At 70.7% G+C, this 57,671-nt stretch carries 42 protein-coding genes, 1 tRNA gene and 3 pseudogenes; 30 read left to right on the top strand and 16 right to left on the bottom strand.

Annotated elements, in window-relative coordinates; all coding sequences use genetic code 11:
* Nucleotides 1-502: 502 nt before the first annotated feature.
* The 3 genes and pseudogenes from ACWC09_RS25660 to istA all read right to left on the bottom strand — a co-directional run.
* Nucleotides 503-644 (bottom strand): annotated as a pseudogene (locus ACWC09_RS25660) (alcohol dehydrogenase); the annotation flags it as partial.
* A gap of 239 nt (nt 645-883) precedes the next feature.
* Nucleotides 884-1,717, bottom strand: a complete 834-nt coding sequence (locus ACWC09_RS25665; RefSeq protein WP_450853007.1) for an alpha/beta hydrolase — start codon at nt 1,715-1,717, stop codon at nt 884-886.
* A 122-nt stretch (nt 1,718-1,839) separates the two neighbouring features.
* Nucleotides 1,840-2,853: an IS21 family transposase gene (gene istA / locus ACWC09_RS25670; RefSeq protein ID WP_450852942.1), complete on the bottom strand. Its 1,014-nt coding sequence runs from the start codon at nt 2,851-2,853 to the stop codon at nt 1,840-1,842.
* Nucleotides 2,854-3,452: 599 nt separating this feature from the next.
* Between istA and ACWC09_RS25675 the strand changes: the two genes are divergently transcribed.
* From ACWC09_RS25675 to ACWC09_RS25795, 25 genes and pseudogenes are all read left to right on the top strand, one after another.
* Nucleotides 3,453-3,611, top strand: a complete 159-nt coding sequence (locus ACWC09_RS25675; RefSeq protein WP_450853008.1) for a DUF5959 family protein — start codon at nt 3,453-3,455, stop codon at nt 3,609-3,611.
* A 227-nt stretch (nt 3,612-3,838) separates the two neighbouring features.
* A pseudogene (locus tag ACWC09_RS25680) lies at nt 3,839-4,783 on the top strand (tyrosinase family protein).
* A 167-nt stretch (nt 4,784-4,950) separates the two neighbouring features.
* A complete protein-coding gene (locus ACWC09_RS25685; protein WP_450852943.1) occupies nt 4,951-5,229 on the top strand; it encodes an SHOCT domain-containing protein in 279 nt (92 codons plus the stop codon).
* A 37-nt stretch (nt 5,230-5,266) separates the two neighbouring features.
* Complete coding sequence (locus ACWC09_RS25690; protein ID WP_450852944.1) at nt 5,267-5,410, top strand: hypothetical protein; 144 nt, start codon at nt 5,267-5,269, stop codon at nt 5,408-5,410.
* Between the two features lie 262 nt (nt 5,411-5,672).
* Nucleotides 5,673-6,353 (top strand): hypothetical protein, encoded by a 681-nt coding sequence (locus ACWC09_RS25695; RefSeq protein ID WP_450852945.1) that lies wholly within the window; start codon nt 5,673-5,675, stop codon nt 6,351-6,353.
* A gap of 459 nt (nt 6,354-6,812) precedes the next feature.
* Nucleotides 6,813-7,640 (top strand): ZIP family metal transporter, encoded by an 828-nt coding sequence (locus ACWC09_RS25700; RefSeq protein ID WP_450852946.1) that lies wholly within the window; start codon nt 6,813-6,815, stop codon nt 7,638-7,640.
* A 422-nt stretch (nt 7,641-8,062) separates the two neighbouring features.
* Nucleotides 8,063-9,697, top strand: coding sequence for a hypothetical protein (locus ACWC09_RS25705; RefSeq protein WP_450852947.1), 1,635 nt, complete (start codon nt 8,063-8,065; stop codon nt 9,695-9,697).
* Nucleotides 9,694-10,296 carry a hypothetical protein gene (locus ACWC09_RS25710; protein WP_450852948.1) on the top strand — a complete coding sequence of 201 codons (603 nt, stop codon included), beginning with the start codon at nt 9,694-9,696 and terminating at the stop codon, nt 10,294-10,296. Before ACWC09_RS25705 ends, ACWC09_RS25710 begins: the two co-directional genes overlap by 4 nt.
* A 356-nt stretch (nt 10,297-10,652) precedes the next feature.
* Entirely contained in the window at nt 10,653-13,676 is a 3,024-nt protein-coding gene (locus tag ACWC09_RS25715) for a CHAT domain-containing protein (protein ID WP_450852949.1), read from the top strand.
* Nucleotides 13,677-13,684: 8 nt separating this feature from the next.
* Nucleotides 13,685-14,341: a DUF6338 family protein gene (locus tag ACWC09_RS25720; RefSeq protein WP_450852950.1), complete on the top strand. Its 657-nt coding sequence runs from the start codon at nt 13,685-13,687 to the stop codon at nt 14,339-14,341.
* 245 nt (nt 14,342-14,586) lie between these two features.
* Complete coding sequence (locus tag ACWC09_RS25725) at nt 14,587-16,497, top strand: AAA family ATPase (protein ID WP_450852951.1); 1,911 nt, start codon at nt 14,587-14,589, stop codon at nt 16,495-16,497.
* Nucleotides 16,494-18,839, top strand: coding sequence for a serine/threonine-protein kinase (locus tag ACWC09_RS25730; protein ID WP_450852952.1), 2,346 nt, complete (start codon nt 16,494-16,496; stop codon nt 18,837-18,839). The genes ACWC09_RS25725 and ACWC09_RS25730 overlap by 4 nt, the downstream gene beginning before the upstream one ends.
* Complete coding sequence (locus tag ACWC09_RS25735; RefSeq protein WP_450852953.1) at nt 18,836-20,125, top strand: hypothetical protein; 1,290 nt, start codon at nt 18,836-18,838, stop codon at nt 20,123-20,125. The genes ACWC09_RS25730 and ACWC09_RS25735 overlap by 4 nt, the downstream gene beginning before the upstream one ends.
* Before the next feature lies 1 nt (nt 20,126).
* Complete coding sequence (locus ACWC09_RS25740; protein ID WP_450852954.1) at nt 20,127-20,783, top strand: 4Fe-4S single cluster domain-containing protein; 657 nt, start codon at nt 20,127-20,129, stop codon at nt 20,781-20,783.
* Nucleotides 20,771-21,406, top strand: a complete 636-nt coding sequence (locus ACWC09_RS25745; RefSeq protein WP_450852955.1) for an FHA domain-containing protein — start codon at nt 20,771-20,773, stop codon at nt 21,404-21,406. Before ACWC09_RS25740 ends, ACWC09_RS25745 begins: the two co-directional genes overlap by 13 nt.
* 465 nt (nt 21,407-21,871) lie before the next feature.
* Nucleotides 21,872-23,644: a phosphorylase family protein gene (locus tag ACWC09_RS25750; protein WP_450852956.1), complete on the top strand. Its 1,773-nt coding sequence runs from the start codon at nt 21,872-21,874 to the stop codon at nt 23,642-23,644.
* Complete coding sequence (locus ACWC09_RS25755; protein WP_450852957.1) at nt 23,638-26,688, top strand: DEAD/DEAH box helicase; 3,051 nt, start codon at nt 23,638-23,640, stop codon at nt 26,686-26,688. Before ACWC09_RS25750 ends, ACWC09_RS25755 begins: the two co-directional genes overlap by 7 nt.
* Nucleotides 26,685-27,875, top strand: a complete 1,191-nt coding sequence (locus ACWC09_RS25760; RefSeq protein ID WP_450852958.1) for a hypothetical protein — start codon at nt 26,685-26,687, stop codon at nt 27,873-27,875. Before ACWC09_RS25755 ends, ACWC09_RS25760 begins: the two co-directional genes overlap by 4 nt.
* Nucleotides 27,876-28,215: 340 nt before the next feature.
* Nucleotides 28,216-30,501, top strand: coding sequence for a vWA domain-containing protein (locus ACWC09_RS25765; protein ID WP_450852959.1), 2,286 nt, complete (start codon nt 28,216-28,218; stop codon nt 30,499-30,501).
* A gap of 112 nt (nt 30,502-30,613) precedes the next feature.
* Nucleotides 30,614-34,249: a tubulin-like doman-containing protein gene (locus ACWC09_RS25770; RefSeq protein WP_450852960.1), complete on the top strand. Its 3,636-nt coding sequence runs from the start codon at nt 30,614-30,616 to the stop codon at nt 34,247-34,249.
* Nucleotides 34,246-36,804, top strand: coding sequence for a hypothetical protein (locus tag ACWC09_RS25775; RefSeq protein ID WP_450852961.1), 2,559 nt, complete (start codon nt 34,246-34,248; stop codon nt 36,802-36,804). Before ACWC09_RS25770 ends, ACWC09_RS25775 begins: the two co-directional genes overlap by 4 nt.
* On the top strand, nt 36,798-37,874 hold the full coding sequence (locus ACWC09_RS25780) for a hypothetical protein (RefSeq protein ID WP_450852962.1): 1,077 nt from the start codon (nt 36,798-36,800) through the stop codon (nt 37,872-37,874). Before ACWC09_RS25775 ends, ACWC09_RS25780 begins: the two co-directional genes overlap by 7 nt.
* Entirely contained in the window at nt 37,874-38,974 is a 1,101-nt protein-coding gene (locus ACWC09_RS25785; protein ID WP_450852963.1) for a hypothetical protein, read from the top strand. Before ACWC09_RS25780 ends, ACWC09_RS25785 begins: the two co-directional genes overlap by 1 nt.
* Nucleotides 38,975-38,980: 6 nt before the next feature.
* A complete protein-coding gene (locus ACWC09_RS25790; protein WP_450852964.1) occupies nt 38,981-41,860 on the top strand; it encodes a hypothetical protein in 2,880 nt (959 codons plus the stop codon).
* A gap of 86 nt (nt 41,861-41,946) precedes the next feature.
* On the top strand, nt 41,947-42,192 hold the full coding sequence (locus ACWC09_RS25795) for a hypothetical protein (protein WP_450852965.1): 246 nt from the start codon (nt 41,947-41,949) through the stop codon (nt 42,190-42,192).
* Nucleotides 42,193-42,696: 504 nt separating this feature from the next.
* Here the strand turns inward: ACWC09_RS25795 and ACWC09_RS25800 are convergent.
* The 3 genes from ACWC09_RS25800 to ACWC09_RS25810 form a co-directional block, all read right to left on the bottom strand.
* Nucleotides 42,697-43,014: an EthD family reductase gene (locus tag ACWC09_RS25800; RefSeq protein ID WP_450852966.1), complete on the bottom strand. Its 318-nt coding sequence runs from the start codon at nt 43,012-43,014 to the stop codon at nt 42,697-42,699.
* Nucleotides 43,011-43,574 (bottom strand): dihydrofolate reductase family protein, encoded by a 564-nt coding sequence (locus tag ACWC09_RS25805; RefSeq protein ID WP_450852967.1) that lies wholly within the window; start codon nt 43,572-43,574, stop codon nt 43,011-43,013. The genes ACWC09_RS25800 and ACWC09_RS25805 overlap by 4 nt, the downstream gene beginning before the upstream one ends.
* A gap of 62 nt (nt 43,575-43,636) precedes the next feature.
* Nucleotides 43,637-44,653, bottom strand: a complete 1,017-nt coding sequence (locus ACWC09_RS25810; protein WP_450853009.1) for an RNA polymerase subunit sigma-70 — start codon at nt 44,651-44,653, stop codon at nt 43,637-43,639.
* Nucleotides 44,654-45,056: 403 nt separating this feature from the next.
* Between ACWC09_RS25810 and ACWC09_RS25815 the strand changes: the two genes are divergently transcribed.
* The 3 genes from ACWC09_RS25815 to ACWC09_RS25825 all read left to right on the top strand — a co-directional run bounded on the left by ACWC09_RS25815 (nt 45,057) and on the right by ACWC09_RS25825 (nt 47,990).
* Nucleotides 45,057-45,602, top strand: a complete 546-nt coding sequence (locus tag ACWC09_RS25815; protein ID WP_450852968.1) for a TetR/AcrR family transcriptional regulator — start codon at nt 45,057-45,059, stop codon at nt 45,600-45,602.
* 90 nt (nt 45,603-45,692) lie between these two features.
* Nucleotides 45,693-47,138, top strand: coding sequence for an MFS transporter (locus ACWC09_RS25820; RefSeq protein WP_450852969.1), 1,446 nt, complete (start codon nt 45,693-45,695; stop codon nt 47,136-47,138).
* Between the two features lie 249 nt (nt 47,139-47,387).
* On the top strand, nt 47,388-47,990 hold the full coding sequence (locus tag ACWC09_RS25825; RefSeq protein ID WP_450852970.1) for an IS607 family transposase: 603 nt from the start codon (nt 47,388-47,390) through the stop codon (nt 47,988-47,990).
* Here ACWC09_RS25825 and ACWC09_RS25830 read toward each other — a convergent pair.
* The 5 genes and pseudogenes from ACWC09_RS25830 to ACWC09_RS25850 form a co-directional block, all read right to left on the bottom strand.
* Nucleotides 47,930-48,625, bottom strand: coding sequence for an alpha/beta hydrolase (locus tag ACWC09_RS25830; protein ID WP_450852971.1), 696 nt, complete (start codon nt 48,623-48,625; stop codon nt 47,930-47,932). The two genes, ACWC09_RS25825 and ACWC09_RS25830, sit on opposite strands and share 61 nt — an antisense overlap.
* Before the next feature lie 46 nt (nt 48,626-48,671).
* A pseudogene (locus tag ACWC09_RS25835) lies at nt 48,672-49,382 on the bottom strand (transposase); the annotation flags it as partial.
* A 111-nt stretch (nt 49,383-49,493) separates the two neighbouring features.
* Nucleotides 49,494-49,871 (bottom strand): toxin Doc, encoded by a 378-nt coding sequence (locus tag ACWC09_RS25840; RefSeq protein ID WP_450852972.1) that lies wholly within the window; start codon nt 49,869-49,871, stop codon nt 49,494-49,496.
* Entirely contained in the window at nt 49,871-50,110 is a 240-nt protein-coding gene (locus ACWC09_RS25845) for a hypothetical protein (protein WP_450852973.1), read from the bottom strand. Before ACWC09_RS25845 ends, ACWC09_RS25840 begins: the two co-directional genes overlap by 1 nt.
* Before the next feature lie 415 nt (nt 50,111-50,525).
* Complete coding sequence (locus ACWC09_RS25850; protein WP_450852974.1) at nt 50,526-51,293, bottom strand: TetR/AcrR family transcriptional regulator; 768 nt, start codon at nt 51,291-51,293, stop codon at nt 50,526-50,528.
* Between the two features lie 168 nt (nt 51,294-51,461).
* Between ACWC09_RS25850 and ACWC09_RS25855 the strand changes: the two genes are divergently transcribed.
* Together ACWC09_RS25855 and ACWC09_RS25860 are read left to right on the top strand one after the other, a co-directional pair.
* Nucleotides 51,462-52,970, top strand: coding sequence for an APC family permease (locus ACWC09_RS25855; protein WP_450852975.1), 1,509 nt, complete (start codon nt 51,462-51,464; stop codon nt 52,968-52,970).
* Nucleotides 52,971-52,991: 21 nt separating this feature from the next.
* Nucleotides 52,992-54,644, top strand: coding sequence for an amidohydrolase (locus tag ACWC09_RS25860; protein WP_450852976.1), 1,653 nt, complete (start codon nt 52,992-52,994; stop codon nt 54,642-54,644).
* A 364-nt stretch (nt 54,645-55,008) separates the two neighbouring features.
* On the opposite strand, the gene ACWC09_RS25865 is transcribed toward ACWC09_RS25860, so the two are convergent.
* From ACWC09_RS25865 to ACWC09_RS25885, 5 genes are all read right to left on the bottom strand, one after another.
* Nucleotides 55,009-55,085: transfer RNA gene (locus ACWC09_RS25865), tRNA-Met, on the bottom strand.
* Between the two features lie 205 nt (nt 55,086-55,290).
* A complete protein-coding gene (locus ACWC09_RS25870; protein ID WP_450852977.1) occupies nt 55,291-56,166 on the bottom strand; it encodes a hypothetical protein in 876 nt (291 codons plus the stop codon).
* 38 nt (nt 56,167-56,204) lie between these two features.
* Nucleotides 56,205-56,417 (bottom strand): hypothetical protein, encoded by a 213-nt coding sequence (locus ACWC09_RS25875; protein ID WP_450852978.1) that lies wholly within the window; start codon nt 56,415-56,417, stop codon nt 56,205-56,207.
* A gap of 362 nt (nt 56,418-56,779) precedes the next feature.
* Complete coding sequence (locus ACWC09_RS25880) at nt 56,780-57,001, bottom strand: helix-turn-helix domain-containing protein (RefSeq protein ID WP_010981499.1); 222 nt, start codon at nt 56,999-57,001, stop codon at nt 56,780-56,782.
* A complete protein-coding gene (locus ACWC09_RS25885) occupies nt 57,001-57,492 on the bottom strand; it encodes a DUF2975 domain-containing protein (RefSeq protein ID WP_450852979.1) in 492 nt (163 codons plus the stop codon). The genes ACWC09_RS25880 and ACWC09_RS25885 overlap by 1 nt, the downstream gene beginning before the upstream one ends.
* Between the last annotated feature and the right edge of the window lie 179 nt (nt 57,493-57,671).

Here is a 57,671-nt window from a genome sequence, read left to right on the forward strand (position 1 = left end):
ACTCCGTGATCAACGGGACCTCTGCCCGTTCTGTTGCCGGGGTCCCCAACCGCGCCTATCCGCGCGACCTCTCAGACTGCTCCTAATAGTCCAGTTCCAGTTCACTATCGCCGCTGGTCAGGGGCTTTTTTTCGAGTGTAGCGAGCTGATGGGCCGTCATGTGGCGGGAGTTCGTGACCAGAGGCCCTCAATCGCTGTTGTTCTGATCGTGCAAGATGACGTCGGGCCCATCGAGTTCGTCGCGCGTACCGCACCCCAGGCTGCCGGGGCCGGAGCCCTCGCATCCCGCGGATGCCGCTGCTGTGCTCGGCGCGTCGACCGGAGCGTTCGTCCTGATCGCCGCCGATCTCGCCGCCAGCAAGTCGCTGCCCCCGCTGGAGATTCCGGTCGGGACGCTCACGTCGTCCGTTCCGGGGTCGTATCCGCTGTGGCTGCCGGGGCGGCGTTCGGCGACATGCCGCAGGCCCTGGCGGATCACCCGCCGGGGCCTGTCGGTCGAGGCTCAGATGGTCGCCGTGTCGATCACGAACCGGTACCGCACATCGCTCGCCAGCACCCGCTTGTACGCCTCGTTGATCTCGGAGGCGGTGATCCGCTCGATCTCCGCGCCGATGCCCGTGCTCGGCGCAGAAGTCGAGCATCTGCTACGAGCAGCGCCGGATCCAACTCGGCCCTGCCCCGTAGCATCAGTCCGCTCCACATAGGCCACCTCGGACGATACTTTCGAGTGCGATCAACGCTTCCGGGCCTGCAGTTCGCCGCCTTCCGGCCACCCCTTACTCAGGTTGAACTCGTCGAGTCCGGTGGTCCGATGGTGAGCCGAAGCACGATAGGTGTCACCAAGGCAGCGTGTTGACACAAGGACTCTGGCCCCTTTCAGCGGTCAGGCGGTGAGTGCCGTGCGCAGGGTGGTGGCCATCAGATCGATGGCTTCCTTCCCGGCCGGTACCGGGCCAGTGTGGGTGAAGTAGTGGTCGACACCCTCGAAGCAACGGTGGGTGACCGGAACGCCGGCAGCTTCCAGGGCCTTGGCGTAGGCGTCGCCCTCGTCGCGCAGGCGATCGTTCTCCGCGGTGATGACCAGGGCGGGCGGCAGCCCGGCGAGGTCGTCGGCCAGTCCGGGCGACACCAGCGGATGGGCCAGGTCGGCGGGATCAGGGACGTAGGCGGCGGTGAAGACCCGCATGAGCTGAGGGGTAAGCAGGGGCTTGACGATGGATGACTGCTTGGTGGCCGGGTCGGCGAGCTGGTCGAGCGGTGCCGAGTCGATGATCTGAAGGCGGGGCGTGAAGGTGCCGCGGTCCCGAGCGGTGCGGCAGACCGCGGCGGTCAGGTTGGCTCCGGCGCTGTGTCCGCCCACGGCGAGTCGCGAACCGTCCCAGTTGTTGGCGGTGCCGTTCTCGGCCACCCAGGCGGTGACGTCGTACGCCTGGGTGACGGGTACGGGGTACGGCCGCTGCGGGGCGACGGCGTAATCCACGTTGATCACCACGCAGTCGGCCGTGGCGGCTATGTAGCGGCAGATGTGGTCGTCCTGCTGGGGGCGGGCGATCACGAACCCGCCGCCGTGGAAGTTGACGTACACGGGGGCAGGGGCGGCGGCGGCCGACGGACGGTAGACGGTGCACGTCACCAGTCCGGCGCCGGTCTCCACCCGGATGGATTCCGTGCGCTTCGGGATGTCGGTGAAGCGCAGATCCTTGTGCACGCGGCTCATCATTCGGCCGAGCAACAGCTGAACCCCTCTGGCCTGGATTCTGGGCCTGAATGACATGACTGGATCCCCATCGCTACAAACTTAAAGTATCAGGATTCCTGATAATGGAGTCTCGTCGCTGATCACGCAAGGGGCAACCGCGAGCCGACTGCCGGAAGGGGTATGGACGCTCCGTAGCGCCCCGCCTGTTCGCCCAGGCCCCGTGTGGCTCCAACCCCACCTGGCCGGTGCGTCTTGTGGATCTGGTCCCGCCGCCTGGGCACCCAGGCGGCGAACGCGGCGTCCATCTCCTCCAGCGAGGAGAACGCCCGCCCGGACAGCACATGGTCACGGACGATGAGGACCTGACGCTCGACCCGACCCTTGCCGGTGGGCCGGTAGGCGGCCAGGACGTCGATGTCGAAGTCATAATGGCCGGCGAAGCCGACGGCTTCGGGGTGCAGTGGGACCGCCTCGCCCGGAGCGACGTGCCGGCACACGACGGTCTTGGTCCGGTCGTAGACGATCGACATCGGCACCCCGCCGAAGTGCGCAAACGCCCGCCGGTGGCAGTCGAAGAAGGTCTGCAGGTCCTGACTCGTGGTGAAGCAGCAGAACGGGTCGCGCGAGTACGACAGCACCATGTGGAACGAGTGAACCTTGGGGATGCCCATGTGAGCGAGGATGTTGCCCTCGTCGCCCCAGTCGACCTGGGCCTGAGCTCCCGGGACGACCTCGAAGCGGCTGTGCAGCCCTGCCAACTCCTTGGGAATGATGCCGAGTTCCTCGGCGATCCTCGGGCGAGCCTGCTGAACATAGAGCTTGACGCGCTGATAGTTGCCGGTGAACCCGTACTCCGCGGCCAGCCGCTCGTGGATCACCGACGCCTTCATCAGGATCTCGGCCCGCAGCATCGCGTCGACGAGCGGCGCGAACTCGTCGATCTTCCTGGGCACCACCTGGCCACTGGCCGAGCGACGCGGCGGAGTCGCCGGACCCGCAAGGTACTTGCGGACCGTCTTGCGGTCCAGCCCCGTCTCCCGGGCGATCTCCGACAAGCTCATCCCCCCGGACTCCAACAACCCCCGAAACCGCCGTAGTTCCGAGCAGCGACGCGGATCCAAGACCACCGCCGACCATCCCCTGCCGCCACACACCGACTACGCAGCAGACTGCCGACCAACGTTCCTCACCGCCTCAGGAACCGGCCGCGTTCATCCGTACGCGGGTGGGGACGTTCAGGGCCCTGGCAAGATTTTCGTTTGCGCCGTGAGGCGCTGTTGGTTCGAGTGGAGGTGGAAGACCTGCACCAACCCCCTGTCGCAGCAGTCGGGTTGAAGCTGAGGGCAGCCTGATCCGGGTGATGCCGGGGAGGGTGAGAGCGGCCCTGACAAAGCCGGGACGTATCCAGTACTGCCAGATGGGGCGGGTCCGGCAAGCGTGATGGAGAGGAGTACGCGAGGAACCGGCGTTCTACGTCTCTTAAAGTGCCTCCGGCTCGAACCTGGCGGATCAGGGCCGGTAGCGGTGCGTATGCAGGTCATCCTTTCGGGTGGTCTGACAACTCCTGGGTTGGTCTTCGAAAGCTGGCCGGGAGGCCACGAGGAAAGCCTGCGGCGTACTCGTGGTGATGCCGCAGGGACACAGTCGGGCTCCTCCTTCGTCGAGCGAACCACAGTGAACACGGGAACCGTCCCGAACCTCGCCCTGTCGTCTGCCGCCAGCAGGTTGCTCGGGCTGGGCGCATCGACCGCCGATCGGTCCGGGACGGGGCGGAGCCGCCGTAGTACTCCGAGGCCGGGAGGCGTCCCTGACAACAGTGACCGTCACCGTCCCACTGGCCGACGCCTGGTTCGACGACGCGTACCGACGCCTGGACTTGGTCTGGGAGACCTGGTCCATGACCGAAGACTGAACCATGGCCGTCGAACGAGATCGCCAGCCTCATTGGGCTGCCACGGGCTTGATCCACAAGTCTTGACTATTGCTCACGAACTCGCGGTCAGCGGCCATCGGTCCTTGTGACGCGCCTTCAGGAAAGGTAGATATCAGGGCATAGATGTCGGAGGTGCCGCATCTATGCCCTGAGGGGGATCTATGTCGATTGGTGACAATGTTCGGAGGAATCTCTCATCGGTCTCGGTGGAGGAACGGGTCCGCCTACGGAAGGCGATCGCGGCGCTCAACCAATCCTTCTACCCGGGCAACAAGACCGACCTCCCGATCCCCGGGGGCGTCAGCCGCTGGTTCAAGCAGGACGAGATCCACCAGAGCACACACGTGCACGGCTGCCCGGCGTTTCTTCCCTGGCACCGGGAGATCGTGAACCGGTTCGAGGAGCTGGTCCGCAGCGTCGACCCATAGCTGTCGCTGCACTACTGGGACTGGACCGAGGACCCGGCGCCGCTGTTCACCCCGGACTTCATGGGCAGCGCACACGGCCTTGCCAAACAGCCGTGGCTCGACGCGGGCTTCTACGACCCCGACACCCCCGACCACCGTGACGCCACAGGTAATCCGGCCGACCCGCCCGTGGAGATCACACGCAACGTCGGCGCCTCCGGACCCCTGGTCGGCCAAGCCGAGGACCAGCAGGCCCTCGACGCCCCGGACTTCCGGGAGTTCCACCGGCGCATCAGCACTCTGCACGCGCGAATGCACAGCTATATCGGCGGTCCGCCCAAGGATCCCGGCACGCTGACGGACCCTCACAAGTCGTTCCGCGACCCCTTCGTCTTCCTGCTGCACTCGAACGCGGACCGGCTGTTCGCGATGTGGCAACGCGATCCCGCGCACCCCGAGCGTCTCGATCCCGCCGAGGTCTACGGTACGTGGAGCACCACCGTCGGGTCCGGCGACGTGGCCACCGAGCGACCGTCCTGGGGCATCCTCAGCCCGCTAGAGCCCTGGTCCGGCCATGACGCGCAGAGTGCCGCCACCGGCATCGTCGCGAACGTCGTGAGCACCAGGCCCTGGGCCGCGCCGGACAGCCAGACCCCCGGCCTGCCACCCGGCGACCGGATCAGGGTGAGGAATTCCCTCGACGCCGAGGTGGTGGCTCCGCCCGCCTATGACACGGCGCCTTAGGTGACTGGCCCTATACCCCTGGGGGTAAGGCCCAACGGCCCAGCCGTCTTGGCCTCCTCGGCCCATGACGGCCTGACAGTCGGGAGTAACGGTGATGGTCAGGGTCACGGGCAGCCCGCGAGCGCCAGACCCGCGCCGCGTGGCCCGCGAGGAAGTGATCCCCGGTGATGTTCTGGTACAACCACGGCGTCAGCGGATGGGGGCTGGTTCGCGATGTCGGCCGGCATGTTCCTCTTCTGGGCCGTGATCATCGCGTCCGGTGTCCTGCTCTTCCGGGCCATGGCCCGCCCGGCCCACACCGGGACACCGGTCCCCCCCGCTCTCCGGGCCCACCCGAGCAGCTGCTCGCCGAGCGCTTCGCCCGCGGAGAGATCGACGAGGACGAATACAACCGCCGCATGTCCGTCCTGCGCGCCCACCGCGGCCTCTCGCCCGGCAAGAGCTGACCTACGCACCGACCGGCACGTTCCGAGGAGGCCCGTGATGAACACCAACCAGCGCAACCACGGCCAGGTCGCGGTCGCTGTGGTCGGCGCCCTGCCCCCTGGCGTGCATCAGCACCGCCCGGCGGGCGACGACCCGCTGACCAAGCACGACCGCCCGCCGTACGGTGCCCGCCGCACCTGACCGACCGGCCCGAAGGCACAGGAGGCCAAGCCCTGTCCGCGGTGATCGTCCTGCTGCTCGGGGTGGCCATCCTGACAGGAGCCGTCCACCACTCCGCCCGCCTGATCACCCCGCGCGGGGCCCGCTGCCCGAGCGCCCGCGCAACCCGCACCCCGCCGCGCTTCGTCCCCCACATGCGCAAGGCGCGCCGTGGCCCGCCGGCCCGGCGGCGCCGCACGGAACGAGAGGCCCGGCGGCTTCACCCACCTCTCCGGAGGCTGACGTGCACGTCCACCCCGCAGTGCCCGAGGCACGTTCACGGCAGCTCGGTGGTGCCGTCCACGCCACCTTCGTCGGTCTGCTCACCGCCGGCCTGTTCTCCTTCTCCGGCACAGCGGCCTTCGCGCACGGCGGCGAGGAGAGCGACCGGGCCTTCGACCTCGTAGGGCAGGGCATCGCCTACCGGGTGACCAGGCCGCACGACTCGATGGACATCCATGACAAGATCAACAACTCACTGGAGGCCAAGGACACCTCGCACGTCGATCTGGCGTACGTCCGACAGCCGCGGAAGGCGTTCAAGTCCGGCGATCTCACCGCCACCGCATCCTGCTGGAGCGGTCCATCGGCGCCCGCCTGGCCACCACCCCGCCGACCCGGTCCCGATCAACAGCCCACTTCCGATCACCGCACCGAGACCGGCACCCTCGTCGTCGCCGACCCGCTGCCCGGGCGTGGCGCGCTGCACGCCGGCGACTGGGGCTTGCCGGCCGCCTCCGTTGCCGCGGGCGTCGCCGGCATCGCGGTCGCCATCCGGATCCGCCCACACCACACGCATCGCATCAGTGACGCGGACGGTGCCGTGGGCGGTGGAGAAGGTGGTCTCCAGCACGTTGGCGCCCAGCCGGTAGCGGCGGTCCACCGCACAGGGCACGGTCGGCCGCAGGGGGCAGCCGCCCCGTGACAGCTGTCGAGGACGGCGGCGAACACCGTGGGGGAGTTCAGATCCGGGATCGGCAACCAGTCCACGGCCCCGTCGCGGGCCACCAGCGCGGCGGTGCGGCCATCCCCGATCACGGCGTAGTCCCGCAGTGGTGCGTAGCCGTCGCTGCGCTCCGGCCGCCCGCCCGCGGTCAGACGAGAAGGGACAGTCTCCATCGGAAAACCCTCCGAGCGGTGTGAGTCCCCGCCCGCCGTCGGCAGCCGGCGCCCGGCCGCAGACGCACATGGATGCCCGTGCACCTGAATGTGCCGAGGATCACTCGGCGCTCCCGCTTCGAGCCGGTACGACGGCGGCACCGGCCATCGATGGCAAGTAATTCGCCAAGGTTTCTCAAAATCGACTCCCGATGTGTCTTAGGTAAGGCTTACCTCATCTATTTTCGAGGTGTACTTCTCCGCTCATCCGCCTGGAGTCCCCCCTATGTCCAGTTCCCAGGTAGCCCTGCTCGGCGCGATCGCAGGGTTCACCATCTACCTCGGCCTGCCCCTCGGCCGGCTGCGCAGCCCGACCCCCCGGCTGCGCGCTGGCCTGAACGCCGTCGCCATCGGCATCCTGATCTTCCTGATCTGGGATGTCCTGACGCATGCCTGGGAGCCGGTCGACGACGCGCTGGGCAAGCATGACTGGGGCACTGTGACCTCCGGCGGCCTGACCCTGGCCGTGAGCCTCGGAGTCGGGCTGATGAGCCTGGTGTACTACGACGGCTCGATCGCCCGCCGCGCGGCCTCCGCCCGGCGGCCCGCGGGCCCCGGTGCCGCCACCTCCGCCGAGCTGGCCCCCAGGCTCCGCAGCCCGGCGAGCTCGCTGGCACTGATGATCGCCACCGGCATCGGTCTGCACAACTTCGCCGAGGGCCTGGCCATCGGCAACTCCGCCGCCCAGGGTGAACTCTCCCTCGCCCTTCTCCTCATCATCGGCTTCGGCCTGCACAACGCCACCGAAGGATTCGGCATCGTGGCCCCGCTGGCCGCCGAGGGTGAACGCCCGTCGTGGGCCACGCTGCTGCTGCTCGGCCTGATCGGCGGCGGCCCGACCTTCCTCGGCACCGTGGTCGGCCAGCACCTGGTCGACAACACGGTGTCGATCGCCTTCCTGGGCCTGGCCGCGGGTTCGATCCTCTACGTGGTCATCGAACTGCTGGCCGTTGCCCGCAAAGCCGCACTCAAGACCCTGACCACCTGGTGCGTCCTGCTGGGCCTCGTCCTCGGCTTCGCCACCGACGCGATCGTCACCGCCGCTGGCGCCTGAGGCTCCCGCACCATCCGCCGACAGCTGCCCGCCGGGAGAACGTGGCCGTCGGCGGTGAAGCGCGGGCATGGTGACACTGTTCATGGACGGCCATCGACGACGACGCTGCCGCAGCCTCGCCAAGACGCACGTCCTGCACGTCCTGACCGCACTCGCGATCAACGTCGAGCGGCTGGACTTTGGCGAACCCCGCCGGTCACTCCTATCGGCCTTGCCCTCCGACCGCGTTCCAGCAGTACCTCGACGCACGCAGCCTGCCCCGGCCCCTGTGGTCGCATCAAGGAAAATGACTCGAATCTTGAAATTCCCGACAGAGTGACTCATACAGTGGTGTGAGGGGTCGGTGCAGGACCACCGAGGGAGTGGGCACGTTGGGCGAGGCCGCACGCGCATCAGGAGATGAGGAATCCGGTTCTGCCGAAGTGCCGCTGCCGGATCCCGAGACGCACCTCTTCGACAGCCTGCTGCACGGCGCGGCGCGCGACGCCCGAGGTGCCTACAACAGCCACGACGCGTGGACCTTGCATCTGGGGGAAAGCGCCGCGACGTCCCGCGCCGCTCGGCTGGTGACAGTGCACGAAGTACAGCATGCTGCGCTCAACGACTGTACGTCCTACGGAATCGCGTTGGCCGTGTACGCCGTGCTGGCGCTGGACGACGACCGTCAACGCGCGGCTCTCAAGCGGCTGGTGACGTGGTGCCGTGCGGTGCACGAGGCCTTCGCCACCTACCAGAGCCTGTGCCTGGTCGCCGACGGCGACCCCGGTCTGCTGACGGGATATCCGGCGTATCAGCGGTACCACAAGGCCGCGGTCGCTCTCACGCAGCACACCGCGCACCAACGGCTGCGGGAGCTGGCGGTGGAGACGACGGCACGGGTGTGCATGCAGACACCCGCGCTGCAACGTCTGCTGGAGGACGGGCTGAGCCCGGAAGCGACGAGCGGGATCCCGCGCTACGAGCGTCCCGACGAACGGTTCAGGCTTGTACAGGCCTACGCGGACGGAGCGTTCTGGACCGCGGCCTGGGACAGGTGCCGAGGCGAGGTCGGGGGCGCATGGGACGGCCTGCTGGATGCCGAGGCCCTCGACGATCCGGGCACCTGGCAGGCCGTCACCCATGTCGTCCATGACCAGATGGCAGCCCTGCTCCAGGGACACGGCGCGACCGTGCTCGCCTACGACGGCCACCGCGACTTCACCGCGCGCGCGATCGACACGTTGCAGGCGCGGGCTCCGCATCACACGGGCCGACTGCTCGCTTCCCAGGACTCGACCCCGGACGACGTCGAAGCCTACGAAGTGTGGCGCCGCGAACGCCTCGTGGTACGCGAAGCGCCCCGCCAGGCCGTCATACGGACACTGCGGGAACTGGCGGCGGCCGGCCGAGCGGCGCTGGTCTCCGGGCACGGCGAGAACGCGCATGTGTTCGGCACCGCGCGTCCGGCCTTCCGGCTCCTTCAGCAGTTCACCTTCTCCGCCGAGGACCGCGGCACCCTCGAAGAGCAGGGAACCGCGACCGTCGTGTTCCTGCGCACGATCGACGACGACGGAGACGTCGAGTGCACGTTGCTCGCGGCCCCGAGCGAACTGGCTCTGGTCTGCTCGGCGTTGCCGCGGCGCAAGGCCGTACTGGTCAACGTGGCGCTGTCTTCGTTGGGAGACATCGCCTGGCGCGATCGATGGTCCGACGTGCTGAAGCGCACGCGGGTCACCGGCCTCATCGACCTCGCCCCGCTCGCCCAGTTCGACCTCTGGCGTGACACGGGCGAGTCTCTCACCTATGCGCAGGCCACCGTCCGGGACGGCAACGACGAACCAGCGGCGCTGTTCGCCTGTATGGTCGGTGACACCAATCTGCGGCTGCTGCTGCCCTGTTCGGACACCATGGGCGATGTCCTGGCCGACTACCTCGCCGGGCACTACCCCGCGGCCCGCCTCGATCCCACCGTGCTGACGAACTCCAGGGTCGTCGTGGAGGCGACGGTCAGTCATCTCCTCGCGGAAGAACACTATTTCGACGTATCCGCCTACCACTGGGAGGCCGGTCGCACATGACCCAGGAGATCGTCCCGTTCCTTCTCACGCGCAGGGACGGCGAGGGAGACGTCGTCACTCAGGAGGACCTTCGTAATCTCTGGTTCTCGGTGCTGCCCGACGACTACTCCTCGCAGCTGGGCTGTGAGGCCTTTCTCGACGGGGTGGCGCACGCGGTCGTGCTCGACTCCCCCGATGCGGACCTCGAACTCCGTCCTGGCGGCTGGGAGGTCGACCTCAGTCAGGGCGCCGCGCGGACGGCCGTGGCCATGGCGTTCGTCGCGGGGCTGCTGGTCCTGCTCGGCGCACCGCAGATCGCTCCCGCGGTCGTCACCACGGTCGTGCCGTTGCTCTTCGACGTGCGCCGCGTCCGGCTGACCGAGAGCCAGGGCTGTGTGCTGGCCGAGCTGGTCCGCAACCCCGATGTCGTCGACGGCCGGCTCACACCGGAAGAGATGCATGCCCTGCTGCCGGAGGAGATCCGCGCCGACTTCTCCCTGCTCGACCTGAAGGACTTCCTCGGCGTCTGCCAGCGGGCCGGCGTCGCCGACTATGCGGCGGACGGCACCGCCGCCGTCCGCCCCGAGGCTCAGGCACACTTCCGGGTCACCTTCCTCTGACAGGGACTCCCATTCCGTGATCCCGTTACGACAAAAGCTGTCACAAGTTGGCTTACTGTTCCCGGATCTTGAATGAGTAAGTACCGTACGTTCTTACCTGGTCGCCGCTTGGTCATGGAGAAATCGGGGGACATGACGTGCGCGCTTTGGGTGGGACAAACCCGCGTGATGATTTTGTGCCGTGCCATGAAGTGGACCGGGAAGTCACCGCCGACTTACATATCCTGCGCCTCGCCGGCAACGACCTGCGCTCTCGTTGCACGGCCCTCGGAAATCTCGCGATATCCCTTTACTCGCGCCATCGGTGCCAGGGGGACCAGCGGGACCTCGACGCGGCGATCGAACATCTGCGTACCGTGTTGCGACTGCTGGCGACCGGGCACCCCGAGCAAGGGACCGCGCAGGCGAACCTGGCGATGATGCTGGCCGCGCGCCGGACCCCCGAAGACCTCGACGCCGCCGTGGCACTGTGGCGCACGGGACTCGCCCGCACACGACCGGGCACCCCGGACTGGGCGGTGTCCGCCGGCCAACTCGGCCAGGGACTCTACGAGTCATTCACCCTGAGCGGGGCGGCCGCGCTGTTGGAGGAGGCCGACTCGCTGCTGGGGCAGGCCGTTCGGGCGCTGCCGTCCGTGCGGGCGCGGTCGGCGGCCAGTGCGCCCGTCGGCTTCGCGGAGACCCTGTTGGGCAACCGAGCAGTGGTCCTGATGACCCGACACCAGGTCGTGCGGCCCGACCCGCAAGGAATCGACGAGGCCATCGCCATTCTGGACGATCTCCTGCAGCGCCACACGGTCTCCGGATCCGCCGAAAAGGCGGAATGGGCCGCCACCCATCTTTCGCAGGCGCTCGTTCTGCGCCATGTGGACCGCGGAAATCCCGCCGACCTCGCCCGAGCCGCTGCGCTCGGAAAAGGGCACGAGAGCTCTCTGGAGAGGCTGGAGGAAACGGACGGCGGACCGCGTGGGAATTTCGTCGTGCCCGGTTCTCGTATGGCGGCGGCCACGGCCATCGGATCGGATGTCCGGGCCACTGTCGCCCTGTTCGGCTATCTGTCCGACGCACGCCAGGCGGATGTCGATCAGGCGATCCAGGACCAGCAGAAGGCACTCGACCAGTGCGGCGACGACGGCATGCTGCGCGGCATGCTCGTGATCAACCTGGCATTGACCCTGGCCGCCAGGCATCACGCCCGCCGAGACGGCATCCGTCCGGACGGCCGAGCGGGATCAGGGGCGCTGACGGCCGACCTGACCCGCGCGCTGGACCTCCTGCGGGAGCTCACCGGGGAGAACACGCCCGCACAGCACCGAGCGGCGGCGATAGCCCTCAGCGGCACACTGCTGCTGGACCGCCATGTGGCGGACCCCGACCAGTACGCCGGGGATGCCGCTGCGGCCGAACGTCTCCTGCGCGACGCCCTCGACCATGTGGGCCTGGATCACCGGTCCAGGATCGGCGTGCTGACACGCCTTGCCTACTGCCAGTTGATCAACGGGCGGTCGACGGGCGATCCGGCGTCCCTCGACGCGGCGGCGGACACGGCACGCCGCGCCGCGGCGGACATACCCGCCGAGTCGCCGTTGCGGTCCGGGGTGCTGGGCACCCTTGCGGACATTCTGCTGGTGCGTGCGGAGGCAACGGGATCGCCCGAGCACCAGCGGGAGGCCTCCGAGCTGAGCCGGCAGATCTGCCGCGACTTCACGGACTCCGACCGCGCGGCCGTGTTCCTCGCGGCACGCGGATGGTTCGGTTCGGCCTGGCGGCGCGGTGAGCTCGGCGAAGTCGCGGAGGCGGGCCGGATCGCGCTGGGGATGCTGCACGACATCGCGGCTCTCCAACTCGGCAGGGACCACAAGGCCGTAGCCCTTCGACAGGCCGAAGGGCTCGCGGCGCGGACCGCGTTCGCGCTGGTGGCGCAGGGAGATGCGGAGGCGGCTGCCACCGCGCTGGAGACGGGCCGGGCCGTGATGCTCGCCGAGGTCATGCAGCGCGACCATCCCGACCTGGTCAGGCTGCTGTCCAGCGAGTACCGCAACCTGTCGGCACGCTTCCGCACCGCTGCGCGGCAACTGGGCGAACTGGAGCAGCGGTTGCTGGCCGACCAGCAAGGTCTGTCGGTGGTCGACGGCATGCGGGAGGCGTACCGGGAACGACTGCGTGCCTGGGACGACGTCGTCCGGGACATCCGCGGGCTGCCGGGATTCACGACGTTCCTCAAACCGCCCACGGTGGCGGACCTGACCGAACCGGCGCATGCCTGCCGCAGCACCCTGGTCTACCTGGCGGCGACGGAGCGGGGCGGGATCGCGGTACTCGTCCCCGGCAGTCCGGACGCGGCCGACAAGACGGTGCGCGCGCTCGAGCTGCCCCGGCTCACCACCGAGTTCGAACGCAGCTCCGTGACCGCACTGCGCGCTGCCGTGACCGACGACGACGTGGACGAAGCCGAGCACCGCATGGACGAACTCGTCGACGGGCTATGGGAGTCGGTGATGTCGGCCGTCGTCGGCGCGGTCGGGCCCGGCACGTCGACGGTCCTGATACCCGACGGCCCTCTCGGCATGCTGCCGCTGCACGCCGCGGCGCGCCCCGATCCGCAGGCCCCGACCGGACGCCGCCATGTCATCGACGACATACCGATCGCCGGCGCACCCAGCGCCCGCACTCTGAGCGTCGCGGTCGCCCGCACACATCGCACGCCGGTCGGCCGGTTGCTCGCGGTGCGCGATCCGGAGCCGTGCGACGGGCCGCCCCTACCGGGTGCCGCGACCGAGATCCAGCGCGTGCGGGCCGTACTGCCACCCGCGATCGAGGTCCGGGAACTGCACGGCACGGCCGCCACCCGACACCACGTCCAACAGGCACTCGAGGAGGCCGACGTCTGCCACTTCGCCTGTCACGCGTACGTACAGCCCGACCGTCCGCTCGACGCCGGACTCGGCCTCGCCGGCGGCGAGCGGCTCACCGTGCGGGACATGTTCGCCAGGCCCGCCGTGACCGCCCGGCTCGCCGTGCTGTCGGCATGCGACAGCGGCCAGGTGGACGAGAGCCTGCCCGACGAGGTCGTCGGACTCCCCACCGGGTTCATGCAGGCGGGATTCGGTGCGGTGATCGCCGCGCAGTGGCCGGTCGAGGACGCCCCGGCCGCCGCGCAGATGGCGCAGACCTACCGGTACTGGCTCGGCGAGGGGCTGAGTTTGCCGGCCGCGGTCGGGCGCGCGATGGCGTGGCTGCGGGACAGCACGAACGCGCAGAAGCACACGGCCTATCCCGAACTCGCCGACTTCGCTCCCGACGGAGATCCCGAGTGGGCGGGATACAGGGAGCACAGCAGTCCGCTGGTCTGGGCCGCATTCGGCTGCGTGGGGATCTGAGGGGGACCATGGGCTCGTTCGAGGCTCTGCTCGCCACACTGATCGGGGTGGTGCCCGGCGCGCTGTACACCTGGGAACTGGAGAAACAGGCGGGCGCCTGGGGCGTGAACCTGTCGGACCGGGTGCTGCGCTTCCTGGGCGTCTCCGTGCTCTTCCACCTGGCGTGCGCACCCCTCACCTGGTGGCTGGTGCAGCAGGGCCGGCACGGGGCACTCCGGAGCGACGGCACACCATGGCTGCTGTGGCCGGTCGTCGCGGTCTACGCACTCGTGCCCGCAGCGCTCGGTCACACGGTCGGTGTCGCGACCCGGCGCCGACGCCCCTGGGCCCGCTGGCTCACCGGCCCGGCGCCCGCGCCCCGTGCCTGGGACCAGGTCTTCTCGCACGAAGGCAGCCTCTGGCTGAGGATCCGGCTCAAGGATCCCAGTGGCGGGGACAACGGCTGGTTCGCCGGCGCCTTCGCTCCGGCACGCCGCGGCCCGCACTCGTACGCCTCCGGGTTCCCGCACGACCAGGACATCTATCTGGCGGAGACGGTGGAGGTCGATCCGGCGTCGGGCCGGATCCGCATGGTGGAGGGACGACCGCAGTTCCGCGGGGTCGGCGTGCTGATGCGGTGGGAGGAAATCGCCTACGCCGAGGTCATGTCCGTTGAGGGGGAATAAGGAATGAGCGACGAGACGACAGGCGCCGGGAGTGCCCAGGAGAAGGAACAGCAGGAAGGCCCACCTCGGACGGAGGCTCCGCCGACTCGGCGTCGACGCACCGTGCGCCGCCGAGGGGGGTACATGCCGACCGGGCCCGGTGCCACGGCCATGGCGGCGCCGCCGCCCGCTGTGACGATCACCGACCCTCCCGCCGCGCCGACGCCCGCGGCCCAGGACGGCACGGATGACCAAGGGGCGGACGAATGAGCACCGGCCCCGAACTGTCCTCGCTCCACAAGGCCACCGGCGCGCACGATGTCACCGCCCCGGCCGACCCCGCCGACACCTACGGCGGCCGACACGTACCCGCGTGGCTTCGGGAGACGGGCACCTGTCTTCTGACCAACCCGCAACTCGTCCTGTACGGCAATATCCGGGACAGCTATCTGGTCCCCCAGGGGGAGTCGTGGCAACTGCCCGACATCCGGGAAGCCCTGTGGTGGCTCATGAAGCCGCTGGGCTACTCGTTCCTGCTCGTGGCCGACCCCGTCGACGGACTCCATGTGCTGCCCGCGCACGACGAGGAGGTCCTCGAGAAGGTCGCCGCGCTCATCTCCGTCCCGGTCGGCAACGGACGACCGCTGAGCCTGGACGCCTTGCTGGGCGTCCTGCGCGCCGTGGCCGGCAGCCGAGACGTGCGCGCCGGGGTCATGGTGGACTACGCCTCCCGACTGGTCCGCGACGTCCGCCAGCTCTCGGCCGAGGAGCACTACTTCTTCTCCGCCTGTGAGAAGTTGTCGCACATCTCCACCCCCGTGCGCGACCGTGGGGCGACCCCGCGCTACAACCCCGTGCTGTGGGTGGCCAACAACGACCGTGACATTCCCGCCTGGTTCACCGCGGACTCCATGGCCGTGCGCCGGATCGCCATTCCCCTGCCCGACCTCGGCGACCGCAAGGCGGCGGCCGAACTGCTCTCCCAGGGCATCTCCGCCCAGCTGCTCGGCGGGGCCGAACACGACGACGTCGCCTACCAGTTCGCGGAGCAGACCGAGTCACTGACGGTACGCAGCATGATGGAGATCATCCGGCTGGCCCGCACCCGTGAAGGTGCCGTCGACTCGATCGAGTCGGCAGCCCGCTGCTACCGCGTCGGTATCTCGGACAACCCGTGGAGCAAGCCCTTCCTCAGAGAGCGGCTCAACACCGCCGCCGAGCGGATCCGGGAGCGGGTGCGCGGACAGGACGAGGCCATCGAGCAGTCCGTCGACATCATCATCCGCTCGGTCATGGGCCTGTCCGGCGCGCAGGCCGCGTCCAACGCGTCCCGCCCGCGCGGAGTGCTGTTCTTCGCCGGCCCCACCGGCGTCGGCAAGACCGAACTGGCCAAGTCGCTGACCGAGCTGATCTTCGGCGACGAGCGGGCGTACATCCGCTTCGACATGACCGAGTTCTCCGCGGAGCACTCGGCGGCCCGGCTGATCGGCGCGCCTCCCGGCTACATCGGACACGACGCCGGCGGTGAACTCACCAACTCCGTACGGGAAAGGCCCTTCAGCCTCATCCTGTTCGACGAGATCGAGAAGGCGCACCCGCAGATCCTGGACAAGTTCCTGCAGATCCTCGACGACGGCCGGCTCACCGACAGCACCGGCTCCACCGTCTACTTCTCGGAAGCCGTACTGGTCTTCACCTCGAACCTCGGCATGTCGGTGCTCGACGAGCGAGGCATGCTCGTGCAGAACGTCACGCCCGACAACACGCGTGACGAACTCGTCAGCCTCATCTCCACGGCCGTCCGCAGGCACATCGCCGAGGAACTGGACCGCCCGGAACTCCTCAACAGGCTCGGCGACAACATCGTCGTCTTCAACTTCATCCGCCCGTCCGCCGCCGAGGAGATCTTCGACCTCCTGCTCAAGCGCATCCTCGGTCTCGTCGCCAAGGAGCGCAAGGTCACCCTGACCATCGCACCCGAAGCCCGCGAGACCCTGCTGAAGGCGGCGACGGCCGACATCACCTTCGGCGGTCGCGGCATCGGATCCATCCTGGAGACGGCCCTGATCAACCCGCTGGCCCGCGCTCTGTTCGCCCAGGGGTACCAGCCCGCGGCCAAGCAGTGCATCACCGACGTGACACACGGAGCGACCGGCTGGAAGGTGACCCTGCGATGAAGCCCGAGGAACCCGTCGACCCGCTCCGTACCCGCGTCGAACGGCCCGCCGACTCCCTGCGGACCAGGCTCGAACACGACCCTTCGACCGCGACGGCTCCCGCGGACGCGCTGCGTACCCGTCTGGAATCAGCACTTCCACCGAAGACGGCCGCACCGCCGCAGGAGGAGACGCTGACGGTCCTGCCGAAGCAACTGGCCGCCCGTTTCCGGCTCCTGAGCGAACTCCCGGCCGCAGGCGCGGAGGCCAATCTGCTCCTCGTCGCCGACGACGAGAACTCCCGGGAGCTCGTCGCGAAGATCTACCGCAGGGCGGGCCGCCAGGCATCCCGCGACGTCTGGGCGAAGATACCTCAGTTGCACCACCCGCACATCGTGCGGGTCCTGGAGACCGGCGAGGCAGGACAACGGGACTACGAACTCATGGAGTACGTGCCCGGCGGCAACCTGGCCCGCTTCGTCGGCCGGCCGACCGGCGCTCCCACGGCCATGGTCACTGAAACGGTCCGGCAGATCGCCTCGGCGCTGACCGCACTGCACGAGGTCGACATCATCCACCAAGACCTCAAGCCCGAAAACGTACTGGTCCGTTTGTCCGACCCCCTCGACCTCGCGCTGTCCGACTTCGGTGTGAGCCGGGTACTGGACCAGACCCGGGCCGCCGCCACCGCAGCCGGTACCCTCGCCTATCTGGCGCCGGAGCTGCTGCTGAGCAGCGGCGGCCAGACCTCCCGGGCCAGGGACTGGTGGGCGCTGGGCATGATGGTCCGCGAACTCCTGCTCGGCCAACGCCCCTTCGAGGACATGGGGCAGCCGGCCATCGACGCCGCCGTCATGCTCCGCGACATCGACCTCGACGGAGTGGCTGACCCACGCCTGCGCCTGCTGTGCGCGGGCCTGCTCACCCGTGACCCGGAGGACAGATGGGGCGCGGCACAGGTCACGAGCTGGCTCGCCGGCGGCAGCCCCGAGGTCGCCATCCCCACCGCGATGCCCGCAACCCCCCTACGCAACAAGGCCATTCAGCCGCTGGTGCTGCTCTCGGTCCGCTACTCCGAGCCCGCGGAACTCGCCGCCGCCCTCACCCGGGCGGACGTGTGGCAGGCCGCGGCTCGCAGGTTCTTCACCGACATGGGTCCCGCTCACCAGCCGTCCGAGGGCTGGCGCACGCTGCGCAGATGGCTCAGGCAGTTCGACGAACCCGACACCTACGACGTCGAGGCCTTCCAGGAGCTGATCGACGAGGAGCTCCCCGACCCCGCGCTCGGCCCCGACGCCCGTGTGATCCGCCTCTTGCGCGTGCTCGCCCCGCAGTCCCCGCCCCAGTGTCGGGGACGGACCATCGACCGGCAGAACCTGCTCGCGATCGCCCGGCACGCCACCGCCGCACAGCGCCTCGACGACGAGTACGTGCGGCTCGTGGAAGCGCTCTGGCAGCAGCGTCTGCTACCGGAACTCGCCCGGTACGCGGGGGGATCGGCGCTGCGCGGTCTCGACGAGACCTGGCGTGCCGCCGAGACCCGCAGCCGCGAGATCCTGGCCAGGCTGTGGCCGCAGCTCCCGCCGACCGCCCAACAGGCCCTGTCCACGTCCGCCGACACCGGACAGGCGATCGCCCCCTTGCTCAGCCTGCTCCTCGGCACCGGGGACGACACCGTCCGGTTGGTGGCCCAACTGGACCAGGTGTCCGCGCGGACCGCCGCCATGGTGCCCTGGTTCGGCGCGGCCCGTCAGCAGACCGGCAACGACCCGGCCGCGCTGGCAGCAGTACGCAAACTGGTCCCCGCCGCACTCTCCGAGGCCGAGCGGACGGCCCGCGAGAACGCCGCCGCCCAGGCGGCCCACCAGGAGCGGATCGCGCGCTGGCAGCACATGGAGGCGCAACGCCTGTCGCCGGGCGCCGTGTCGGCGGCCACGAGAAGCGCGGTCGGCCCACTGGCGCTGTACGCGGGGATCATGGTCCTTCTCGCCCTGATCGGTGACGGGCTCACCCACTCGGCGGGCACCGCGGTGGCCTGCCTGTTCATCGGTCTCGCCTGCCTGGTGGTCCAGTTCTGGCTGGAGATCGGGTTCGCTCAACAGGTCGGCGCCGAGTACCAACGCGGGCACACCCTGTTCAGCCAGGCCGGCGCCGGATTCCTCCGGGCGGGCCGCCCCCGGGGCGCGGGATTCGGCTGCCTGGCGATCCTCGTCGCCCCCTGCGCCGTAAGCCTCCTCCTGGCCTTGCCGGCTCCCGTCTACGTGACGCTGCTGATCCTTCATCTGCGGTCCGTGTCCCACCGGCGGACTCTGTGGAACAACCAGTACGTCGCCGCCCACGTCAGGGTGGTGAACGGAGGATGAGCGCGGGTTCCGCGATGGGGCTTGCGGCACCGCTCGCCGTCGGTGCCGTCCTCGGTTACGCCGCCGGTGCGACCGTCTCCCTCGCCCTGTCGGCCGGACTCACCTCGGTCGGCTCGGCCCTCGAGCGACGCAGGGAGCACTGGGAGCGGGAGCGGTGCGCGGAAGCGGTGTGGGAACAGGCCGCCTCCGAGGTGCTCGCCCGCAACACCCGGATCGAGGTGACCAGGGCCGCGCTCGGCGCGTACGGCCGCTCGGCGGAGGGACTGCCGGACCCGCTGGTGCTGTTCCGGCAGAGTGTCGAGGAGTTGCAGGCCTGGTGCGCCGCCGCGGACCGGTCCCTCGCGGAGGCCGAGCAGCAGCTGCTGGCACAGGACGCACAGCGCGCGGCGGCCTGGCTGGCCTCCGGACCGCCGCCCGGCCCCCGGCCGGCCCGGGCGACACCCGGTACGCCGCCCCGGCGCAGCGCATCCATGAGGGCGCCCGCCTCGGATCGCCTGACCGCCGAACGGGAGGCCGCAGCGAGGGCGTTGAGCCGGCTGACCCCGGCGGTCCCGCACGACGAACGCCTGCAGATCACGGCCGCCGCCGCGCGCGTGAGCGCCGCCTCCTCCCCCACCGAGGCACGCAACCGACTGGACGACCTGCGGTCGCGGGTCGACGACGCACGGGCCGCGGCCGATCGGCGCATGGCCGACGCACGGACCGCCGCGGCCTTCCTCCAGGTGCTCGGACACGTCCAGGACGAGACGGCCGAGCCCCTGCGGGAGCAACTCCATGCCGTCGTCCGGGCTCAACGCCCCCTCGAACCACGGATGCGGGACGAGGCCGTGCGCTGGGCGGAGACGGTGCGCGAGGCCGCCGAACGGCACCACGTCCGGGAAGTACTGCTGAAGTCGCTGGAGGAGATGGGATACGAGCTGTGCGGGGACTTCTCGACGGTCACGGTCGAGCAGAGCGCCTTCGCCGTCACACACGCCTCCTGGCGGGAGCACGAGGTACGCATGGTCTTCGACGACACCGCGCGGGAACTGCGTGCCGTGGTGGTGCGTACCGGCGGAGCCCAGGGGATGGCGGGGCGGCGGGCCGATCGGGAACGCGAGGAGCAGTGGTGCGGCACCCTGGAAGATCTGCGGACCCGGCTGACCGGGGAGGGCGTCCAGGTCGACGTCCGCTCACAGACCGTCCCGGGCCGCCGCCCCACCCCCGTCGCACACGGCGGACGGAGCCGGAGCGAGGAGCAGTACCGCCCGGAACACGGCACGCAGACCGGGCAGTTGGGACAGTGACATGACACCGCTCGCGGTCAACCGGCTGCACTACCCCGTCAAGGTACTCGGCCACGGGGTCCGAGCCGGCATCTGGGTCCAGGGATGCACCCTGGCCTGCCCGGGATGCATGTCACGGGACACCTGGGAACGGCGCCCGGACACGGAGGTCGACGTCGAGGCCGTACTGGCCTGGATCCGCACGCTCCCCGGCCCGGTGGACGGCGTCACCGTCTCGGGCGGAGAACCCTTCCAGCAACCGAATGCCCTCGCCGAACTCCTGTCCGCGCTGCGGGAGTTCGCGACGACGGCCGAGGTGATCTGCGACCTGCTGGTGTACTCCGGCTACGCCTGGCCCCGGCTGCGCGACAGCGCCCCGTACCGCAGGGCCCTGTCTCTGTGCGACGCGGTCGTCGCCGGACCCTATGTGGAGCGCCGTAACACCGGCACCCCGCTGCGCGGGTCCGACAACCAACAGGTCGTACCCCTCACGGAGTTGGGGCGCGAGCGGTACGGCGAGGAGGCGCTGGCCGGATACCCGGCGCGCCGCGTGCAGGTGATGACGGACGGCACCGCACTGCGCGTCATCGGAATACCCCACCGGGCGGAACTCACCCGGTGGCAGGCAGCTTCCGAAGCCGGAGGCGTGAACTGGGAGAACGCCACATGGACCGCCTGATCTGCACGGCCTGCGGCGCGGAGGTGGGGGCCGACGAAGTGGTCTGCCCGGACTGCCGGGCCGTGCTCACCACCGACGGAGCGGTACGGGCCGGCACAGCCGAGTCGGCTCCGGCGCCGCCTCCGGCCGCCACCACGGTCGAGGTGGCCGAGGACCACCCTGCCTGCCCGTTCTGCCGGGTGACCGTCGACCCGGCGGACCTCGTCTGTATGGGATGCCTGCGCGAACTGCCGTCGACCGACCGGACCGGCGCACCTCGTCCTGGCTCGGCACTCCGCACGACGCTCGAACGACCGGTGACGGCAGTGCAGCTGAGCTTTGACTCCGGGGTGGTGGAGGTGCGTCCGGGACAGGAGGTCGTCCTCGGGCGAGCCCCCCAGCACACGAGCAGCGCTCCGCGCCTTGCGGGTTTCGACAACGTCTCCCGCACGCACGCGACCGTCGGCGTGACGTCCGACGGAGCGGTCTGGCTCCGTGACGAGGGCTCGGCCAACGGCACCTGGGCCGACGAGGTCCCCGTCCCGCGAGGGCAGGTCCGGCCGCTCCATGACGGCAGTGTGATCCGGCTGGCCTCGAACGTCACGGTGCGCGTCCGGCTGCGCAACGAGGCCGCACGAGGCTGAACGGGTCGTTCCCGGCCCTCGCCGCCCGGTCCGGTCGGTGCGCGGAGAGCAGTGCCAGGCAGTTCTCCCACAGGGGAACGCACCTGCCCTCCAGGCGCGACCACCGACCGGGCGACCTGCCGGGTGTCGTCGACGGTCACCTCGCCGCGCCGCCGGGCTTCGGATCACGGTCTCGACCACCTCCACGTGGGCTTCGAAGATCTGCGGATCGCGTCGACCGGGCCACACGCCGGCGTCCCTTGCCGTGGTCGTGCCCCTTGCGGCTTTCACGGAAAGGAGAAATACGGGGAATACATTTTCGATTCCGTTCGCACACTCGGTCGCTTCGCATATATGCGGAACGCGAATTCGCCCCTGCCGACTGTTCCGCCGCCGGTACAGTGACGGTGCTTTCGACCACGAAGCATCCGGGGGAAAAATCCTGTGCAAGACGTACAAGCAGCAATTCAGCGCGATGCGACCGTCGTGGTGCTCACCGCGCTGGGTGTGGAATTCAACGCGGTGGAGAGCCAGTTGGCGGGACACCGCTGGGGCCCGCGCGACGACATCGGCACCAGGTACCGGATGGGCTGGGTGGACGGCACCCCCTGGCAGGTCGCCCTCGCCGAGATCGGACCGGGGAACGACGGTGCCGCCGTCGTGGCGGCCAAGGCCGTGCAGCTGTTCGCGCCACGGCTGGTGATGTTCGTAGGGGTCGCCGGCGGCCTCAAGGACAGTGTCGCCATCGGGGACGTGGTAGTGGCCACCAAGGTGTACGCCGTACATGGCGGCAAAGAGGAGGACGGTGTCTTCCGCGCACGGCCGGAGGCTTGGAAGCTGGCTCACGACCTGGCCCAGCTGGCCATGCACACGCGCCGGGGCGACTGGGCCCGCGCACTGGGTGACGGATCCGGTGACCCCGTGCCGGAGGTCCACCTCAAGCCAGTGGCAGCCGGTGAAGTGGTGCTGAACAGTTCCGAGTCCTCGTTGCGCGACCAGTTGCGCGACCACTACGAGGACGCGGTCGCCATTGAGATGGAGAGCGCCGGGATGGCCCGGGCGGTGCAGATGTCCGGCACCTGCCCGGCCGTGACCGTCCGGGGCATCAGCGACAAGGCGGACGGCCACAAGCACGACGCCGATCGGCGTGGGGGACAAAGCACCGCCGCCCGCCGGGCCGCGGCCTTCGCGGTCGGCATGATCCGCGGGCTCGACGACCCCGACCCGGGGCAGGACGGTGCCGCGCCGGACGGCGTGGCCGCCCGAACATCCAACCCGCCCCCGGGCGGACCGCGGCCTCGGCCGCCGGGGCCGGGCGGCTGGCGGGCCGGTGAGATCGTGGACGTGGCCGGCGACGGCTACCTGCTGCAGGAGGAAGGGCTGGGGCAGGGCGTCACGCCCGACGGCACGGTCCGGGAGTTCAGCGGCCGCGCCCTGCGTGTGGGCGCCGCCGGAGCACGCGTGCGCCACCGGTTCGGCTGGCTGCGCCGCGTCGACCTCCTCGTCGGCAGCGGCGGCCGCTCCACGCACAGTGCCCTGTCGGCCCTGCGCCGAGAGAACGACCTGCTCGGTCGACTCGCCTCGCGGCCCGGGCTGCCGGTGCCCGGAGTCCACCGCACCCTGGGGCCGCGCAGCGCCCTGCTGTGCCTGCCCTGGCCTCGTGCCGACCGCCGGGCGGTCGGGCCGGCGCCCACCCTGTCCGAGGTGTACGGGCAAGCCGGGCCCTTGCCCGGAAGCCTGCTGTACCGCATCGTGGCGGCCTTGGCCGACCTGGCCGACACGCTGGAGGTCCTGCACGGCGCGGGGTTCGCCCACCGCTGCCTGGACGCATCCGCCGTCCAGGTCGTCGACGGCACAGCGCTGCGGCTGCGGGACCTCGGCCTGGCGTTCCGCCCGCCGGTGCCTGGCGAGGGGCCGCAGGAGCACCGGGCCCCCGAACAGTGGCAGGCCGGCTTCCGCTCGCACCTGCTCGGCCCGCCCACCGACGTCTATCAACTGGCCTCGCTCACCTACAGGCTGATCAGCGGGGTGGCGCCCGAAGCCGGAGCGGTCGTACCCGTGCGCGTCCACGTTCCGGCAGCACCGCCGAGCCTGGAGCGCCTGATGCGCGCCGCTCTGGACGCCGACCCCACCGCGCGCCCTACCGCGTCAGCGCTGGCCGACGGGCTCCGGCAGAGCGCGGCGGATCTGCAGGCCGAGGCCTTCCACGCTCGTACGACGGGCACCGGGCTGTCGGCCGGAGGCGCCCCGGCATGCTGATGCGCCCCGTGGACCTGCCGGGTCCCTTGGTCGTCGTCCCGGCGCACTCTCTGGACGGTGTTCTCAGCCGTCTGCGCCGGGACCACCCCGGCCTGCCCGACAGCGTCGAGGATCTGACGGCGGACTTCAGCGACCGGGGCGAGGTACCCGCCGTACTCGCCGCACGCGAGGGCCATGGCGAAGAGCCGGGGCTCCTGCTGTACGGGCGCGGCTTCTTGGCCGTGCTCGTCCCGGACGGCAGCCCCGGAACCGGCACCGCCGCCCGGTGCTATCGGATGCGCACGGTGCGACCGCTGCGCTTCAAGGACCACCATCGCCTGGCACAAGGCTGTCTGCTGCTCAGACCCGCCGGCTGGAGCGCCCGCTACACCACCGCCGCGCTACCGGACGGGGCCGACACCCATTGGGACGTCCTCACCGCTCAGTGGGAACTGCTGCGCAAGGAAGTGGCGCACGGCAAACGCGCCTCCGGTCCCGGCAAACGCGACTCCAGGCCCGGCGAACGCGCCCCGGGACAGGGCAAACGCACCTCCGCGCCCGGCGAACGCGAGCAGGCTCTGCTCCGCGAGCTCGACCGTGTCGTCGACAAAGAGTTCGCTATTCAGCGCGAGCAGACCCGCGCCATGCCGCCGTTCCCGTACCGCGCCGTCGTCCCGGCGGCCGACCGGCGCCTGACGAGTCGCTCGGTGCACACGTTCGCGCTGCACGGTCGCCGTACGCCGGCTGCCGAAGAGGTACTCCAGGTGCGCGGGCAACCGGACCTGCGAGGCCAGGTCGTGTCCGTGGACGACGCGACGGCGCGTGTCACCCTGGCCTTCGACCGTGCTGTCGACTGGCGCCATCTGCCCAAGCAGGGGGAACTGGAACGGGTCGCAAACCGCACCGCCCACACCCGTCGCACCGACGCCCTCGCCGCGCTCCGGGACGGCACCGCCCGCAATCCGCTGCTGCTGCCGGTGCTCGCCGGAACCCGGCCACCGCGCGCGGGCCACGCCCGCGCCACCCCCGTGGAGCGGCTCGACGACGGGCAGCGCGCCGCCTTCACCACCGCCGTCGCGACCCAGGACCTGTCGGTCGTCGTCGGCCCGCCGGGCACCGGCAAGACCAGGGTGGTCACCGAGGTGGTCCGGGCCGTGGCCCGCGAAGGCGGCCACTCGGGCCGCGTCCTCGTCACGGCGCACAGCAACGCGGCCGTGGACAACGTACTGAGCCGACTGCCCGAAGACCTGCTGGTCATCCGGGTGGGACACGAGGGCAGGGTCTCCGACGCGGCCCGCCCTTACCTCCTGCAGACCCGGGCCACGGCTCTGCGCCAGGGCATCCTCGACCGGGTCGAGGCCCGCCTGCGGACCCATGACGGCGGCCGGGCCGCAGACTGGGTGAAGGCCCTGGACGACGCACTGGACCGGCTGGCCTGCGCCGTCGAGAAACAGGAGGCGGCACGGACGGCTCTGCGGTCGGCCGTACGGTCCGTGGCCGGTCCGGCCCAGCGCCGTGTGGACCGCCTCGCGGCACGCCTGCGGCGGGCCCGGCGCCGGCAGGCCCGCCTCTCCCGGCGTCACGCGTTCCTGCGGCGCCACCGGGAGCGGTGGCCGGCCGCCCGCCACCACCCCGTGGCGGGCCTGCCACGTCGTGTACTGCTGCGGTGCCGGGAGTTGCTGCTGACCCGCACGGCGGCGGCGGCCTCGGCGCAGGACGGTGTGACGGCACGCGCCGATCTGGCCTGGCGCGAGGCGGAGGCGGCACTCTACGCGGCCACACGCGAGCATCCGGCGGTGCGCCGGGAGTACGCGGCCCTGCGGGAGGCCGGACGGGAGTGCCATGAGCTGCGGGAGGCCGCCTTCGAGGCGGCCGGGCACTGCCGCAGGCTGCTGGCCCCCGTCGCGGAGGGGCCACCCCTCCCGGAGCCTGCGCACGAAGGACCGGAGCCCCCCGACGACCGGCCGCTCGCGGCGTTCGCCGGCTGGGCACGTCAGGCGGCGCCGCTGCTCACCGCCCGGCGGGAGTTGCTGTCCCAGTGGCGTGACGACGTCTCGGCGGCCACCGACCAGCTGCACGCCGAACTGATCCGCTACGCCCATGTCGTCGGCGCCACCACCACGGGTTCCGCCGGGCCCGCCCTGCTCACCGGCGTGGAGTTCGACCTCGCGGTCGTCGACGAGGCCGGGCAGATCACCACTGCGGACGCGCTGGTCCCGCTGGTGCGAGCGCGACGCGGAGTGCTGGTGGGCGACCACCGGCAGCTTCCCCCGTTCCGCGACGAGGAGGTGCTGCGCTGGGCGCGGGCCCACGCCGGGCAGGAGGCCGCCGAGCTGATCGGAACCAGCGTCCTGGAACTGGCCCAGGAACGCCTGCCCCAGCATGCCGTCGCCCGTCTGTGGGAGCAGCGGCGCATGCCCAGGGAGGTGGCCGACTTCTGTTCGCAGGCCTTCTACGACGGCCGGCTCATCACCTCGGCCGGGCGCCGGACGCTGCCCTCGGGGCTGTTCCGCAGCCCCTTCGTCCTGGTCGACACCTCGGCCCTGCCGCTCGGCGACCGTGCCGAGAGCAAGCCGCCCCGGTCAGCCGCGGACGGCGCGCGGGGTTTCGTCAACACCACCGAGGCCGAGCTGCTCGCGGATCTCGCGCAGCACTACGCCGAGCGCGACGAGGAGTGGGCGGTCATCGTGCCCTATCGCGCCCAGGCCGCGCTGATCCGCTCCCTGCTGGCCTTCCCAGCCGCCGGCGGCGGTGATGTGGCCACGGTGGACTCCTTCCAGGGCGGCGAACGGGACGTCGTCCTGTACGGCTTCACCCGCAGCAACCCCAAGGGCGCTGTGGGCTTCCTCGACGAACTGCGCCGGGCCAACGTGGCCTTCACCCGGGCCAGGCGGCAGCTCGTGCTGGTCGGCGACCTGGCCACCCTCACACAGGCCCAGGACCCCGCCTTCCGCGATCTCGCCCGCGCCCTGCGCGCGCACGTCGACGAGCAGGGCCAGATCGTGCCGTACGACGAGCTCAGCGCCCGTCTGCAGCAGGGGCGGGTCCGCGGAGCGGGACGGTGAACCCGCGCCCAGCGCTGGGATTCCACCCCGCGCGGGCGGCGGAGCACGCCGCCTTCGTGCTCGGGTCCGTGCCCCTCTCGGCACACACCGTGCTGTTCCCCGTCTGGTGCGTGCAGGTGCGGGCGACGGTCACCGAGGCGCAGCCCTACCAGCTCATCGACCGCTATCTGATCCGAGGGATCGGCGAGGCCGGGCTGACCGGCTCTGCGGAGCTGGCGTCGTTCCTCGCGCTCGATCCGGCGCTCGTGCGGCAGGCGCTCGCCTTCCTGCGCGCGGTCGGCCATGTCGAGGGCGAGGACGGCAGTCTGGCCCTCACCGCGCTCGGCGAACGCTCGCGGCGGGACGGGACGCTGTACACGGTCGGTCTCGACGACCGCCGGGTGCTGCGTTTCGACGGCTGCTCGTCCGGCCCGCTGACCCAGGCCTACTACGACCGGACCGGTGCGGGTCTGACCGAAGCGGGGCAGGACGGCCGGGCATCGATACCGCTGCTGTGCCCCGAGCCGTTCCGCGCCGGGGCCGTGGCGGACCTCGTCGGCCTCGCCGACCGGGAACGCTACAACCTGCCCGCGGCCATCGAGCTCCAGGAGGTGGTCGGACGGGAGGTGGAGTACCTGCCCGCGTGCGTCGTGCCCACCGCGGGAGGGCACGACGGATCGCGGTATCTGATCTACACCCGCCCGCTGCGGGGCGAACCCGACCCCCGCCTCTCACGCGCGTTGGAGGCATCTCCCTCCTGTGTGAGCGCCCTGGCGGAGGCGCACCGAGCCGCACTGTCGGCGTTCGAGGAGGAGGCCGGCCGCTGGCTGAGCCGACGGGGCCTGGCACACCATCAGCCGCGCCGCGCCGACGGCGGTCTGTGCCGGGTCGGGCTGCCGGAGGAGGCCTTCCGGATCACGGGCGCGCTCGCGCCGCGCCCGCTGGGGTCGCTGGTGGTCCTGCCGCGCGGAGGGTTGTTCCAGATGTGGTGCGAGGACGTACGGGTGCGTCGCCGCGAGATGCTGCGCCGCGTCGAGACCTATGTGGACACTCCGCGCACACCCGAGGCGGTGCGTGCCCGGCTCGGTCTGCTGGGCGCTCAATTGGAGCCGGGACCGCTCGACGACGACACGCTGTACGCCGCGGCCCGCGCTGAAGGAAGCAGAGCACTCGCCGACCGTTTGCGCCGGATCCTGTCCGAGAGCTGACGCCGGCCGGTCGGCGGGCGGGAAGCCTTCTCGTCAACGAATGATGGCTTGGGACGGCTGATGGCGCATCGGTACCGGAAATTGAATCCCACGGTCTAGATATATCCATCCGTGCCGATCACAAATGCTCACCTGAGGTCGATTTCAATAACTGAGGTGATGAATTCAGACCGACGTGGAGCAATTTCCACACAGTGCTGCAGAAATAGGACGTGACGATCGGCCGATGAAATTAGAGTGATCGCCACACGAGCCGGCCCCCGGGGAGAGGGCGTCCACCCGGCTCACGAGGGAGGCCTCATTACCGAGGTCGTGGGGAGCACCAAGAGTGATAGCAACCATGAGCCGGTCGTTCCGGGAACCACGCGCCGTGCCGACAGCCGCCCGCCCCGCAGTACGGCGCCTGACCGCACTGCTCGCCGGAGTGGTCCTCGCCACCGCCGCACTGTCGGGGCCCATGGGGGCACCCACCGCGGCGGCCGCCTCACCGAACGGCACGGCCGCCGACAAGCCGGTCGACTATGTCGTCGCCGTCGACCAGTCCGCCAGTCTCGCACCGGGGGAGATCGACCGGGAGCGCCAGGCGGTCAACGCCATTGCCCTGGGCGAACCGTCCAGCGACTCGACGATGGAGGTGCTGGGCTTCGCCAGCGCCGAGAAGGAAGGCCAGACGGCCGTCGACAAGGTCTGCCCCACCAGGCCTCTCGACACGATCGGCCGGGAGAAGATCGCCGAGTGCGCGGCAAAGCTGCGGCGGCGCGGGGAGGGCGAAGGCGCGGGCACGGACTTCATCGAAGTGGTGCGCCAGGCGGTCGCCGACCTCAGTGCCCGGCCCGCCGGCACCCCGCGCGTGTTGTTCCTCCTCACCGACGGCATTCTCGACGTCGGCGACAGTCTGAAGTACAAGGACCTCGACGAACACAGCGCCGAGGAAGCCGCGCGCGGCGACCTCGCCGACGCCCTCGCCGCCGCCGCGGACGCCGAGGTGCAGATCTGGCCCCTCGGCTTCGGCGACGCCCGCGAGGACGCGCTGCGGAAGATGGCCGCGGCCGGCTACCAGGCCGGCTGCCGCAACGTCCCCGGAGCCCGTCCGCAAGCCCGCGTCGTACAGTCCGAGAACCTCGACGGCGAGCTGCAGAGCACGTTCGCCGCCGCCCGCTGCCTCTACCGCGAGAAGGGGGACGAGGGGCGGCCGCCCAGCGACCTGACGGTCCGTATCTCGCCGCTCGCCACCGAGGGAACCATCGTCGTCTCCAAGGGGGACGCCGCCGTCACCGCGAAGTACTACGCCCCCGACGGCCGTGAGATCAAGCCCTCGACCAGCGACCCGGACTCCACCTACACGTTCTCCGGACAGGGCCGGGCCACCGAGTCATTGCGCATCACCCGCCCCCTCGCCGGCCGTTGGACGGTCAAGCTCGACGCCCCCGAGGACCACCGCGAGCGCCTCGCCACGATCAACGTGCTCTGGCACGGGTCGGTGCGCTCGACGATCTCCCTGAGCGCATACTCCCCCGCCTCGGGAAGCCAGGTCGAGATGTACGTGCCGATCCTCACCCGCCAGGAGACCCGGCTGGACAAGCAGGACCTGAAGGGCATCAAGGTCACCGGCAGTCTCACCGGTGAGGGGATCGATCAGGCGGTGCAGATCCACCTCGCCGACGACGGCCAGGGCCCCGACGAGAGCGCCGGCGACGGGCGCTTCTCCGGCACCGTGACCGTACCGAGGACCGCCACCGGATCCCTCTCCTTCCAGTCGCGGGTCTCGGCAGTGGGCCTGACACCCGATGTGCGGACACAGCCGGCCGCCGTGTCCACGCCCAACCAGCGCCTGGAAGCCGTCCTCGCCCTCGGCTCGGCGGAACTCCACCCCGGCGACACCCACAAGGCACGCCTCACCGTCGACAACAAGGACTCCCGCGCCCACACACTGTTCCTCGCCTTCGCCGACACCAAGGGGGCCGGACTGCGCCTGGACCCCCAGCGCGTCACCGTGCCCGCCGGCACCAGCGGCCACCGCGTCACCGTCCGCCTGTCGATCGGCTCGGCCGAGCAACTCAGCTTCCCCGTCACCGCCGAGGGCAGCGCCCTCGGCGGGAAGATCCTCGTCACGGACGAGAACGGCGCCGTGCTCAGCGGGCAGCTCCTGGACACCGTGACCGTGAGCAGCAAGCCAACCGTGCCGTGGGGCCGGCTCGGATTGCTCGCCCTCGCCCTGGCCACGGCCGTGGGCGCGGTCCTCGTCCTTCGGTGGCTGCGCCGCAGGGCCTCCCGGCGCCCCCGCGGCACCCTCGTCCTCGAGGACAGCTGGGGCAGGGAACTCGCACGCCACAAGGTCACACCCGGCCGGGAGAACTGGTACCGCTTCGACATCCTCGACACGGACTCCGACAGTCCCCGCGTCCAGCGCTCGGACCTGGGCACCTGGGGCATGCGCCGCAACCCCGACGGCGGCGCCGACATCCGCATGCCCGACGGGGCCGTCGAGGAGAACCTGGCTCCCGGTCAGGGGCTGCGCATCGGTGACGACCTCGTCCTCAAGGCCGTCGACGACGACACCACGTCGCCCGATTCCCCCGAGCTGTGGACCCCGTACGCGGCCGAGGCACAGCACCCCGAACTCTGACACCACCACCTCGGCCGCCGCACGGCACGGCGCACTCCGCCCGTGCCCGGCGGCCCGTATCGACCACCACGGACCGGGCCCGCATTCGGCCCGGCGGGCGGAAGGCCACAGCATGAAGATCAACCAGCCGATGCTCTTCGTCGGCCTAGGCGGAACCGGAGGTCTGGTCGGCTCCGAGCTGGAGCGGCGGCTGCGCGCGCAGCTGTGCGGGCCGGACGGCACGGCCCTCAACAGCGTTGGTATCACCCAGCGCTATCAGCTGCCGGAATGCCTGCAGTTCGTCTACGCCGACTACAGCGAGGCCGAACTCGCCCGGCTGCCCCATCTCAGCGTGGAACCTTCGCTGCAGGCGGCCTACGGACGCACCGCGCGCGCCACCCACGACCTGCTGCCCGGCTACGACAGCTCACCCAGCGTCACCCGCGAACTGCGGGCGGCCCTGCCCCGCGAGACCCACCACTGGCTGCCGCCCCGCGGCGCCGAACCCAAGATCACCCCGCTGCGCAATGGTGCCGGCGCGCTGCCCACGGTCGGACGCGCGGCACTCTACGGCACCCTCCTGCGGGACGATCTGACCCCCGTCATGGGGCCGTTGCAGCAGGCCATCGATATCATCGGCCGCTCCGGAGGCGAGCTGAGCCGGCTCGGCGGCGGCCCCATCACCGGCTGCGACGTCTTCGTCGCCTTCTCGGTCGCCGGCGGCACCGGAACCGGCATCTTCCTCGACTACCTGCACTTCATCGGGCAGGCCTTCAAGGAGAAGAACTTCTCGGGCGTTCGCATCTATCCGCTCGTCGTGATGCCCTCGGCCTTCCCCCTGGCCAAGGGCGGCGGCCGGGACGCCGAACTCAACGCGGCCCGGGCCGTGGTGGACCTCTTCCGGCTGGTCGACGAACAGAACGTCCCGACGGCCGACGACGTCATCGGGGACATCGACCACGCCTCGACCACGACCATCCACTACCCGCACGACCGCATCATCCGGCTCGACGCCGGCGTGATGCCGACCGCCTTCCTCTTCAGCAGGACAGCGGGCATCCGACCGGACGATCTGCGCCGCTCCATGGTCTCCCTGATCATGTCGCTCATCGGCGCCGAACTCGGCGACGCCCCGCACCGCGACGACGAACACCAGACCTTCGCCTCCAGCTTCATCAACAGCGACGCCAAGCGCCGTATCCGCGCCAAGTCGGGCATCGGCCACCGCGGCGTGTCCACCGCTCTGGTCGCTTCCATGACCGTTCCGCTCGAACCGCTGGCCGACCTGGTCTCCGCACGACTGCTCGCGCAAGGCGTCGGCCGCCTTGCCGACTCCTCCGCCCAGCCCAGTCACGAGTACGCCGGCACCGTGCGCCGGATGTTCGCCGACGCGGGCCTGGAGGAGCTGTGGAACCGCGAGTCACTGCCCCTGCCCGAGCCGCGCACGGTGCCCCGCGGCGGCCCCGCCATCGAAAAGGAACTGCGCACCCGCGCCACCGACATGCAGGCGCATCTGGAGGACCTGCGACGCCGGGTGGCACGCCGAGCGCCCGTCCTCGCCGAGCAGTTCTCCCCACAGACCGCCCTGGAGCGGGCCCTGCGCACCATGGACCCCTTCCAAGTCGAACGCATCGTCAGGGGCGTCCCCGGGGACGCGGACCCGGTCACCCGCAACGGTGTGCTGGGCATGTTGGAGAACCGCAGCCGCGAACCCGCCGGGGACCGTGCCGTGCAGCCCCCCGGCGTCCCGCGGATCAAGGACGGTCTGGCCGGGCCGCTGTCCCGCAGGCAGTGGGGCGACCCCGAAGTGGTGCGCGTCCGCGAGGCACAGGACCAGTGGTACGCCATGCGCGCCAAGGTCATCTGGCACGAGGCCTGGCGCCGGGAAGAACAGCGCTGGCGCCCCAAGGCCTCGGCGCTCGTCGCCGAGATCACCCAGTTGGTCGAGACCTTCCACAAGCACAAGGAGGAGGAACCTCGCTCGTACAAGGAGCAATTGCTTGAGCTGTACGACGACCGCACCGGCGTCTCCTACCTCCTGCCGCCCCAGAACAGCCTCACCGACTTCTACGACGACGTGCGCGAGCGTCTGACCAAGCGGGAGAACCTCAGGGACACCGACGACGAGGCCGCCCTGGTGCACTCCATGGTCGGCAGCGACCAGTGGCAGGCGGCCCGTCTCATCGGCCGCCGCAACGCCGACGCGGCCATCGCCCCGGTGAAGGCGGCGATCGAGCAGCGCATCAAGGAACTCTTCGCCGAGAGCGGCGTCCGCCACGACGAGCGTCCTCTCCTGCCGTCGATGGCGATGCTGTTGGAGGCGGCGGCGGGCGTCGGCAGCGCCGCGGACGAGGTCGGCAAGACCGCTCTCGACCAGTTCCGCTTCAAGATCGCCGGGCTCATCCCGCACGGCTTCGTGCCCGAAGGCGGCGGCCCGCTGAAGGTGCTGGTCGTCTACCCCCGCTCCCAGGCCAAGGACACCGTCGAGGACTACCTGCGCAAGCACCTGTCGCTGCCCCGCGGCACTCTTGAGTTCAACGGCGTGGAGACGGACTCCATCACGGTGGTCCTCTTCCGCCGGGAGATGAGCCTCACCGAGGTGCCGGAGGTCCGCAAGGTGCTCCTGCGATGGGCCAAGGCGAAAGCGGGCGAGGACGCCTCGGACTACCTGGACTGGCGTCAGCGCCTCGGGTACGGCGGCGAGTGGCTGGCCAGCACCCCGGAAGACCGCAGGGAGATCCTGCACCGCCTGCTGTGCGCTCTGTGGAAGGGCCAGGTCGAGGTTGTCGAGGGCGACGACGACAACCCTCGCAAGGTCCTCGTGCGCCTCTACGAAGGCGAGGGCGAGAATCTGCCCGGCATCGAACTGCGGCTCGGTGAGCAGTCCCGGCACGGCATCTCCGGCTGGGCGCGGCTGCTGCACGCCTACGAACAGGTGGCCCTGCTCGACGAGGGCGAGATCGTGGAGACGTACTGCAAGGCCCTGATGGAAGGCAGCTACGCCGGACTGACCACCTCCGGGATGCCGCCGCACCCGCTGTACGTACACCTGGTGGAGTCCCTGGCACCGCGTCAGGTGCAGATCATCCGCGAGCGGCTGGCACGTTCCAGCGGCCCCTCGACGGAGTGGGCCGCCTCACCGCTGGAGTTCTGGACCGAACTGCTTCCGGCCGCCCTGGACACTCCGTTCGCCGACAAGAACGCTCTGGCGCCGACCCTGCGCTCGCTGCGCGAGGTACTGCTCGACCTGGACGAGGAGGACGGGGAACAGCGTCGCGGAGCGGCGGGCGGTCCCAGCACCCGTGACGGGCGGCCGCCCCGCGCACCGGACATGACGCCGCCCGCGCAGCACACGTTCGAACAGGGCCCGCCCTCCGACCGCGCACGCAACGGCACCCCCAGACCGCGGACCGATCCCGCTCACACCCCGGACGAACCCGGACCCTCCTGGTCCGGCACCGAGCACTCCGAACAACTCGGCGCCCAGAACGCCGCCGCCTTCCCCTGGGACCTCCGCGACCACGGCAGCGGCGCCCACCCGCACACTCGCGGCCCGGACGGCGAACCACGGGACCCGGGCGCCGACCTGCCGTTGCCGCCCTTCACACCGCCCTACGGCACGGACGGTGCCGGCCCGGACGGCTGGCCCGGCGACGAGCCCGACGCCCCATGGCACAGCCCGAGCCCGGGCCCCCTCGGGGACTACTCCGCAGACGGCCCCCGCCGCGCCTCCGGCGAATCCGGTGACCCCTGGAAGGACGTGGAGTGAACCGCCCGGAGCACACCCTCACCCAGGACGACTCCCCCACCGGTCCCTTGATCGTCCTCGACCTGCGACCGGGCGCGGAGGACCTGTTCACCCGCGAAGGGCTGCGCACGGCCGTCAACCGGCAGTTACGGGCCGCCGCACGGCCAGAACCCGCGAGCGGGCACTACCGCTTCCTGCTCATCGACACCCCGGACGGCCTCGAAGCACGCCAGAGCGTGTACGAACAGGCCCTCGGCTACGGCAAGAAGGCCTCGGTCCTCGCCCTCGCGGTCGGCGCGCTGCCCGACGCACAGCAGCAGGGCGACCCGCGGCCCGTCGACGCCTGGGATCCCCTGGCGGTGCTGGGCGACGAGCCTGAGCCCAGCCCGTCCTCGGAGCTCGGGCCGAAGCTCACCCGGCCGGCCGCACTGCAGAACCAGGACAGCGGTCTGCTGTGGGTGGGCGATCTGCGCGCCGCCCGGATCGCGGACGATCCCCAGGTCGCCGCCGACGACCCCGGTGCGCTCGCCGTGCTCGTCGACGTCCTGAGCGGCCTGTTCGACACGGTCCTCGCGGCCCTGTCCGGTCTCGACGAGTCGGCCGCCGTACCCGCGGTCCTCTTCCTGGAGCACGACCTGTCACCGGCGGCCCGCACCCGGGCCTGGGCCCAGGCGCTGCAACGTCTCGCCGGCTCCGCCGACCTCACCGGCGCACCAGCGCGCCCGGAGCTTCCGGCCCCTGTGGAGGCACTGCTGACCGGGCAGGGCGGCGACGCCGACCGCCCCAAGTGCGTGCCCGGCGGCAGACTCGACGCCTCCCGCCGACGCTGCGCCGAGACGATCGCCGCCCTGAGCGCCGCCCGTCTTGGGCTGCGCGGGCCCGGCGGGCTGCTGGAGGCGGCCGGGGGACGCAGGGCGGCGAGCGCCGTGGAGGACGCCGCAGCGGCACTGCGGCACCACCGTGCCCAGGTCATCGAGGCGCTCCAGCACGACACACCGCAGGACGCGGCCGCCGGCACCCCGTCCGGACCCGACGTGGTGATGCCCGAGTACAGCGGCAGCCGCGAGGAGCTCCGAGGTGCGCTGCGCGCCATGGCGGAGAGTCTGCTGGAGCGCGGCACCGCGCTGCGGGACGTGTCGGCCCGTCTGGTGGCGTTGTCGGAAGAGGTCGTTCCCGCCTCCGGTGCCGAACTGCTGACCGAGGCCGAACTGCGGGTACCGCAGGAGCGGTTCGCCCGGATCTCACCTCGGCGCCCCTTCGTCGTCCGGGCGTCCGCGTCCCGCACCGCGCCCCTGGCCTTCGGTGCCGGGCTCTTCTCCGCTCTCGCACCCTGGCCCGCCACACTCGGCGCGCTGACGGTCCTGCTGGTCGCCGTCGGAGGATGCGTGCGCGCCGGGCTGCACAGCCCCGGCGGCGCGGGCCGCAATCCGCTGCCCGCCGCCCTGGTCGTCGTGGGCGCGCTGGTCCCGGGCGCCGCGGCCGGAGCGCTGCTGGCCAGGGCTCAGCCGCTGCCGGCCTGGGCACCGCTCCTGGGCCTCGGCGGGGCGCTCGCCCTGGCCTGTCTCCTCGTGCTGGGCTGCTGGCGCGAGGCGGTCGACGACTGGTGGCGGCGGACCGGCGCCCCCGACGCCGCCGCCCTTCTCAAGGACTTGGACCAGTTGCTGACCGACGGTGCGCGCCGGCGCTGGTGGGCGGCCGAGCACCGCACCTACGCGGCCGACCTGGCGCGCACCACGGCCGGGGCCCTGCGGGCCGCGGCAGAGACCGCCGAGAACTTCGCCGAGCAGACCGGTGCCCCGCAGGCCATGCACGCGCCGGACGACGGGTGGCAGCACACCTTCACGCCCGATGTGCCGGGCCCGGTGAACGGCGGCTGGACCACCGGGGAGGACGGGCAGGACACGGACTCTCCCCCCGGTCCGCGCTGGCTCGGCAGGGAGGCCGGGGACGGTGGCCCCGCCCTGGTGGACACCCTGCGGGACGATCTCGGCGCTGCCGTCCTCGCCGCGCTGGAGCCCCACTGGGCAAGCGTGCAGCGCGGCCAGGGCGCGGCCGCCCCGTCCGCCACGGTGGACACCGCGGTGCGCGGCATCTTCACCACCGCACGCCGACACCTGGACCGGCACGGTGTGATCGCACCGCCGCCGTTCGCCCGGCGGCGCGAAAGGCCCGACGCCACCGAGGCGCTCCTCGGCATCGCTCCGCGCCGCCCCCTCGACGACCCCACCGACGCGCCGGGCCCCGAGCCTGTCGAACTCGTCACCGACGAACAGTCCGCGCTGCTGAGCAAGGACCCGTCGCGCGTGCGGCAGATCAGGTTCGCGCCGCACACCACGGCCACGCGAACGGACGCCGGCACGGGCGCGGCGCACAAGGAGCAGGGGCCCACGGCACTCGTCACCTTCCCCGGACGCTACAGCGGCACGCTCCGGCTCATGCCACTGCGTCACGGCGTCATCAAGAGCATCCGCCAATACGCCGACGCGACGGACGACCGTCCGGACGGCCACGAGTTCCGCACAGAAGACGCCGGCGGCAGGCCGCGGCGCCAGGAGGACGACGCCACACCATGGTGACCAACCACAGCACAGGACAGACGGGGCCGGGCGATCTCGACGGCACACCGGTCCGGCTGACCTTCATCAGCCCCCAGGGCACCCGCCAGACCGTGCCCTCGCGCATCCGCAGGGAGCGGCGCAGAACGACCCCTCCCCCGCTCGCGGCGCACGACGTCCTGCTCGGCGGCAGCGTGCGGGCGGTCCGGCTCAGCTGCGCCGCCGCCGTCGGCCCGGACGCCGAGGGCCCACGGAAGCTGGAGGCCGAGATCCGCGCCGCGCTGTGCCTGCACCGGGCCTTCCACGGCAGCGCCTACCAGAGCCTGTTCCCCTCCCTGGTGGGCTACGACATGGACGCCGAGGAGCCGTTCGTGCTCTACCAGGCACCGAGAGGAGACGCGGCCGCCCAGCTGTCGTACGGCATCTCCACCACCGAGCAGCGCACCATCGAACGCGATCTCGTCCTGGCCGTCCGTCTGATGGAGGGCCTCGGCCTGGTCCACCGGGGTCTGGTGCCCGCGGCGGTGCGCTGGGACGGCAAGCGGGCGCAGCTGTGGGACCTCGGCGCCGTGGCCCGGATCGGATCCCGGCGGGTTCCGACCGGCGCGCCGCCGTACGCCGCGCCCGAGCAGCGCCACGGAGTGGGCCGCACCGACGCGCGCGACGCCCTGTGGAGCGTGGCCCAGATCGTCTACCAGCTGGCGACAGGCCAGCAGGGAGACCCGGAGGGGCCGCCCCGCGACCTGGCCTCCTACCGGTCACTGGAACGGCCGCTCGGAGCCGCCTTCGCGGCCCTGGCCGAGGACCGTCCCGCCCCCGCCGAGGTGCTCGCCCTGCTCATGCCCGGGCCGGACCCGGCGGCCCTGGTCGAGGCTCGGCCCGACCCGCTCCAGCCCCACCGGCAGGACTACGACCGGGCGATGGAACAAAAGCGCCGGGCCGCGGGACTGGGCCCCTACGGCTTCGGTCACGGCGTCGAGTCGCCCACCGCGGGCACCGCCCGCACGGCCGCACCGCCCGGGGAGGCCCGCGGCAGGAGACGAGCCTGGTTCGGCGGACCCGCCGGCGGCCGCGACGTGAGGGGACAGTGATGGCGCAGTCGACCACACCGCCGGAGCCGGGACAGATTCTGTGTCCTTACTGCCTGGAGACCGTACGGTACGACGAGGCACGGCTGTTCCGGCGCTCGGAGAAGACCCTCCAGTACGAGCGGCTGGACCCCTCCGAGCTCACCAATCCGCTGCGCCGGGCCGACATCCTGCGCGCCGCTTTCCAGAGCTGCGCGGGGGACGGCACGTCGGAGGCGCACTTCATTCCCGTGCCCTATCTGACGAACGGCCGGCCTCTGACCGTGGCGATGATCGGCGCGTCCGGCAGCGGCAAGAGCCATCTGCTCACCCAGATGGTCGCCGAGGTCATCGACGGGGGCCTGGAGCCCTACGGGATGCGCTGGCAGTCGGTGAACCCCGCGGACCATTCCCAGTTCGTCCGTGACCGCGTGGCCCGGCTGCGTCAGGGACGGCAATTGGAGGCCACGGGCCAGACGTCGTTCGCCGAGTTCGTCGAGGCGCTGCTGCTGACGGGCGCGGACGGCCAGGTACGTCCAGTGGCCTTCTTCGACCTCGGCGGGGAGGATCTGCTGCGCACGGACAGCCTGCTGCGTTTCCTGCTCGGCGTGGACGCCCTCATCTTCGTCGTGGACCCGCTGCTGGCGCTGCGCATGCCCCAGCTCGACGAGCCCCGCAGGCAGGCCCAGCTCGACCTCACCGGTAACGACCCCGCGTTCGAGACGGTGCTGGACCGGCTGCCCCGCAACGGCGGCTACCTCGATGTCCCCTCCGCCCTCGTGGTGGGGAAGGCGGATCTGCTGCGCTTCGAGCCACCGGTGGACCGCTGGCTGGCGGACGACACCTCGCGCACGGTGTTCGACCCGCGTCTGCTGCAGGAGGAGAGCCGCGATGCCTACGCCTTCCTGTGCCGCCACGCCGCCCCAGGCTGGCTGCGGCCTTTCGACAGCGCCCTGCGCTGCACCCTGCACTTCGCCTCCTCGACCGGTGGCAGCGCCCGCGACAGCAGATTCCCGCACGGGGTGCGCTCGCGACGGGTGCTGGGGCCGCTCGTGTCCGTGCTCGCCATGTGCGGCTTGCTCGCCAAGGACGCCACGCCGTCCTCCGCGGCGGCAGGAGGCTGATCGGCGGTGGTGAACACCCCTGCGAAACCCCTCGACCAGTTGCTCTTCCGCTGGGAGGGCAACCGGAACCAGTACGTGACGGGGATCGCCGCCGCGGCACACTCGTGCGACGACCGGCGCGCCGAGGAGCTCAGAGCGCTGCTCGCCCCACTGCTGCGCGTCGAGGGCACCGGCAGCAGACGCCCCAGCCTGGTGCGGTACCTGATCCCCGAAACGGGAGAGGCGGTGCTGATCCACCGTCGGCCGGCGCTCGACGCACGGGGCCGGGAGAGCACCGCCTCACATGCTCTGGTCGGCAGCCCACAGGTGCTGACGGGACGTGAGTCGATCAGCCTCGCCGCGCCCAACTGGAAGTGGACGGGCCTCTCCGACGATGCCACGGGACGGATCGACCCGCTGCCTGAGGACGTCCTTCGGCAGCGTTTCGACGAGACACTGCCCCTGTTCGTCGACGAAGTGGCGCTCGTCAGGAAGCCGCTGGAAGTGGCGGTGGCACAGCTGTTGAGGACACCGGGCCACCGTCTGACGTTCCTGCGCCAGGACATCGTCGCTCTGGAGAAGGCCAACTACGCACCCCCGCTGATCTGGGGACTGTGCGCGATGCTCGGCCCGTGGCTGGGCGACGAGACGTTCACGTTCGCGAGTTTCGACACGCAGGAGCATGCGGGTCTGCGGCTGGTGTGTGTGCCGGAGTGGCCGCGGTCCGCCGTGGGCGGCTCGGCGGCCCAACGCATCACCTTCGCCGACGCCGTCGTGGACGAGGCGCACACGGTCGCGGCCGAACTGGTCCGTCTGTTCCTCGCCGACCCTGGCCGTCCCGACCACCTGGCGCACGTGCTGGAAGCGTGTCCCCAGCCGCGTAGGCGCTCGCTGCGGGACCGGCTGGACATGCTCATGCGTGCCTTGCCGGGCGGCCCGCCCCACCGCCACACCGTGGTCCCGGGGGATTCGGCACCGGCCGCGGACCTCCTGAAGAAAGCCCACGAGTCCGGCGACGCCCGTTACGGTCTCACGTCCCGACCCGCCCGCGACGGAACGGCCCCCGTCCCCAGCTCCGTCAAGCCGTCCGATCCCGTGGCCCGGCCCGAGGTCTCCATGGCGGAGCCCGCCGAACACACCGTCTTCAGGCAGCCGGTGGCCCCCGTCTCGGCAGGGGCCGACAGCCGAGAGGGTACAGCGCAGGAGCACGCTCCTGGCCGGGAACAGCCGTCGGCGACCGGGGAGGCGGACACGCCCGTATCGGACCCTGCGGCGACCGAGTCCGAGACACCGGCGTCCACCGTCCCGGAGCCGCAGTCCGCGGAGTTCCGCGGCCCTGAGTCCGGCGGTCCGGGCTCTGGTGGCCTTCAGTCCCGGGGGCCGGGGGCCGGTGGTCGGGCATCTGGTGGCTCTGATTCCTCTGCTCTCGAACCCCACGATCCTGAACCCCACGACCCGTTGAACGCGTGCTGGCAGGACCAGCAGGCGCTGTTCGGTCCGACACCGGGGCAGGGCGCCCAAGGCGTATCCGGCACGGTTCGTCCAAGTGGCCGTCCACTGCCCGACTCCGCCATGTCGGCGGACCAGGCACAGGGGACTCTTCCCTGGCCGACCCCGCCCTCCGCCGGCGAACCGCCGGGCAACACCTCGCCCACCGGGGTCTCCCCCGCTGCTGCGCAGAAGCGCACGGGCGAGGGTGCTCAGGCGCATCGCCCGCCCAGCCCGCCACCCGCGAGCTCTGGGCCGGACCCGATGAACGGAAGCCTCCCCCAGGAGTGGAAGGCAGGCCGCAATACCGGTGCAGAGGATCCGCGCAGCGGGCAAGGAGACCGGCGCACCGAAGCAACGAGCCCGTACAGCGCCGGCACTTTCACACCTCGAACCGAGGGCGCCGCATCCTCTGACCACCCGTTCACAGAAACCACCGCGGCGACCGGCCTGCCCACGCCACTCACGACGGGCCCCACGGACCGCGCGGACTCCGTCGTCCCGCCTCAGAGCCTGGTCGAAGCGCGCATGTCCGTGCCCGTGCGATCGCGCCCGGGGCAGGACCCGTCGGCCATCGTTCGGGGTGGGCGGACCATGTCGCCCCGAACCGGCCAGACCTCTGAACAACCACCCTTACGCGCAGAAAAGCTGCGCAGGTTGGGCAAGTGGCTTTCGCCCCTGTGGTGGCAGCAGCGACCACGTGCCCACGAGGATGATCGTTGGATCCTGACCCATCTGGGAGACTCGGCGGATCAGTCGATGACCGTCACGTCGCAGCAGATCGCCGACACCCTGCGCAGGCAGTCCGACGAGGATCTGTGCGACGCCCTCGACCGCCCCGACCTGGAGCCCCAGTCCGCCGTCCGGCTCCTCACGGCACTGGAGGAACGCACCCGGTGGCGCACCCTCCCGGAAGCCCAGGAACTGGCCGCGTGCTTGCTCGACCGACACCTTTATTTGCATCATGCCTGGCGTATCTCTCTCGATGCCGAAGGCGACACCAGGCACGGCGGAACAGCTGGCGCGATCCGGATGTTCCGCTGGGCCGTACGTCCTCACGCCCGGGACGTCTGCCTCCGGGAGAGTCTGGAGGCGCTGGTCTTCGCGTGTACGACGGAAGCCGGCGAAACGGAGCGGGAATTCTGGCGACACGTCGCGTTCGACGGCTTCGATCCCGCACCGGACCTCCCGCCGACAGTCTGGCGGGAGCTGGCCCGAATCGGCCCCTGGGAGGCAGAAGCACCACCAGCGGACAGGCCACCCGCCTCAATCCGCACGGCATACGGCCGCAGGCGGCGATCCACACGTGCCGCGCACCGGACGCCGCCGGACGACAGCCGCAAAATCGCCGCGGCAGCCGTCGCCTTGGTAGCGGTGGTCGTCCTGCTCGTCCTGCTTGAGCTGTGGACCGGCGACTGACGCGGGCGTGCCGGCCCGGGGACATGGCACGTGGGAAGACGGCTCATGACACAGCAGGAATCGCGACGTCGGCCACGGCCGGAGCGATGACGATCGTGGCAGCGACGGCCACGGACACCCGTGGCTTCCGCCGTGGCTTCTCGGCGTTCGTGATCGGCGCGTCGTCCGCTGTGAGCCCGCCGCGCCGTCCGACCGGTGCACGCGGGCAGGCGGCGCGCGCGTTCTGCGGTCGTCTGGGACGCAACATCGGCGACAGCCTCGACAAAGTCCCATTCCACGCCGAGGCCGGAAAGACGTTCATACGCGGTGGTGCGCCCCGGAGGGATGCCTGAAGCGAAGTGCTCCGGCACGAGCCTTGCCGTTGGTTCTGCCCCGGTCAGCTGTGCCTCGACCAGCCAGGCACGCATGAGACCGGCCACGGCATTGTCACGGTCATTCCGGCCCGCAGCGGGCCCCACTTCCGCGTGCGCCGTCCGCTCCCCATCCCTGGCCCCCTCCCTGGTCCGATTCCGGAACCTGCCATGGTGTCCTGAGTGAGCGGCTCGCCTTTGTCCTTACCACCGCCTTCGCTGACGCCACGAGTCACGGCTTTGACGGACTCCGTGACCCTGTCTTGCCCGTGGCCGCGTAGCTGGTCTCCGCGATCTGCCCTCACGCCGCCCCACCCGCACTGCACCGGTTGTGCCTCCTTCTTCGGGAGGCGTTTGTGCACAGCCCCCTGCTGCCGCTCGCCCGAGGTCACGGTCGTTTCGCGACGCTCGGGCGAGCAGCCATCTTCGAAGGGGCGGACGCGGACGATCCAGCCAGCCGCGTCCCCGGTTGGTGCTTTCGTGCGCCTACAGCACACTCTCGTCGACCGTGTAGATCATGCTGCGGATGAGGGTGAACTCCTCGAGGTGGGCCGCATCGGCTGCGGCGGCGCGCCCTTCGGGGGAGGAGAAGGCCGCACGGAGTTCCTCCCTCGTCTCCCATTCCAATTCGGCGACCAGGTAGTACGGTTCGCCGCCACGGACGGCGACCACGTCACGGCCGAGCGTGTAGCGGCGCAGCCCTGGGAGGCGGCGTGCGAGCGGGAGGTGGACGTCGCGGTAGTGGCGGTCGAATGCCGCGGGGTCGGCCGGCGTCTCGTACAGGACGGTGAAGCGGGCGCTCATGCGGCGGCCCGGCGGTAGCGAGTGAGGACGGCGGGGCCGGCCTGTTGTGCCGACAGACACTCCAGCTCCGCGTACGGGCCGTCCACGGGGAAGAGCCGGTCGCCGGTGCCGAGGACGGTGGGGAAGGTCAGCAGCCGGTACTCGTCGACCAGGTCTTCGGCCATGAGCCGGTGCGCGATGCTGAGGCTGCCGATGACGACCACGTCGCGCGGTTCGTGCTTGACGGCGTCGACGACGTCGCCTTCCAGGAGCCGCGAGTTCGCCCACGCCGCGGTGTCCGCGCCGCTCAACGTGCGAGAGGCGACCAGTTTCGCGGCGGCGTTCATGCGGGCGGCGAACGGGCCTTCTCGTCCGGGCCACAGGCGGGAGAAGATCTGCCAGGTCGTACGCCCGAACAGCAGCACGCCGTCGTCCAGCGTGCGGCCGAGCCGGAACTTGTCCCCGTCGATGGCTTCCCGCCCGTGCCGCAGCGCCCAGCCGCCCAGCCGTGTCCCCTCCGAACCGGTGGGGTCGGACATGATCCCGTCCAGGGTGACGAATCCGATCACGATGATGCTCACAGCGATGTTCCTCTCGCTCCAGTCGAGTGCTCACCGGTACATACCGGCGGCGCCCGGCCGACTCATCGCTGCGGCGTGAAACTGCCCGCGTCCCCCGCGTCCCCCGCAGGAATGTGCCGCTCCAGCTCGAAGACGTCGAAGACGCCCGGATCGGCGAAGACGACGTTGTGCGCCACCAGGCCGCCGGTGACGGTGAACACCTGGAGAGTGTGCAGCCGGTGCCCGCCACCGGGTTCCGGCGCGTACGCCGCCAGCGCCGGCTGCCCGTTCGCCGTGAGCTCCCGCACGGCCCAGCCGGTGCCGCGTGTCCGGAAGACGCGCTGCATGAACAGGCCGTAGTCGCTGCTGCCCCGGTACCACAGCGGGACCGGCGGCATCTCCAGGATCGCGTCCCGGGCCAGCAGCCGTACCAGCGCGGGCACGTCGGCGGCTTCGAACGCCCGCGCATATTGCTGCACCACGGCCCGCGCTCCGGGATCGTCCGGCTCACGCACCGTATCGGGACCGCCCGCGGCCGCGAGGGCGGCACGGGCACGCTGCAACGCGCTGTTGACCGCCGCCACCGTGGTCCCCAACTGCCCGGCGACCTCGGCCGCGGTGAACCCCAGCACCTCCCGCAGCACCAGCACGGCGCGCTGCCGTGCCGGAAGCACCTGCACCACCGCCACCCACGCCAGGCGCAGATCAAGGCGCGCCTGGAGGTCCAGCCGCGCCTCGGGAAACGGCTCCAGCCAGGGCACATCGAGCGCCGGCGTGAGCACGGCCTCGGGATCGTCGCCCGGGGCACCCAGCCCGGACGGCAGGGGGCGCCGGCCTCGCCCCTCCAGCGCGGTCAGGCACACGTTGGCCGCGATCCGGTACAACCAGGTCCGCACCGACGCGCGCGCCGGGTCATACCGCTCCCGGGCCTTCCAGGCACGCAACAACGTCTCCTGAACCAGATCCTCGGCCTCGTGGAACGAACCCAGCATCCGGTAACAGAACGCGAGCAGTTCACTCCGATACGGCTCGAAGTCCACCGGCCCATCATGCCGTACAGCGGCCTCAGCACAACCTCTGACCCAGCCCGCCCGGACCAGCACGCCGCACGCGGCCCACGTCTCAGTCGAAGGACGGACATCCCTTCAACGGCGCGGGCCTTCCGCGAGAGGACTGGGAGCCCCGGCGTCGTGCCCGGTACGGGCCTCGCGGACCCGGACGGCGAGAGCGGCGAGGACAGCGGCCGGCCGACGGACGTCGTCCATCGCTTCCCGCAGCCCGGCAGCACTTCGCCCGGGCCCGCGCAGTGTTCCAGCGGCGGCTCGCCGGTTCGGCGGCGGCGCCCAGGTCCCCGTTTGTCCTCTGTCCTCGCCCACCATTCCCTCGCGCGCCACCTCGGCGAGCCCCACCAGGACGTACGCAACGCGCCTCGGGCGCGGCCTTCGTCGCGGGTGAGCATGCGCGAGGTTGACGCCACCCAGATGTGAGTGGTTAATTGCTTTCATGGAAACGAGGACACGGCAGCGTTCCACCGCCGAGGAGCGCCGGGCGACGGTCATGCGTACGGCGATCAAGGCGTTCGCCGAGCGCGGGTACTACGGGACCTCGACGATGGACGTGGCCAAGGCCGCCGGCATCTCGCAGGGGTACCTCTACCGGCTGTTCAAGGACAAGGAGACGCTGTTCGCGGCCTTGGTCGACTACTGCTCGGACCGCCTGAGGGAGGCTGCCTCCTCGGCGGCCGCCGCGGTGCACAGCACCGATCCGCAAGCGGTCCTGAAGGCGATGGAGGCCTCATACGGCGACGTCATCGCCGACCGGGACGTCCTCATGATCCTCAAGCATGCGGAGTGCAGCGCGAGTGAGCCGGTCATCGGCGAGGCGGTGCGCACCTGCTACGCCAAGCAGGTCGAATACGTCCGCGCCGTCTCCGGCGCGTCGGACGAGCAGATCCGCCGCTACTTCGCCGACGGCCTGCTCAGCAACGTCATGGTGGCGATCGACGCCGCCTCCGTCGACGCCCCCTGGGCGCGCACGCTGCGCGCCTAGCGGACGACGCCCACGGGCCGCTTCCGGGCGGCCCCTTTCTTTCACCCATGATGTAAGCGGTCAACCGCTTACTAGAGAGGTTGTCTCCTCATGTCCTCCCCCTCCCCGCGCCGCGGGACTGGGACCTTGCTGGCCCTGCTGGCATTCGCCCAGTTCATCAGCGCCATCGACTACAACATCGTCTACGTCGCCCTGCCGGAGATCGGCCGCGACGTGGGCTTCGACGCACACAGCCTGCAGTGGGTCGTCAGCGGCTACGCCGTCGCCTTCGGCGGCTTCCTGCTGCTGGGCGGCCGGGCCGCCGACCTCCTCGGCCAGCGCCGCATGTTCACCACCGCCCTCACCCTCTACGGCCTGTCCTCCCTGGCCGGCGGACTCGCCACCGACCCCGCACTGCTCGTCGCCGCCCGCGCCGTCCAGGGCCTCGGCGGCGCACTCCTGCTGCCCGCCACCCTCTCCCTGATCGCCACCACCTTCACCGAAGGCGCCGCACGCAACCGCGCCCTCGCGATCTGGGCCGGCGCCGGGGCCGTCGGCCTGGCACTGGGCTCCCTGCTGGGCGGCATCCTGACCAACTACCTCGGCTGGGAAGCCGTCTTCTACGTCAACGTCCCCCTCGCCCTGGGCGCCGCCGCCTCGGCCCTCGCCGTCATCCCCAAGGACGCCCCGCGCGAGCGGGGCCGCGGCTTCGACCTCGCCGGCTCCCTGACCGCAACGGCCGGCTTCACCGCCCTCGTCTTCGCCATCGTCCAGGGCCCCGAGGCCGGCTGGAGCTCCGCCGAGACCCTCACCGCGCTACTGGCCGGCACGCTGCTGATCGGGCTGTTCCTGCTCGTCGAGGCCCGCACCACGCACCCGCTGATGCCGCTGCGCCTGCTCCGCAACCGCAACCTGGTCGCCGCGATGGGCATCACTTTCGTCTTCATGGGCACCTTCGGCGCCCAGTACTACTTCTTCACCGTCTACCTGCAAAACGTCCGCGGCTACGACGCCCTCGCCACCGGCCTCGCCTTCCTGCCCGCGGCACTCGTCGGCATGGTGGGCAGCAAACTCAGCGAGCAGCTGCTCGGCAAGGCCGGCACCCGCACCACCATCATCACCGGCCTGCTCCTGGGCGCCACCGGCATGACCGCCCTCGCCCTGGCGATGTCCCCCGGCGGCAGCTACCCGGCCCTGCTGCCCGGCGTCGTCCTGCTCAGCCTCGGCCAGGGCATCGCCTGGACCGCGATGTTCGCCGCGGCCGGAACCGGAGTCGACTCCCACCACCAGGGCATCGCCTCAGCCATGGCCTCCACCACCCAGCAGATCGGCTCCGCCGTCGGCCTGGCCATCCTGGTCGCCATCGCCAACTCCGGCCTCCACACCACCACCGGCCCCGACCTCGTCCCCGGCCTGCGCACCGCAGGCCTCACCGCCGCCGCCCTCACCCTCCCCGGCATCGCCACCGCCCTCACCCTGCGACGGCCCGCCCCCACCCAGCCAGCACCGGCCACGGGCCACACAATGCAACGGACGAAATCCAACACCCCCACCTGAACCACCACATCGCCGATCGCCCACTCCCCCACCACAGCGATCGGCGATACCCGCCGACCGTCCACCACCAGCCCCGCCGCCCGGGCGCCTGGCCCCGGGCGGGCGGGGCCAGGGGCCAGGCTGTCAGGGCTGTCTGCCCCGGAGCGGCCAACGGAGCACTCCACAGCCAGGCACGGGGTCTCCACCTGTCGGTTCGCGAAGTCGGGTAAGTGAGCGTAACCATGTGTGAGTGAGTGTCGTTGTCAGGGTGTGAATCTGACGGAATGGGCGAAGACGCAGGGTGTGCATCCGCAGACCGCGTATCGCTGGTTCCGTGAGGGGACGTTGCCGGTACCGGCTCAGCGGGTCGGGCCGCGCACGATCCTGGTGAACATCGACGCGAACACCACGACCGAGGCCATCGGCGGTCTGGGCCTGTATGCCCGCGTGTCCTCGCACGATCAGAAGACCGATCTGGAACGCCAGGTCGCGCGGCTGTTGGCGTGGGCGGTGAAGACCGGTCACCGAGTCGTTCGTGTGGAGGCGGAGATCGCTTCCGGGATGAACGGCTGCCGTTCCAAGGCCCGGCGTCTGCTGGCCGACCCGAACGTGACCTGCGTGGTGGTGGAGCATCAGGACCGGCTCGGCCGGATGAACGTCGAACTTGTCGAGGCCGCCTTGTCCGCGACGGGCCGTCGCCTGCTGGTGCTGGACGACGGCGAGGCAGGCGAGATACGGCTTGTGCGGGGTCAACGCGCTGGTACGGCTGGGGCGTTCACGCGTCAGCGACTGGGGCGTGTATCGGAAGTGGATCAAGTCGTGGTGGCGAGTTCGACGAGGTGCTGGGCGGTGCCGCCGGGATCGATGATCTGATGGAGGTGTGCGCCGGGCAGGTGTGCCACGGGCCAGCCGCGTTCGCGCGCCTCGGCGGAAAGGTCGTCATACGGCGGGCCGAACAGCAAGTAGGAGCAGGGATGGTCGTCCCAGCCGTCAGGGACCGGGATGTGCTGTTCGTAGTAGGACAGCGGCAGGCTGGGCTGCTCCTCAACGACTGTCTGCCGCACCAGCGGATCGGAGAACATGGGTGCGACGTCTGCCTCGTCCCACCAGTCGGTCCAGCGCGGCAGCATGCCGTTCACAGCCATCGGGCGAAGGAACTCGAGCAGTTCGGGTGTGGCGACGGGGGTCGGTCCGGTACGGGCCGGCAGCACGGCATCGACGAAGATCGAGCTGGTCACCGGATGGTCGAGGCCCGAGCGAATCGTCGGGAGGAACAAGCCCGCGTTGCTGTGCGCCACCAATGTGACGGGGCTTCCGGCCGGGACCTGCCGGAGGTCGTCGCGGACGGCGTCGACGATGCGGGGCCAGAAGGGCGGAGCACCGGCGCCTATGTGCAGCAGGGACGGCACCCGCACCTGGTGTCCCGCCGCCGTCAAGTGTTCGGCCACAGGGTGCCAGGTCGAGGGACCTACGGACGGACTGTGCACGAGAACGAAGATCGGCTGCATGTGACGATCCTGTCGCCCGTGCCTTCGGAGGCGCGACAGTCTTGGCTGACAGCAGAACGCTTCGCGTCGAAGTAGCCCTTGCGCCTCCACAACAGGGCGTTCGCAACCATTCGTTGATTGCGGTGATGCGGACAGTGGCTTCGTAGCGGACGGCACGTTGTGTCGTATCGCGTGGCCACGGCCCGGTGCCTCTTGAGGTGATTGATGCCGCACTCGATCGCGTGCCGAGCCTTGTAGTCCTGCGGGTCGAACTTCGGCGGCCGGCCGCCGCGCGAGCCGCGTTTCTTGCGGTTGCGGGCCTGGTCGGACTTGTCCGGGATGGTGCAGCGGATACCGCGCCGCCGCAGGTAAGCGGGTTCTTGCGGGAGGCGTATGCCCTGTCGGCACGCACGCGATCGGGCCGGGTGTGCGGCCCGCCCGGCCCAAGACGCGGGACACGGACCTTGTTCAGCACCGACTCGAACTGCGGGGAAGCACCTCGCTGCCCGGCCGTGATCACGATGGACATGGGCTTCTTGCCCTGTTCGACAGCCAGGTGCAACTTGGCCCTTGCCCCGGCGGCGTGCTGGTGGGCCCGGCCCCACGGCCCGTACTCGGCGGGCAGGTCCTGCCGAGGGATCCCGGTGCGGACCCAGAACCGTATGCCGTTGATCAGCTGCCGCCTGGTCCACGTCGGCGGCCGTCCGGGCCTTTTGCCCTTTGGCAACAGCGGCTCCAGCACCGCCCATTGCGCGTCTGTCAGATCTCCACGCGCCACGAACCAAGATCATCTCACGTTCAAGATCCACTTTCGATACAACCAGAATCCAAGCCTCCCCCGTCCAACCGCGGCTTTCACCTGCGGCTGACGTGCGCGAAGGGGCGTGGGTCAGACCTTCCAGGACCGCAGCTGGTCGGCGACGGCGAGGACGCCGAGGCGGGTGTCGCGGATCTTGCGTACGAGATCGGACAGTGCCCCGTAGGGAGGGTCGATGCCCTCACCGGACTGGTCCATGTACTGCGCGGCAATGAACGCGGCGTACAGGCTGTTGCGGTGCGGGAGCGGCTCCAGGCGCACGATGGTGTGCATCAGCGCGGCCGCACGCCAGGCGGCGTCCGGGTCGGCCGCGGCAAGGGTCGGCAGTCTGGTCTTGTGACGGGCAACGGCTGCCACGAGCGCCGAATAGTCCGCAACGGTCATGTCCTCGCCGGCGAGGGCGGCCTCCTGGACATCGAGCAGCCAGGAGACGTCGACATAGAGGTGCATCAGGCGGCAGCGGCCCCGTCGCGCCGCTCAGAGGGCGGCACCTCGTCGGGGAAGGCTTCGTCGAACTCCTCGCGCAGCCGGTCGGCCCACCCGCGGGCGCCGACAACGAACTGCTTGCGCTGCATCTCCCGGACGCCGAGGTCGTGCAGGTACTGCTTGAGACTCTTGCCCTCGGCCGCAGCTGCCGCGCGCACACCCTCAAGTTCTTCGTCGGTGAAAGACACATTCAGCGATGGCATACACCCGATGGTACCTAGTTGGTGCCTGTCTTGCGTAGTCTCTCGTAGTCTCCGCACAGAGCACAGACAAGCAGCATCGGCCTCACGAGCGAGGCTGCCGGAGACCTCTGAGGTCCCGGCCCCATCGCCGGGTCAAGAGCCATCGCCCGCCCCGTCCGAGTGGCTGTGCCACGGCGTCAGGAGACGTGAAGCAGCCCCGGTCGGCTTCTATCAGGGCGAGGGCCGCCAGTTCGCCGGCGTCGGAGAAGCTGGGGAGGACAACGCCGAGCAGGAACGCCGCTCACACGCTCTGGCCTGCCCGGCCGACGGATTGTGAGTCCTTTGAGGAGCTTGGCGGCCCTTGCTGATCAGCGCCCGCTCCTGCCGTTCTCACTGCTCGGACTGGGGGTGCTGTGTCGGTACCCGCCGGCTCTTGTCAGTGTGTTCCTGTCCTTGCGTCGTGTTCCTGTCCTTGCGTCCCGAACGTGTCCCGGCCTCGGCCGCCTGAACCCGGCCTCGCCGGGGCGCGGGCCGCCAGCGCCTCCAGCAGCAGGTCCACCGCCTCCTCGAAGGAGCTGTCCGCCATCTGGGGCAGCTGACGGCGTACCGCGGTGAGCGCCGGGTATGACGCAGGGTCCAAGTCCTGGTAGACGTTCCTCCATGCCCCTTGATCGGCCTCCCGCTGCTGCCGCGGAAGCGCCAGGAACGCCGCGTCCGTGGCCGCGTGGCTGAGAACGGTGTCGATGAAGGCCAGATAGAGGCGTGTGGCGTCGGCCGGCGCGAAGCCCGCGGACAGCAGCAGTGCGAGACCTGTCTCCACGGCCTGGATTTCATGCTTGCGCCGGGTCACCCGGTGCGCGGCCATGGCGGCCGCCCGGGGATGGGCGAGGTATCCGGCGCGGACCCGCAGCGCCATCTCGCGCAGTGACGCCACCCAGTCGTCCCCGGCGACAAACCCCGCCATCGCATCGCCGATGATCTGATCGGCGATGGCAAGCACCAGGTCATCGGTACCGTTGAAGTAGCGGTACAACGCGGTCGGGTCGCATCCGAGTGCCGCGCCGAGCCGGCGCACGCTCAGCGCGTCGGGACCGTGCTCGCCGATCAGCCGCAGCGCGGTCTCCACGATCAGGTCCTCCGACAGCAGGACCCCGGAGCGGGTGGGCCGTCGGCGTCTGCGCTCCTGCGGGACACGGGTGGCCATGACCGGGCTCCTCTCGTCCTGGGCCTACCGGCTACCACCGTCCGGTACTGCGCGCCCCTCAGTGAACGGCCTCCGAACGCCTTACGTCAACACGATTGACGCAAGGCGCACGTCGGTTGTTCCATCTCATTCCCGCGCGGTCCTTCCCACTCCCCCGAGGAGCCCGCCATGTCGTCCGCCCCGCCCCCGTCCTCCCCTCCGGCCCCGCCCGCCCTGCGCCGTTCCCTCGGCGTCGTCGACGGCGTCGCCCTCGCCGCGTCCAGCACCGCCGCCACCACCAGCATTGCCATCGGCATGGGCACGATCGCCACCATCGTGGGCCTCCAGGCCCCGGCGCTCCTGCTCCTCGCCTTTCTGCCGGTACTCGGCATCGCCACCGCCTACGCCCGCCTGAACCGCTCGGAGCCGAACTGCGGCAACGGCTACGTCTGGGTCGGCAAGTCCCTCGGCCCCTGGCCCGGCTTCCTGACCGGCTGGGTCACTCTGGTCGGCTCGATCATCTTCTGTGCCTACACCAGCGCGATCATGGGCTCGGTCGTCCTGATCTTCGCCAACAAGGCAGGGCTGCACAGCCTCGCCGGCATCGCTCTCGACCCGACCTCCACCGGTGTCACCACGGCACTCGGCCTGGTGATTCTCGCCGGCCTCACCGCCCTGGCCGTCACTGGGATACGGTCCGCCACCCGGCTGCAGTTCGCCCTGCTGATCTTCGAGTACGCGGTCCTGCTCTCCTTCTGCGGCTGGGCCCTCATCACCGGGCACCACGCCTTCTCCCTCTCCTGGTTCAACCCCTTCGAGATCCACAGCGGCACCGTCTTCGCCCAGGGCATGGTCCTCGCGGTGTTCTTCTTCTGGGGCTGGGACGCGGCCTTCAGCGTCAACGAGGAGACGAAGAGCCCGGGCGACGCGGCTCGGGGAGGTCTGATCGCCCTCTTCGCCATGCTCGGCCTCTTCCTCTTCGCCTCGGTCGCCTTCCAGCGGGAGATGAGCCTGACCGAACTCGTCAAGAACGGCCCCCAGGCCCTCCCGTACCTCGGCGAGAAGCTGGCCGCCGAACCCTGGGCCACCCTGCCCCTGGTCGCGCTGATGTTCTCCGCCGTCGCCTCCGTGCAGGCCACCTTGATCCCCACGGCCCGCGGCCTGTTCGCCATGGGCCGCGACCGCACCATGGGACCGGCATGGACCCGCATCCACCCGCGCTACGGCACCCCCGCCGTCGGCACCGTCGTCGTGATGGCCATCGCCGGTGTGATCGCCCTGCTCGCGGTGGCGATCCCCAAGCTGAGCGACATGCTGCTGGCCGCCGTCAACGCCATCGGCCTGCTCGTCGCCCTCTACTACGGCCTCACCGCGTTCGCCTGTGCGGTGCGCTTCCGCGCCGCGCGTCACGAAGGGCCACGGGAGGCACTGCTCGCCATCGGTGTGCCCGCCGTGTCCGGCCTGATCCTGCTCGGCCTCGGCGGCTATCTCGGATACTCGTACCTGACCATGAGCGATCACTTCGAACTCAGTCCGGACAACGGCTGGTTCATGTTCTCGCTGCCCGCCGTGATCGTGCTCGCCGGCCTCGGCATGGCCGCCGTCGCCAAGTACACGAGGCGCTCTGCGTACTTCACGACGGGACGTGGTACCGACGCCGAGTCCCTGACCCTTCCGATGGACCGTACGGCGGTCTGACCCTCCCTGGAGCTCACCCCCATGTCACACACCGCGGACCTCGTCCTCACCGGCGGTCCCGTGCACACCGTCGATCCCGCCCGCAGCCGCGCCACCTCCGTGGCCGTGCGCGACGGGCGGATCGCCGCCGTCGGCCACGACGAGGTGCGCGACCTGATCGGCCCGCGCACCGAAGTCGTCGACCTCGCCGGGAAGTTGCTGCTCCCGGGCTTCCAGGACGCCCATGTCCATCCGCAGGGCGCGGGCCTCGAACTCGGCCTGTGCCACCTCGCCGACACCGTCGACCCGGCCGAGTACCTGCGCAGAATCAGGGTGTATGCCGACCAGCACCCGGACGCCGAGTGGATCACCGGCGGCGGCTGGTCACTCGAGGCGTTCCCCGGCGGCGCTCCCAGCGCCGCGGCACTCGACGCGATCGTCCCGGACCGGCCCGTCTTCCTCCCCAACCGGGACCACCACGGTGCCTGGGTCAACAGCCGGGCACTCGAGCAGGCGGGCATCGACGCCACTACGCCCGACCCCGCCGACGGCCGGATCGAACGCGACGCCGACGGCAACCCCACCGGCATGCTCCAGGAGGGCGCCGTAAACCTGGTGGGAAGGCTGGTTCCGCAGCCCACACCCGAGCAGCAGCTCACCGCGCTGCTGCGGGCCCAGACCGTACTGCACTCCCACGGCGTCACCGCCTGGCAGGACGCCATCATCGGGGCCTACGCCAACATGACCGACCCCGCACCCACCTACCAGGCGGCCCTCGACCGGGGCCTGCTCACCGCCCGGGTCGTCGGCGCCCTGTGGTGGGACCGTTCGCGCGGTGCCGAGCAGATCCCCGAACTCGTCGCCAGACGCGAGGAGTTGAGCCGCCATCGGTTCCATGCCGGCACCGTGAAGATCATGCAGGACGGCATCGCCGAGAACCACACCGCCGCGATGCTCGACCCGTACCTCACCGGTTGCGGCTGCGCCTCGGGCAACAGCGGCATCAGCTTCGTCGAGCCGGACGACCTGAAGAAGTACGTCACCGAACTCGACGCCCTCGACTTCCAGGTCCACTTCCACGCGCTCGGCGACCGCGCGGTACGCGAGGCCCTGGACGCCGTGGAGTCCGCCCGTACGGCCAACGGGTGGCGGGACACACGACACCACCTGGCGCACCTCCAGGTCGTACACCCCTACGACATCGCCCGGTTCCGCGCGCTGGGCGCAAGCGCCAACCTCCAGATGCTGTGGGCCGCCCACGAACCGCAGATGGACGAACTGACCCTCCCCTTCCTGGGCGCGGAACGCGGCGCACGGCAGTATCCCTTCGGTGATCTGCTGCGCGCGGGAGCAACCCTGGCCGCCGGCAGCGACTGGCCGGTCAGCAGCCCCGACCCGCTCCAGGCGATCCACGTCGCCGTCAACCGCATCGCCCCCGACGCCCCCGAGAACACCCCGCAGTTCCTCCCGGAACAGCGACTCGACCTGGGCACGGCCATCACCGCGTACACGGCGGGCAGCGCCCATGTGAACCACCTCGACGACATCACCGGCAGCATCACCGTCGGCAAGTCCGCCGATCTCGTCGTCCTCGACCGCGACCCGTTCACAGGCCCGCCCGGGGACATCGCCGCCACCCACGTCCTGGAGACCTTCGTCGAAGGACGACGCGTATACGCGGCCCCCGGCACCTGAACCTCGGGTCCACCCCACCCTCAGGGGACTCCGTTGGCCGAGCCCGGCCGGATCGCTCGCGAGTGTCGTCGCCGTAGCGGCTGGTCGGGCAGGATGGCCCCGTGGGGACATGGCACGTCACGATGCAGTTCAGGCCCAGTGGCCCGGCTGCGGAAGGCACCTGGAGCGACCACGAAGTGACGTTGGAGGAGTTCCGCGGCTGGCCGGAGATACACGGCAGCCGTTGGAGGTGACCGTCGTCTTGCTGGAGGACCGGCGGAGAGCGTGAGCCTCTGCGAAAGCGGCCGAAGGAGCGGGGCGAGGTCATTCACCATGCCGCACAACGCATCCGACCCCCGCGACATGGTGTCACGGGGGCCGGAGTTGGTAGCGGGGACAGGATTTGAACCTGCGACCTCTGGGTTATGAGCCCAGCGAGCTACCGAGCTGCTCCACCCCGCGTCGATAGACCGCAGCCTAGTGCATGCGAGTGATCCAAGCGGACCATTAGTGACTGCCGGAGCCGTACGGGCGACTCCAGACGTCAACAAGCAGGCCCGCCGCTGCGGCCATGGGCGTCCGTGGCCGACTCCTTGAATCTCAGTTCGTGCAACGGGATTCGCGCAACGGGAAGGGTCGGCGTTGCGCTCTGATGAGCCGGTGCTGGCTAGGTGGTGCCGGCGGTCATATGGCGTAGGTGCTGCGCGGTTTCGTGTGCCACCCGCTCGGCCCGGGCGAGGGCGTCGGCGGCGGACCGGCTGTGTTCCTCGACTTCCTGCTGTTCGTTCTCGGCCCGCTGGCACTCCTCACGAGCCTGCTGCATTTGCTCCTCGATGGCGGACACCCGCCGGCGGGCCTGCTTGGTGCGTTCGCGCGCCCGCTGCAGCTCGGCGTCGGCATCTGCTTGCCGTGCGCGTTCTTCGCGCAGGCGCTGCTCGGCCGCCTCGGCTGCCTCCTGTGCCCGGGCCAGCTGCTCCTGGCGGGCGCGGCGCCGCTTGGCGAGTTCGTCCTTGGAGGCCCGTGCAGGGGGCGGGGGTTCCGGGCGGCTGCGGGTGCCCGGCCTGTCGGATGGTTGTGCGGTGAATTCCGATGGCGGGGTGAGGGCGTTGATCAGGCGGCCGCCCGCCCACTGGTCGGCCGCGTCCGGATCGGCGAGCACGGCGCGCAGGGTCGCTTCGAGGTCCTGCTGGACCGGCTCCGAGAGCCGGTGCCCGGCGTCGCGGGCGAGCTGGACGGCCTGCCGGGACAGGGCGGAGACGACACGGCGGCGCTGCGCGGAGAGATCTTTGAGTCCGCCGGCGTCCAGTGCGCGGTAGGCCTCGCGCAGCGCCCCTCCCAGTTCCAGGAACTGCCGGCTCTCCTCCGGCTTGGAGCGCAGCAGGACGTTGGCGGCCCAGGCCGCGAGGGTGGGGCGGCGGGCGGCATGGATCCGGCGGGCATCGTCCACCCGGCCGGCTGTTTTCGCGGCGGCGACCAGCGTCTCCCGGCGGGCCACGAAGTCGGACGGCGGCGTGGTGTAGAGCTCATCGAGGACGGCTTCCACGTCGTGCCCTCCGTCGCCCCGTCGGCCTTTGCGCGCATTCAGCGTTTCCACACCTCCGGCCCGCCCTCGTGCCACACGATGCATCCCGGCTCGGCGACATCCAGCTCGTCCCAGCCGGTCAGGCCCGCGTTCCGCAGGAACACGGTGAGGTCCTGGATGCTGAAGGCCGTGCCGAGCATCTGATCGTCGATGCACACTCCGCGGGCAGCCGTCCCAGACGGCTGGTAGACGATCACGCGGCTCTCCGACATGGCACCAGCCTCACGCGCGCCTCAGCGCCCCGCATCCCGGCCGGGCACGGTTTCAGATCTCGCCTCGCGCGCCCAGACACGAGAACAGATCCGTCGCCCTGTGACCGTTGGCAATAGTTGGCGGTTCGCCCGTGGAGTCCTCGCAGGTCACGGCACTTCTGTTCATCGCGGCTGGCGAGATTTGTTCACGGTGGTTGGCGGGTCCGGGACCCGAACCGGGCACGCAGCCAGCGAGCGTGCCGCACGCCGCGCGGATCGCGAGGGTCGGGTATCTCGGCCAGTCGCTCCAGCAGGCCCGGAATCTCCTCGGGCACGGCCCCGGGATCCTCGCGGGGTTGATCAAAGGCATGCAGAAGGGCACGTCATCCGCCTGCGGCGTCCTCGGCCTCCCAGCGCAGCAGGTCGCCCGGCTGGCACTTGAGTACCTCGCAGAGCGCGGCGAGTGTCGCGAAGCGCACGGCCTTGGCGCGGCCGTTCTTGAGTACCGCCAGGTTGGCGGGCGTGATCCCCACACGGTCCGCGAGCTCGCCCACGGACATTTTCCGCCGGGCCAGCATCACGTCGATGTCGACGGCGATCGGCATCAGATCACCTCGTCCAACTCGGCCTGCATCTGCGTCGCTTCGACGTCGCGTGCGACGGCCTGGGCGAGCAGCATCCGCAGCACGAGCACGATGAGCGCGACCCCGAGGATGGCCACGCCCACCCCGCCCATGATGACGGTGACGCCCGGGTCGTCCCGCTGGCCCGGCGCATTGATGGCCGTGACCGTGAACCACACGAGGGCAGCCGCCACGATCACGCCGATCACGCCGTCCACGTACCGGAAGGCGGCGTGGGAGAAGACGGTTCCGCGTCGCACCATCGTCACCAGCCGCCAGACGCAGACCAGGGCGACCTGGGCCGAGACCATGCCCAGGATCGTGATCACTCGGAGCGGGGTCAGCGGGAGCGACCCGTCCTCCGGGTCACTCCCGCTGACCAGCGCCCACACCATCAATGCCCGTACGAACACGGTGCCGGCGAGCACCACCACGAGCACGGCGCGCAGCGCACGCACTGCCAGTTTCCCCACAACCCCTCCTCCCATCGACTTGCGATGGAAATCTATCGAAACTCGATAGATTGAACAGGTCGCCGGCGAGGCCGGACGGGCGCGCTCCTTCCGCGCCCGGGTTGGCCTGCGTCGCGCCGCGTCTCGGCAGCCCGGTGCTGGTGCACGCTGTCACAGATGTCGTCGGCCCCTCGCGGCAG

The organism is Streptomyces sp. NPDC001617, from assembly GCF_053596855.1.

Coding starts and splice junctions, on each gene's coding strand:
- ACWC09_RS25665 (WP_450853007.1), bottom strand. CDS start 1,717: ATGAGCCGCGTGCACAAGGATCTGCGCTTCACCGACATCCCGAAGCGC.
- ACWC09_RS25685 (WP_450852943.1), top strand. CDS start 4,951: ATGTTCTGGTACAACCACGGCGTCAGCGGATGGGGGCTGGTTCGCGAT.
- ACWC09_RS25690 (WP_450852944.1), top strand. CDS start 5,267: ATGAACACCAACCAGCGCAACCACGGCCAGGTCGCGGTCGCTGTGGTC.
- ACWC09_RS25700 (WP_450852946.1), top strand. CDS start 6,813: ATGTCCAGTTCCCAGGTAGCCCTGCTCGGCGCGATCGCAGGGTTCACC.
- ACWC09_RS25710 (WP_450852948.1), top strand. CDS start 9,694: ATGACCCAGGAGATCGTCCCGTTCCTTCTCACGCGCAGGGACGGCGAG.
- ACWC09_RS25720 (WP_450852950.1), top strand. CDS start 13,685: ATGGGCTCGTTCGAGGCTCTGCTCGCCACACTGATCGGGGTGGTGCCC.
- ACWC09_RS25725 (WP_450852951.1), top strand. CDS start 14,587: ATGAGCACCGGCCCCGAACTGTCCTCGCTCCACAAGGCCACCGGCGCG.
- ACWC09_RS25730 (WP_450852952.1), top strand. CDS start 16,494: ATGAAGCCCGAGGAACCCGTCGACCCGCTCCGTACCCGCGTCGAACGG.
- ACWC09_RS25735 (WP_450852953.1), top strand. CDS start 18,836: ATGAGCGCGGGTTCCGCGATGGGGCTTGCGGCACCGCTCGCCGTCGGT.
- ACWC09_RS25740 (WP_450852954.1), top strand. CDS start 20,127: ATGACACCGCTCGCGGTCAACCGGCTGCACTACCCCGTCAAGGTACTC.
- ACWC09_RS25745 (WP_450852955.1), top strand. CDS start 20,771: ATGGACCGCCTGATCTGCACGGCCTGCGGCGCGGAGGTGGGGGCCGAC.
- ACWC09_RS25755 (WP_450852957.1), top strand. CDS start 23,638: ATGCTGATGCGCCCCGTGGACCTGCCGGGTCCCTTGGTCGTCGTCCCG.
- ACWC09_RS25765 (WP_450852959.1), top strand. CDS start 28,216: ATGAGCCGGTCGTTCCGGGAACCACGCGCCGTGCCGACAGCCGCCCGC.
- ACWC09_RS25770 (WP_450852960.1), top strand. CDS start 30,614: ATGAAGATCAACCAGCCGATGCTCTTCGTCGGCCTAGGCGGAACCGGA.
- ACWC09_RS25780 (WP_450852962.1), top strand. CDS start 36,798: ATGGTGACCAACCACAGCACAGGACAGACGGGGCCGGGCGATCTCGAC.
- ACWC09_RS25785 (WP_450852963.1), top strand. CDS start 37,874: ATGGCGCAGTCGACCACACCGCCGGAGCCGGGACAGATTCTGTGTCCT.
- ACWC09_RS25795 (WP_450852965.1), top strand. CDS start 41,947: ATGACGATCGTGGCAGCGACGGCCACGGACACCCGTGGCTTCCGCCGT.
- ACWC09_RS25800 (WP_450852966.1), bottom strand. CDS start 43,014: ATGAGCGCCCGCTTCACCGTCCTGTACGAGACGCCGGCCGACCCCGCG.
- ACWC09_RS25815 (WP_450852968.1), top strand. CDS start 45,057: ATGGAAACGAGGACACGGCAGCGTTCCACCGCCGAGGAGCGCCGGGCG.
- ACWC09_RS25820 (WP_450852969.1), top strand. CDS start 45,693: ATGTCCTCCCCCTCCCCGCGCCGCGGGACTGGGACCTTGCTGGCCCTG.
- ACWC09_RS25830 (WP_450852971.1), bottom strand. CDS start 48,625: ATGCAGCCGATCTTCGTTCTCGTGCACAGTCCGTCCGTAGGTCCCTCG.
- ACWC09_RS25840 (WP_450852972.1), bottom strand. CDS start 49,871: ATGCACCTCTATGTCGACGTCTCCTGGCTGCTCGATGTCCAGGAGGCC.
- ACWC09_RS25845 (WP_450852973.1), bottom strand. CDS start 50,110: ATGCCATCGCTGAATGTGTCTTTCACCGACGAAGAACTTGAGGGTGTG.
- ACWC09_RS25850 (WP_450852974.1), bottom strand. CDS start 51,293: ATGGCCACCCGTGTCCCGCAGGAGCGCAGACGCCGACGGCCCACCCGC.
- ACWC09_RS25855 (WP_450852975.1), top strand. CDS start 51,462: ATGTCGTCCGCCCCGCCCCCGTCCTCCCCTCCGGCCCCGCCCGCCCTG.
- ACWC09_RS25860 (WP_450852976.1), top strand. CDS start 52,992: ATGTCACACACCGCGGACCTCGTCCTCACCGGCGGTCCCGTGCACACC.
- ACWC09_RS25875 (WP_450852978.1), bottom strand. CDS start 56,417: ATGTCGGAGAGCCGCGTGATCGTCTACCAGCCGTCTGGGACGGCTGCC.
- ACWC09_RS25880 (WP_010981499.1), bottom strand. CDS start 57,001: ATGCCGATCGCCGTCGACATCGACGTGATGCTGGCCCGGCGGAAAATG.